Source organism: Aquabacterium sp. CECT 9606, from assembly GCF_918741295.1.
Classification (GTDB): Bacteria; Pseudomonadota; Gammaproteobacteria; order Burkholderiales; family Burkholderiaceae_C; genus Aquabacterium.
This window is the reverse complement of record NZ_CAKKNB010000001.1, coordinates 681,645-738,511: the sequence shown is the minus strand read 5'-3', so window position 1 is coordinate 738,511 and position 56,867 is coordinate 681,645. Positions and strand designations below refer to the sequence as shown.

Annotated in this window: 52 protein-coding genes and 1 riboswitch (2 of these 53 cut by a window edge); of the genes, 25 read left to right on the top strand and 27 right to left on the bottom strand. The window is 63.1% G+C overall.

The genetic code is table 11. The features are described 5' to 3' along the window. From mlaD to LQ232_RS03365, 7 genes are all read right to left on the bottom strand, one after another. A protein-coding gene (gene mlaD, locus LQ232_RS03395; RefSeq protein ID WP_230178970.1) for an outer membrane lipid asymmetry maintenance protein MlaD crosses the window boundary here: on the bottom strand, positions 1-251 show its 5' portion. The gene continues 232 nt to the left of window position 1, outside the view; the window shows 251 of its 483 coding nt (coding positions 1-251); the start codon lies at positions 249-251; its stop codon lies beyond the left edge, outside the window. Between the two features lie 33 nt (positions 252-284). Further along, positions 285-1,067: a lipid asymmetry maintenance ABC transporter permease subunit MlaE gene (gene mlaE / locus LQ232_RS03390; protein WP_230179715.1), complete on the bottom strand. Its 783-nt coding sequence runs from the start codon at positions 1,065-1,067 to the stop codon at positions 285-287. After that, a complete protein-coding gene (locus LQ232_RS03385) occupies positions 1,067-1,915 on the bottom strand; it encodes an ABC transporter ATP-binding protein (protein ID WP_230178969.1) in 849 nt (282 codons plus the stop codon). The genes mlaE and LQ232_RS03385 overlap by 1 nt, the downstream gene beginning before the upstream one ends. Positions 1,916-2,074: 159 nt before the next feature. Next, positions 2,075-4,207, bottom strand: coding sequence for a TonB-dependent siderophore receptor (locus tag LQ232_RS03380; RefSeq protein ID WP_230178968.1), 2,133 nt, complete (start codon positions 4,205-4,207; stop codon positions 2,075-2,077). 154 nt (positions 4,208-4,361) lie between these two features. After that, on the bottom strand, positions 4,362-5,828 hold the full coding sequence (locus tag LQ232_RS03375; protein ID WP_230178967.1) for a glutamate synthase subunit beta: 1,467 nt from the start codon (positions 5,826-5,828) through the stop codon (positions 4,362-4,364). 28 nt (positions 5,829-5,856) lie between these two features. Further along, a complete protein-coding gene (locus tag LQ232_RS03370) occupies positions 5,857-10,533 on the bottom strand; it encodes a glutamate synthase-related protein (protein ID WP_230179714.1) in 4,677 nt (1,558 codons plus the stop codon). A 243-nt stretch (positions 10,534-10,776) separates the two neighbouring features. Next, positions 10,777-11,511 carry a transposase gene (locus LQ232_RS03365; RefSeq protein ID WP_230178966.1) on the bottom strand — a complete coding sequence of 245 codons (735 nt, stop codon included), beginning with the start codon at positions 11,509-11,511 and terminating at the stop codon, positions 10,777-10,779. A 235-nt stretch (positions 11,512-11,746) separates the two neighbouring features. Between LQ232_RS03365 and LQ232_RS03360 the strand changes: the two genes are divergently transcribed. From LQ232_RS03360 to flhC (LQ232_RS03340), 5 genes are all read left to right on the top strand, one after another. After that, positions 11,747-12,886 (top strand): ferredoxin reductase, encoded by a 1,140-nt coding sequence (locus LQ232_RS03360; RefSeq protein ID WP_230178965.1) that lies wholly within the window; start codon positions 11,747-11,749, stop codon positions 12,884-12,886. A 20-nt stretch (positions 12,887-12,906) separates the two neighbouring features. Continuing rightward, positions 12,907-14,058 carry an acyl-CoA desaturase gene (locus LQ232_RS03355; protein WP_230178963.1) on the top strand — a complete coding sequence of 384 codons (1,152 nt, stop codon included), beginning with the start codon at positions 12,907-12,909 and terminating at the stop codon, positions 14,056-14,058. Between the two features lies 1 nt (position 14,059). Beyond that, positions 14,060-15,247, top strand: a complete 1,188-nt coding sequence (locus LQ232_RS03350) for an acyl-CoA desaturase (RefSeq protein ID WP_230178962.1) — start codon at positions 14,060-14,062, stop codon at positions 15,245-15,247. Positions 15,248-15,514: 267 nt separating this feature from the next. Continuing rightward, positions 15,515-15,835: a flagellar transcriptional regulator FlhD gene (gene flhD / locus LQ232_RS03345; protein ID WP_230178955.1), complete on the top strand. Its 321-nt coding sequence runs from the start codon at positions 15,515-15,517 to the stop codon at positions 15,833-15,835. 58 nt (positions 15,836-15,893) lie between these two features. Continuing rightward, entirely contained in the window at positions 15,894-16,430 is a 537-nt protein-coding gene (flhC, locus tag LQ232_RS03340) for a flagellar transcriptional regulator FlhC (RefSeq protein ID WP_230178953.1), read from the top strand. A gap of 90 nt (positions 16,431-16,520) precedes the next feature. Here flhC (LQ232_RS03340) and LQ232_RS03335 read toward each other — a convergent pair whose 3' ends face one another. Beyond that, positions 16,521-17,999 carry a cytochrome P450 gene (locus tag LQ232_RS03335; protein ID WP_230178961.1) on the bottom strand — a complete coding sequence of 493 codons (1,479 nt, stop codon included), beginning with the start codon at positions 17,997-17,999 and terminating at the stop codon, positions 16,521-16,523. 99 nt (positions 18,000-18,098) lie between these two features. On the opposite strand from LQ232_RS03335, the gene LQ232_RS03330 reads away from it, so the two are divergent. The 7 genes from LQ232_RS03330 to LQ232_RS03300 all read left to right on the top strand — a co-directional run bounded on the left by LQ232_RS03330 (position 18,099) and on the right by LQ232_RS03300 (position 23,161). Further along, on the top strand, positions 18,099-18,752 hold the full coding sequence (locus LQ232_RS03330; protein ID WP_230178958.1) for a TetR/AcrR family transcriptional regulator: 654 nt from the start codon (positions 18,099-18,101) through the stop codon (positions 18,750-18,752). A 216-nt stretch (positions 18,753-18,968) separates the two neighbouring features. Then, positions 18,969-19,289, top strand: coding sequence for a flagellar transcriptional regulator FlhD (gene flhD / locus LQ232_RS03325; RefSeq protein ID WP_230178955.1), 321 nt, complete (start codon positions 18,969-18,971; stop codon positions 19,287-19,289). Between the two features lie 58 nt (positions 19,290-19,347). Further along, positions 19,348-19,884 carry a flagellar transcriptional regulator FlhC gene (gene flhC / locus LQ232_RS03320; RefSeq protein ID WP_230178953.1) on the top strand — a complete coding sequence of 179 codons (537 nt, stop codon included), beginning with the start codon at positions 19,348-19,350 and terminating at the stop codon, positions 19,882-19,884. A 266-nt stretch (positions 19,885-20,150) separates the two neighbouring features. Then, positions 20,151-21,011, top strand: coding sequence for a flagellar motor stator protein MotA (motA, locus tag LQ232_RS03315; protein ID WP_230178951.1), 861 nt, complete (start codon positions 20,151-20,153; stop codon positions 21,009-21,011). Between the two features lie 30 nt (positions 21,012-21,041). Continuing rightward, positions 21,042-22,016, top strand: a complete 975-nt coding sequence (motB, locus tag LQ232_RS03310; protein WP_230178948.1) for a flagellar motor protein MotB — start codon at positions 21,042-21,044, stop codon at positions 22,014-22,016. Between the two features lie 61 nt (positions 22,017-22,077). Further along, complete coding sequence (gene cheY / locus LQ232_RS03305; protein WP_230178946.1) at positions 22,078-22,479, top strand: chemotaxis response regulator CheY; 402 nt, start codon at positions 22,078-22,080, stop codon at positions 22,477-22,479. A gap of 16 nt (positions 22,480-22,495) precedes the next feature. Then, positions 22,496-23,161 (top strand): protein phosphatase CheZ, encoded by a 666-nt coding sequence (locus tag LQ232_RS03300; RefSeq protein ID WP_230179713.1) that lies wholly within the window; start codon positions 22,496-22,498, stop codon positions 23,159-23,161. 25 nt (positions 23,162-23,186) lie between these two features. Here the strand turns inward: LQ232_RS03300 and LQ232_RS03295 are convergent, their stop codons facing one another. Together LQ232_RS03295 and LQ232_RS03290 are read right to left on the bottom strand one after the other, a co-directional pair. Then, positions 23,187-23,963 carry a LytTR family DNA-binding domain-containing protein gene (locus LQ232_RS03295; RefSeq protein ID WP_230178944.1) on the bottom strand — a complete coding sequence of 259 codons (777 nt, stop codon included), beginning with the start codon at positions 23,961-23,963 and terminating at the stop codon, positions 23,187-23,189. After that, positions 23,963-25,177, bottom strand: coding sequence for a sensor histidine kinase (locus tag LQ232_RS03290; RefSeq protein WP_230178942.1), 1,215 nt, complete (start codon positions 25,175-25,177; stop codon positions 23,963-23,965). Before LQ232_RS03290 ends, LQ232_RS03295 begins: the two co-directional genes overlap by 1 nt. A 33-nt stretch (positions 25,178-25,210) precedes the next feature. Here LQ232_RS03290 and argH point away from each other — a divergent pair, with 33 nt between their 5' ends. Both argH and LQ232_RS03280 read left to right on the top strand, forming a co-directional pair. Further along, on the top strand, positions 25,211-26,608 hold the full coding sequence (gene argH, locus LQ232_RS03285) for an argininosuccinate lyase (protein ID WP_230178941.1): 1,398 nt from the start codon (positions 25,211-25,213) through the stop codon (positions 26,606-26,608). A gap of 63 nt (positions 26,609-26,671) precedes the next feature. Beyond that, complete coding sequence (locus LQ232_RS03280) at positions 26,672-27,160, top strand: bacteriohemerythrin (protein WP_230178936.1); 489 nt, start codon at positions 26,672-26,674, stop codon at positions 27,158-27,160. Here the strand turns inward: LQ232_RS03280 and dxs are convergent. Genes dxs through xseB form a run of 3 tightly spaced genes read right to left on the bottom strand, consistent with a single transcriptional unit; the run spans position 27,100 to position 30,258 of the window. Continuing rightward, positions 27,100-29,040: a 1-deoxy-D-xylulose-5-phosphate synthase gene (gene dxs / locus LQ232_RS03275; RefSeq protein ID WP_230178935.1), complete on the bottom strand. Its 1,941-nt coding sequence runs from the start codon at positions 29,038-29,040 to the stop codon at positions 27,100-27,102. The genes LQ232_RS03280 and dxs overlap by 61 nt on opposite strands. A 37-nt stretch (positions 29,041-29,077) precedes the next feature. Beyond that, positions 29,078-30,007, bottom strand: a complete 930-nt coding sequence (locus tag LQ232_RS03270; RefSeq protein WP_230178931.1) for a polyprenyl synthetase family protein — start codon at positions 30,005-30,007, stop codon at positions 29,078-29,080. Continuing rightward, positions 30,004-30,258: an exodeoxyribonuclease VII small subunit gene (xseB, locus tag LQ232_RS03265; protein WP_230178929.1), complete on the bottom strand. Its 255-nt coding sequence runs from the start codon at positions 30,256-30,258 to the stop codon at positions 30,004-30,006. The genes LQ232_RS03270 and xseB overlap by 4 nt, the downstream gene beginning before the upstream one ends. Positions 30,259-30,505: 247 nt before the next feature. Here xseB and LQ232_RS03260 point away from each other — a divergent pair, with 247 nt between their 5' ends. Beyond that, positions 30,506-31,633, top strand: coding sequence for an aromatic ring-hydroxylating dioxygenase subunit alpha (locus LQ232_RS03260; RefSeq protein ID WP_230178928.1), 1,128 nt, complete (start codon positions 30,506-30,508; stop codon positions 31,631-31,633). Between the two features lie 19 nt (positions 31,634-31,652). Further along, entirely contained in the window at positions 31,653-32,576 is a 924-nt protein-coding gene (locus LQ232_RS03255) for a DMT family transporter (protein WP_230178927.1), read from the top strand. Between the two features lie 560 nt (positions 32,577-33,136). On the opposite strand, the gene LQ232_RS03250 is transcribed toward LQ232_RS03255, so the two are convergent. Then, the gene (locus LQ232_RS03250) at positions 33,137-33,910 is read right to left on the bottom strand and encodes a ZIP family metal transporter (RefSeq protein WP_371820077.1); all 774 of its coding nucleotides are present in this window, start codon (positions 33,908-33,910) and stop codon (positions 33,137-33,139) included. An 84-nt stretch (positions 33,911-33,994) separates the two neighbouring features. On the opposite strand from LQ232_RS03250, the gene LQ232_RS03245 reads away from it, so the two are divergent. Beyond that, positions 33,995-35,533: a Ppx/GppA phosphatase family protein gene (locus LQ232_RS03245; protein ID WP_230179711.1), complete on the top strand. Its 1,539-nt coding sequence runs from the start codon at positions 33,995-33,997 to the stop codon at positions 35,531-35,533. Here LQ232_RS03245 and LQ232_RS03240 read toward each other — a convergent pair. The 7 genes from LQ232_RS03240 to ribD form a co-directional block, all read right to left on the bottom strand. After that, the gene (locus tag LQ232_RS03240) at positions 35,517-36,026 is read right to left on the bottom strand and encodes a TssQ family T6SS-associated lipoprotein (protein ID WP_230178926.1); all 510 of its coding nucleotides are present in this window, start codon (positions 36,024-36,026) and stop codon (positions 35,517-35,519) included. The two genes, LQ232_RS03245 and LQ232_RS03240, sit on opposite strands and share 17 nt — an antisense overlap. A 12-nt stretch (positions 36,027-36,038) precedes the next feature. After that, a complete protein-coding gene (locus LQ232_RS03235; protein ID WP_230178925.1) occupies positions 36,039-37,613 on the bottom strand; it encodes a serine/threonine-protein kinase in 1,575 nt (524 codons plus the stop codon). A 31-nt stretch (positions 37,614-37,644) separates the two neighbouring features. Then, positions 37,645-38,184, bottom strand: a complete 540-nt coding sequence (nusB, locus tag LQ232_RS03230) for a transcription antitermination factor NusB (protein ID WP_371820074.1) — start codon at positions 38,182-38,184, stop codon at positions 37,645-37,647. Continuing rightward, positions 38,181-38,645, bottom strand: a complete 465-nt coding sequence (gene ribH, locus LQ232_RS03225; RefSeq protein ID WP_230178924.1) for a 6,7-dimethyl-8-ribityllumazine synthase — start codon at positions 38,643-38,645, stop codon at positions 38,181-38,183. Before ribH ends, nusB begins: the two co-directional genes overlap by 4 nt. A gap of 33 nt (positions 38,646-38,678) precedes the next feature. Beyond that, positions 38,679-39,794 carry a bifunctional 3,4-dihydroxy-2-butanone-4-phosphate synthase/GTP cyclohydrolase II gene (ribBA, locus tag LQ232_RS03220; protein ID WP_230178921.1) on the bottom strand — a complete coding sequence of 372 codons (1,116 nt, stop codon included), beginning with the start codon at positions 39,792-39,794 and terminating at the stop codon, positions 38,679-38,681. A 71-nt stretch (positions 39,795-39,865) separates the two neighbouring features. Continuing rightward, positions 39,866-40,501: a riboflavin synthase gene (locus LQ232_RS03215; protein WP_230178920.1), complete on the bottom strand. Its 636-nt coding sequence runs from the start codon at positions 40,499-40,501 to the stop codon at positions 39,866-39,868. A 35-nt stretch (positions 40,502-40,536) separates the two neighbouring features. Continuing rightward, on the bottom strand, positions 40,537-41,667 hold the full coding sequence (gene ribD / locus LQ232_RS03210; protein WP_230178919.1) for a bifunctional diaminohydroxyphosphoribosylaminopyrimidine deaminase/5-amino-6-(5-phosphoribosylamino)uracil reductase RibD: 1,131 nt from the start codon (positions 41,665-41,667) through the stop codon (positions 40,537-40,539). Between the two features lie 119 nt (positions 41,668-41,786). Here ribD and LQ232_RS03205 point away from each other — a divergent pair, with 119 nt between their 5' ends. The 6 genes from LQ232_RS03205 to LQ232_RS03175 all read left to right on the top strand — a co-directional run bounded on the left by LQ232_RS03205 (position 41,787) and on the right by LQ232_RS03175 (position 48,618). After that, a complete protein-coding gene (locus LQ232_RS03205) occupies positions 41,787-42,362 on the top strand; it encodes a GspH/FimT family pseudopilin (RefSeq protein ID WP_230178918.1) in 576 nt (191 codons plus the stop codon). Next, on the top strand, positions 42,359-42,892 hold the full coding sequence (gene pilV, locus LQ232_RS03200) for a type IV pilus modification protein PilV (protein WP_230178917.1): 534 nt from the start codon (positions 42,359-42,361) through the stop codon (positions 42,890-42,892). The genes LQ232_RS03205 and pilV overlap by 4 nt, the downstream gene beginning before the upstream one ends. Positions 42,893-42,900: 8 nt before the next feature. Next, a complete protein-coding gene (locus LQ232_RS03195) occupies positions 42,901-43,785 on the top strand; it encodes a PilW family protein (RefSeq protein WP_230178916.1) in 885 nt (294 codons plus the stop codon). Between the two features lie 78 nt (positions 43,786-43,863). Then, on the top strand, positions 43,864-44,376 hold the full coding sequence (locus LQ232_RS03190; protein ID WP_230178914.1) for a hypothetical protein: 513 nt from the start codon (positions 43,864-43,866) through the stop codon (positions 44,374-44,376). 28 nt (positions 44,377-44,404) lie between these two features. Continuing rightward, positions 44,405-48,154 (top strand): pilus assembly protein, encoded by a 3,750-nt coding sequence (locus LQ232_RS03185; protein ID WP_230178912.1) that lies wholly within the window; start codon positions 44,405-44,407, stop codon positions 48,152-48,154. After that, positions 48,151-48,618: a type IV pilin protein gene (locus LQ232_RS03175; RefSeq protein WP_305878427.1), complete on the top strand. Its 468-nt coding sequence runs from the start codon at positions 48,151-48,153 to the stop codon at positions 48,616-48,618. The genes LQ232_RS03185 and LQ232_RS03175 overlap by 4 nt, the downstream gene beginning before the upstream one ends. A gap of 7 nt (positions 48,619-48,625) precedes the next feature. Here LQ232_RS03175 and nrdR read toward each other — a convergent pair whose 3' ends face one another. From nrdR to LQ232_RS03160, 3 genes are all read right to left on the bottom strand, one after another. Beyond that, entirely contained in the window at positions 48,626-49,096 is a 471-nt protein-coding gene (gene nrdR / locus LQ232_RS03170) for a transcriptional regulator NrdR (protein ID WP_230178911.1), read from the bottom strand. 69 nt (positions 49,097-49,165) lie between these two features. Next, positions 49,166-50,416, bottom strand: a complete 1,251-nt coding sequence (glyA, locus tag LQ232_RS03165) for a serine hydroxymethyltransferase (RefSeq protein WP_230178908.1) — start codon at positions 50,414-50,416, stop codon at positions 49,166-49,168. 56 nt (positions 50,417-50,472) lie between these two features. Continuing rightward, positions 50,473-50,598: riboswitch (ZMP/ZTP riboswitch) on the bottom strand. A gap of 23 nt (positions 50,599-50,621) precedes the next feature. Continuing rightward, on the bottom strand, positions 50,622-51,626 hold the full coding sequence (locus tag LQ232_RS03160) for a lytic transglycosylase domain-containing protein (RefSeq protein WP_230178906.1): 1,005 nt from the start codon (positions 51,624-51,626) through the stop codon (positions 50,622-50,624). A 215-nt stretch (positions 51,627-51,841) separates the two neighbouring features. On the opposite strand from LQ232_RS03160, the gene LQ232_RS03155 reads away from it, so the two are divergent. Beyond that, a complete protein-coding gene (locus LQ232_RS03155; RefSeq protein WP_230178904.1) occupies positions 51,842-53,455 on the top strand; it encodes a UbiD family decarboxylase in 1,614 nt (537 codons plus the stop codon). A gap of 209 nt (positions 53,456-53,664) precedes the next feature. Here the strand turns inward: LQ232_RS03155 and LQ232_RS03150 are convergent, their stop codons facing one another. Then, the gene (locus tag LQ232_RS03150) at positions 53,665-54,537 is read right to left on the bottom strand and encodes a YdcF family protein (protein WP_230178902.1); all 873 of its coding nucleotides are present in this window, start codon (positions 54,535-54,537) and stop codon (positions 53,665-53,667) included. Positions 54,538-54,549: 12 nt separating this feature from the next. After that, the gene (locus tag LQ232_RS03145; RefSeq protein ID WP_230178899.1) at positions 54,550-55,722 is read right to left on the bottom strand and encodes an acyl-CoA dehydrogenase; all 1,173 of its coding nucleotides are present in this window, start codon (positions 55,720-55,722) and stop codon (positions 54,550-54,552) included. Between the two features lie 65 nt (positions 55,723-55,787). On the opposite strand from LQ232_RS03145, the gene msrA reads away from it, so the two are divergent. Then, positions 55,788-56,351, top strand: coding sequence for a peptide-methionine (S)-S-oxide reductase MsrA (gene msrA, locus LQ232_RS03140; RefSeq protein WP_230178898.1), 564 nt, complete (start codon positions 55,788-55,790; stop codon positions 56,349-56,351). 4 nt (positions 56,352-56,355) lie between these two features. Here msrA and pdxH read toward each other — a convergent pair whose 3' ends face one another. After that, positions 56,356-56,867, bottom strand: the 3' portion of a protein-coding gene (pdxH, locus tag LQ232_RS03135) for a pyridoxamine 5'-phosphate oxidase (protein ID WP_230178896.1). Its footprint extends 139 nt past the window's final position; only the last 512 of its 651 coding nucleotides appear in the window; the start codon falls outside the window, past its right edge; it ends in the stop codon at positions 56,356-56,358.

Sequence of the window (56,867 nt, the reverse complement as noted above, 5' to 3'; positions counted from 1 at the left end):
ATTTCAACACTGGCCTGAAAGGTCTTGTCGTCGAATTTGATGGACTGCACACGGCCAATCACCACGCCAGCGCTCTTGACGGCGGCTTTGGGCTTGAGCCCGCCGATGTTGTCGAAGCGCGCCGTGACCAGGTAGGTCGGGTCGAACGACAAGGTCAGCAGGTTGCCGGCCTTGAGTGCCAGGAAAAGGATGGCCGCCGCGCCCAACAGGACAAACAAACCCACCCAAACGTCAAATTTCGATCGTTGCATTGCTTTTCTCCGGGCCGATGCTTGTTGGTCTTGTCAGACCGAGAACATCATGGCCGTCAGTACAAAATCCAGCGCCAGCACGGCCAGCGAGGCCACTACCACGGTGCGCGTCGTGGCCCGGGATACCCCTTCAGGCGTCGGCTGGCATTCAAACCCCTGCAACAGGGCGACGAAAGTCACCGTGAAGCCAAACACCACGCTCTTGACCAGGCCGTTGCCCACGTCGTACCAGACATCGACCCCGCCTTGCATCTGGGACCAGAACGCGCCGGAATCGACTCCGATCATGACCACGCCCACCACCCAGCCACCAAAAATGCCCACGGCCGAGAACACCGCCGCCAGCAAGGGCATGGCGATGACACCGCCCCAGAACCTGGGCGCCAACACCCGCTGGATGGGGTCTACGGCCATCATTTCCATGGCGGCCAATTGTTCACCTGCCTTCATCAAGCCGATGCCCGCGGTGAGCGAGGTGCCAGCACGCCCAGCGAACAGCAAGGCGGCCACCACCGGGCCCAGTTCGCGCACCAGCGACAAAGCCACCATGAGGCCCAGCGCCTCGCTGGAGCCGTAGCGCTGCAGGATGTAATAGCCCTGAAGACTGAGCACGAAGCCTACGAACAGGCCCGAGACCGTGATGATGGCCAGCGAATGGTTGCCCAGAAAGTGGATCTGTTCGCTCAGCAAGCGCCCGCGCTTGAAGGTGGGCCACAGCGAGCCCAACAAACGCAGGAACAAGCGCGTGCCATACCCCAGGTCGGCGATCTTGCCGCGCAAGGCGTAGCCCACATTGGCGGGAGACAAGACCTTCATCATCCGCGAACTCCGTAGTCCTGGCCCGCGTCCACCGCAGGATGGTGGAAGCGCACCGGCCCATCCGGGGCGGCGGTCACGAACTGCTTGACCAGCGGATCGTCGCTGGCCCGCAACTCAGCCGGGGTGCCTTGCGCGGCAATGCGACCATTGGCCAGCAGCACCACGTGGTCGGCAATGAGGAACGACTCGTCCACATCGTGGGAGACCAGCACGCTGGTCAAGCCCATGGTGTCGTTCAACTCGCGGATCAGGCGCGCGGCCACGCCCATCGAGATGGGGTCCAGGCCGGCGAAAGGCTCGTCGTAGAGCATCAGTTCGGGGTCCAGCGCCATGGCCCGGGCCAAGGCCACACGGCGCGCCATGCCGCCAGAGATTTCGCTGGGCATCAGATCACGCGCACCGCGCAGGCCCACGGCATTGAGCTTCATCAACACCAGGTCGCGAACAATGGACTCGGGCAGGCGGGTGTGCTCGCGCAGCGGGAAGGCCACGTTTTCGAACACCGACAGGTCGGTGAACAAGGCGCCAAACTGAAAAAGCATGCCCATGCGCCGACGCGCGGCCATCAGGCCAGCGGCATCCAGGGTGCCGATGTCCACCCCGTTGATCAGCACCTGGCCCTTGATGGGGGACAGTTGCCGGCCGATCAGGCGCAACACCGTGGTCTTGCCGCCGCCCGAGGTGCCCATCAAGGCCACCAGCTTGCCGCGCGGCACCACCAGATCGATGTCGGACAAGATGACCCGGTCGCCATAGCCACACGTGACCCCGCGCAACTCCACGAGCACATCGGGAGATGATGGGGACAAGGCTGAGGGGGAGGCGGCGGACGTGTCGGCGATCATGGCAAAAAAATTGGCCGGTGGGCAAGCACCGGCCATTGGATGATAGGGGATTCCCCGCCGCCCTGCCGCCCGGGCGACGGGAAGGCACAACAGCCTGGTGTCTTATCTCGACAACTTCATGCAGATGGACGCAACGGAGCGCCAAATTTCTGTGAACTTCTACATGCTGTAGGTCAACTGAACATACAAGGACCGCCCAGGCATGGGCAGGTCGTTGGGAATGAGCACCTTCACGGGGCTGTCCGGTGAGTACAAGCTGGGCTCGCGCGCATCAGCATCGAACAGATTGCGAACAGAAACCGCGACATCCCAACCAGATTTGTGGCGAAGGGTGCGCAAGGTCAGGTCCATCGTGGCGTAGTCCGAAATGGGCGGCCGTGTATCACCGGGCGCCCGGTGGCGAGCCGCCACCCAATTGGCTTGCCCGCTCAACAGTAGGCTACCAGCAAACCTCCAGTCCAGACGACCAAAAAGGTGGTGGTGTGGCGCGTAGCCCGCGTCCTGACCGCTGGTTTCGTCCACCGACCGTTGGTAGGCGTAGTTCCCCGCCAGCCGAAGGTTGCGACGCAGATCATGGGTGGCTTCCAGTTCAAACCCCTGCCCGTGCTGGGAGCCGACGTTGTTCCAGGTGGCCGGAGAACCAGACGTGCGGATGATGTCCTTCATCTTGTAACGAAACAGGCTGAGTTGGAATTGGGTGTCGGGCCGGGCCTGCCAGGAGAACGCCGTTTCCAGCGTGTCGATGATCTCAGGATTCAAATCCGGATTGCCGCGCAGGACAGGGTTGTTGACGCTGTACAGCTCGGTGAAAGCTGGCGCACGGAAAGCCCGGCCATAGAGCAACTTGGCGGTCAGGTCCAGGCTGGCGTCCCACACCAGGGCCACCCGAGGGTTGGTGGTGACACCAAAGTCGGAATAGTCATCGCGCCGAATCCCGGTCGTCAGCACCCAATCCCGGGCCATGTTCCATTCATCCTGAACATAGGCATAGCGCACCTTGCGCCTGTGCGGGGTCAAGAACGATTGATCAACCGGGGACTCGATCAACGCGCCGCCAGCGATGGGCGCAGGGGCCGCCGAACCGGAAAGGATGAAGTTTTTGAATTCCTGCGTTCGGTACAGGTTCAAATCGTCCAGCCCCACGCCAAAGCGCATGTGGTGCCTTGCCAACCCGGCGTAAGAAGCCACGGCAGAGCCTCGCCATTGACGCTCCCAAGTATTGGGGGCGCCCAACATGCCATCAGGAAAAGCACCGCCCCATGCCCCCGGCGGATAGAGCTGCAACGGTGTGGGATACGTGGTGGCGTACGTGAAGTAGCTCCCCGTCAGATTCAGCGTCCAATCCTTGTTCAACTCGATGTCGTTCCAGGACAAATCGGCATTGAAGCGCTCGGTGCGGCCTTTGCCGACCGGGTCCAGGGCGCTGGCCGCACCGCCGCCCAGGCCGATCTCGTCGCGCACGCGATAGCCCGCCCGAAGCCGCAGTTTTTTGTAACCCAGGTCGATGCTGCTGTCCAGCGCATCATGGCCGGTGTTCACCGGGCCCGGAGCCCGGCTTGCATGGGTCGAGTAGGCGGCATCCAGGATGGACTGCGCGTCTGACTCCACCGTCCTCTTGAAGCCGTCTGTCGAGCCCAGACGCAAGTAAGCTGCCACGTCCAATGGTCCCAGCTTGCCACCGTACAGGCCCCAGGCATCCTTGGTCTGGAACGAACCGGCGCGCATGCCGAACTCCGCACCGGCAACGTCTGCACTCGACTTGGTGATGATGTTGATCACGCCTGAATAAGCGTCCGCGCCGTACAGGGCAGATCCTGGCCCGCGAATGACTTCGATGCGCGCAACGTTCTCCAACGGCAAACCAGCCCACGCGTTGCCCCGATTGCCGATGAACAACATCGTCATCGGCACACCGTTTTGCAGCACCAGCGTCTGCGGGTTGAACTCGCTGTAAATGCCGCGGATGACGTACAAAGGGTTGTAGCCCTGCACATTGCGACTGACGTGGATGCCTGGCACCGATTCCAGCACCTCGTCCAGATCGGTGGCGCCCATCGCGGCAATGTCTTGCGCGGTGATGACGGTGGCCACGGCTGGCGCCCGTCGCAAGGATTGCTCGCTGCCGGTGGCGATGCTGACGGTCGACTTGTCGCCATACGCCAACAAGGAGGGATCCTCCTCTTCACCAATCGCTTGCGCGTGCACGTGGGACAGCACGGCCATCGTGCACAGAACCAGCACCGACGCCGTACGACGAACGAAGCCCCGGCTCACTGGAACGAAACAGCTCATTCCTTGGTTCCTGTTTTTGACACCGCGCTGATTGTGTGGCATCCCATGTCATTTCGACAGGGTGCGAACCCAAGTTTCGACTTCAAAAACAGATCAGCGCAGGCCCACGGCGATGACCGCAGGCTCTGCGCTGGCAGGAGAAGGACCCGGGGGCTTACCGTGGCAGGTCGGACGTGCCCATCAGGAATTCGTCGATCGCGCGAGCGGCTTGGCGGCCTTCGCGGATGGCCCAAACCACCAGAGACTGGCCCCGGCGCATGTCGCCTGCGGCAAACACTTTGTCCACATTGGTGGCATAACCACCCATGAAGTCGGTGCTGGCGCGCGCGTTGCCGCGGTTGTCCTTGTCCACGCCGAAACCGTTGATGATGGTCTCGACCGGACTGACGAAGCCCATGGCCAGCAGCACCAGGTCGGCCTTGAGGGTCTTCTCGCTGCCGGCCACTTCTTCGAACTTGCCGTTCTTGAACTCGACGCGCACGGTCTTGACGCCCGTGACCTTGCCGCCTTCGCCGATGAATTCCTTGGTGGCGATGGCGAACTCGCGCTCGCAACCTTCTTCATGACTGGACGAGGTGCGCAGCTTGATCGGCCAGTAAGGCCAGGTCAGTGGGCGGTCTTCCTCTTCAGGGGGACGGGGCATGACTTCGAACTGCGTCACGCTGGCCGCGCCATGGCGGTTGGAGGTGCCAACGCAGTCAGAGCCGGTATCACCGCCACCGATCACGATCACGTGCTTGCCCGTGGCCATGATCTGGTCCTTGACTTTGCCGCCACCGTTGACTCGGTTCTGCATGGGCAGGAATTCCATCGCGAAATGGATGCCGGCCAGGTCGCGGCCAGGCACGGGCAGATCGCGCGATTGCTCGGCGCCACCCGACAGCAGCACGGCATCGAAATCGGCTTGCAGTTGCTTGGGCGAGACGGTTTCTGTGGCCCAGTTGGTGACCTTGCTGCCCTTGGGCAACTCACCGACCATGACGTTGGTCTTGAAGGTTACGCCTTCGGCTTCCATCTGCTTGACGCGCAAGTCGATGTGGCCTTTGTCCATCTTGAAGTCGGGGATGCCGTAGCGCAGCAGGCCGCCCACGCGGTCGTTCTTCTCGAACACCGTGACGTCGTGGCCAACGCGGGCCAGTTGCTGCGCAGCGGCCATGCCGGCGGGGCCGGAGCCCACGATGGCGATCTTCTTGCCGGTCTTGACCGTGGCAGGACGGGCCTTGACCCAGCCTTCGGCCCAGGCCTTGTCGATGATGGCGTGCTCGATGGACTTGATGCCCACCGGGTCGTCATTCACATTCAGCGTGCAAGCAGCCTCGCAGGGGGCGGGGCAGATGCGGCCGGTGAACTCGGGGAAGTTGTTGGTGCTGTGCAGCACCGTGATCGCGTTCTTCCAGTCGCCCCGGTACACCAGGTCGTTGAAGTCCGGGATGATGTTGTTGACCGGGCAGCCGCTGTTGCAGAACGGCGTGCCGCAGTCCATGCAGCGTGCGCCCTGGATCTTGGCCTCTTCAGGCTTCAGACCGATGACGAATTCCTTGTAGTTCTTCAGCCGCGTCTCGACGGGGGCATAGCCCTCTTCAAGACGGTCGAATTCCAAAAAGCCGGTGGGTTTTCCCATGTCGATGAACTCCTGAGTGTCTGGCCGATCAGGCCTTGGCCTTGCCAGACTTGGCCTTCACATCGTCCTTGGCTTTGGCGATGGTGGCGACGGTTTCTTGTTTGGCGCCCATTTCGGTGAGGGCGCGGCGGTATTCGTGCGGGAAGACCTTGACGAACTTGCTGAGTGAAGTGCTCCAGTTGTCCAGGATCTCGCGCGCGCGCAGCGATCCGGTCCAACGGTGGTGGTCTTCGATCAGCTTCTTCAGCAGGGCTTCGTCGGCGACATCCTTGTGGAAGGGGATGCCATCGGCCTGCTGGTCGGCGGCTGGCAGCACTTTTTCCAGGCTGACCTGGGCCAGGTTGGCGCGCTTGTTGAACTGGCCATCTTCGTCGTATACGTAAGCCACGCCACCGGACATGCCGGCTGCGAAGTTGCGGCCGGTCTGGCCCAACACGACGACGGTGCCGCCCGTCATGTATTCGCAACCGTGGTCGCCCGTGCCTTCGACCACTGCCGTCGCGCCCGACAGGCGTACGCCAAAGCGCTCGCCGCCCACACCGCGGAAGAAGGCCTCGCCGCTGGTCGCACCGTACAGCACCGTGTTGCCCACGATGATGTTGTCGACCGCGTTGCCACGGAAGTCGATGCTGGGGCGCACGACCACGCGGCCACCGCTCAGGCCCTTGCCGGTGTAGTCGTTGGCTTCACCGATCAGGTACAGGGTGATGCCCTTGGCCAGGAAAGCGCCGAACGATTGGCCGCCCGTGCCTTCCATCTGGATGAACACGGTCTGGTCAGGCAAGCCATCAGGGTGGTGCTTGATCAGCTCGCCCGAGAGCATGGCGCCCACCGTGCGGTTGACGTTGCGGGCCTCTTCCATGAACTGGACTTTTTCGCCCCGTTCGATGGCAGCGCGCGACTTCTCGATCAGGCGCACGTCCAGGGCCTTGTCCAGGCCGTGGTCCTGCGTCGACACGTGCAGGCGCGGCACGTCGGCAGGCACTGGCGGCAAGGCGAACACGCGGGTGAAGTCCAGGCCCTTGGCCTTCCAGTGCTCAACGCCCTTGCGGGTGTCCAGCAGGTCGGCACGGCCAATCAATTCGTCGAACTTGCGGATGCCCAGTTGCGCCATGATCTGACGCGCCTCTTCAGCGATGAAGAAGAAGAAGTTGACGACGTGCTCGGGCTTGCCGGTGAACTTCTTGCGCAGCACCGGGTCTTGCGTGGCCACGCCCACTGGGCAGGTGTTCAGGTGGCACTTGCGCATCATGATGCAGCCTTCGACCACCAGCGGCGCGGTGGCGAAACCGAATTCATCCGCCCCCAACAGCGCGCCAATGACAACGTCGCGGCCGGTCTTCATCTGGCCGTCGGCTTGCAGGCGGATGCGGCCGCGCAGGCGATTCAGCACCAGGGTTTGCTGGGTTTCGGCCAGGCCGAGCTCCCACGGCGTGCCGCAATGCTTGATCGACGACCAGGGCGATGCGCCAGTGCCGCCATCGTGGCCAGCGATCACGATGTGGTCGGCCTTGGCCTTGGCCACGCCGGTCGCCACCGTGCCCACGCCCACTTCGGACACCAGCTTGACCGAGATGTCGGCCGCCGGATTCACGTTCTTCAGGTCGTGGATCAGCTGGGCCAGGTCTTCGATCGAGTAGATGTCATGGTGCGGCGGGGGCGAGATCAGGCCCACGCCCGGCACCGAGTGGCGCAGCTTGCCGATGTAGTCGGACACCTTGCCGCCCGGCAGCTGGCCGCCTTCACCAGGCTTGGCGCCCTGGGCCATCTTGATCTGGATCTGGTCGGCGGACGTCAGGTACTCGGTGGTGACACCGAAGCGGCCCGAAGCCACTTGCTTGATCTTGGAGCGCAGGCTGTCGCCCGCATTCATTTCGTAGTCCACCTCGACCACATTGGCGCCAATCACGTCGGACACCTTGGTGCCTTGCTTGATCGGGATGCCCTTGAGCTCCTGGCGGTAGCGGCGGTCGTCTTCGCCACCCTCACCGGTGTTGCTCTTGCCGCCGATGCGGTTCATGGCCAAAGCCAGGGTGGAGTGGGCTTCGGTGCTGATCGAGCCCAGTGACATGGCGCCCGTGGCAAAGCGCTTGACGATCTCGGCAGCCGATTCAACCTCTTCCACCGGGATGGCCTTGGCCGGGTCGATCTTGAACTCGAACAAACCGCGCAAGGTCAGGTGGCGACGCGACTGGTCGTTGATGATCTGCGCGTATTCCTTGTAGGTATCGAACTTGTTGGCACGCGTGCTGTGCTGCAGCTTGGCGATGGCATCAGGCGTCCACATGTGGTCTTCACCACGGGTGCGCCATGCGTACTCGCCACCAGCGTCCAGCATGCTTTCCAGCACCGGATCGTTGCCAAAGGCAGCGCGGTGGTTGCGGATGCCTTCCTCGGCCACTTCGAACACGCCGATGCCGCCCACTTGCGTGGCGGTGCCGCGGAAGTACTTGTCGATCAGGTCCTTGTTCAGGCCGATGGCTTCGAACAACTGCGCGCCGCAATACGACATGTACGTGCTCACGCCCATCTTGGACATGATCTTGGACAGGCCCTTGCCGATCGCCTTGACGTAGTTGTAGATCGCCTTGTCGGCCGACAGATCACCGCCCAGGTCCTTGTGCATGGACACCAAGGTCTCCATCGCCAGGTAGGGGTGGACGGCTTCGGCGCCATAACCGGCCAGCACGGCGAAGTTGTGCACTTCACGCGCCGTGGCGGTCTCGACGACCAGGCCAGCCGACGTGCGCAGGCCCTTGCGGACCAGGTGATGGTGGATGGCCGACAGCGCCAGCAAAGCCGGGATGGCGATGTTGCTGCGGTCCATCTTGCGGTCGCTGATGATCAGGATGTTGTGACCCGACTGGATGGCCTCAACCGCTTCAGCGCACAGCGAGGCCAGCTTGGCTTCGACACCTTCGTGGCCCCAGGCCAGCGGATAGACGATGTCGATCTCGTAAGGCTTAAACTTGCCACCGGTGTGCTTGTCGATGTTGCGCAGGCGCGCCATGTCGTTGAAGTCCAGCACGGGCTGGGACACTTCAAGGCGCATCGGCGGGTTCACCGCGTTGATGTCCAGCAGGTTGGGCTTGGGGCCGATGAAGGACACCAGCGACATCACCACCGCTTCGCGGATCGGGTCGATCGGGGGGTTGGTCACTTGCGCGAACAACTGCTTGAAATAGTTGTACAGCGGCTTGTTCTTGTCCGACAGCACGGCCAGGGGCGAGTCGTTGCCCATCGAGCCGGTGGCTTCTTCGCCATTGGTGGCCATGGGGGCCATCAGGAACTTGACGTCTTCTTGCGTGTAGCCAAAAGCCTGCTGGCGGTCGAGCAGCGATTCGCTGAATTCGCCCACGATGCCGCTGGCCTCGATGGTGTCCAGCTTGATGCGGACGTTCTCGATCCACTGACGGTAGGGCTTGGCCTGCGTGAACTGGGCCTTGAGCTCTTCGTCGTTGATGATGCGGCCTTGCTCGAAGTCGATCAGCAGCATCTTGCCGGGCTGCAGGCGCCACTTCTTGATGATCTTGTTCTCGGGGATGGGCAGCACGCCCGATTCCGAGGCCAGGACCACCAGGTCGTCGTCGGTGATGATGAAGCGGGCGGGACGCAAGCCATTGCGGTCCAGCGTGGCGCCGATCTGGCGGCCATCGGTGAAGACCATGGCGGCCGGGCCGTCCCAGGGCTCCATCATGGCGGCGTGGTACTCATAGAAAGCGCGGCGGCGCTCGTCCATGGTCGAGTGCTGCTCCCAGGCTTCCGGGATCATCATCATCGCGGCTTGTGCCAGCGGGTAGCCCGACATGGTCAGCAACTCGAGCGCGTTGTCGAAGGTGGCCGTGTCTGATTGCCCGTCCATGCTGATGGGGTAGAGCTTCTTCAGGTCATCGCCCAGCACGGGCGACTTCATCACGCCTTCACGGGCGCGCATCCAGTTGAAGTTGCCCTTGACGGTGTTGATCTCACCATTGTGCGCCACCATGCGGTAGGGGTGGGCCAGCGGCCATTCGGGGAAGGTGTTGGTCGAGAAGCGCTGGTGCACCAGGGCCAGGGCCGAGGTCACGCGCTCGTCGGCCAGGTCGAGGTAGTACTTGCCGACCTGGTCGGCCAGCAGCAGGCCCTTGTAGATGATGGTGCGGCACGACATGCTGGGCACGTAGTACTCGCCGCCGTGCGTCAGGTTCAGGCTGGAGATCTTGCTGGACGCCGTCTTGCGGATGACGTAGAGCTTGCGCTCCAAGGCATCGGGCACGAGGATGTCCGGGCCACGGCCCACGAAGACCTGGCGCATGACCGGCTCTTTTTCGCGCACGGTGGGCGACATGGGCATGTCGCGGTCGACCGGCACGTCGCGCCAGCCCAACAGCACCTGGCCCTCGGCCTTGATGGCGCGCTCCATCTCTTGCTCGCACGCCAGGCGCGAGGCGCTTTCCTTGGGCAGGAAGATCATGCCCACGCCGTATTCGCCAGGCGGGGGCAGGTCCACGCCCTGCTTGGCCATCTCGGCGCGGTAGAACTCGTCTGGGATCTGGATCAGCAGACCGGCGCCGTCGCCCATCAAAGGGTCGGCACCCACCGCGCCGCGGTGGTCGATGTTTTCCAGGATCTGCAGGCCCTGGCGCACGATGCTGTGGGCTTTTTGACCCTTGATGTGCGCCACGAAGCCCACGCCGCAAGCGTCATGCTCGGCATTGGCGTACATCCCATGCTCGGCGGCATGCAGGATTTCTTGTTTCGTGGCCGAGGTGGAAGCTTCGGTGGTGGTGGGGAACTGAGTTCCCGAAGTCGCCTGGTTCATGGCGCGCTCCAGAGATGAGTGGAGATAAAACAACGGCAAAGAAGCCCAAGGATACTGCCTGGGGCCACAAGTATCAAGTTCATTTATTAGGGTCAGACCACAATTAATCAATCATCATTTCGAGCAGGGGAATTATTCGGGGACAGATCATTCATTTGCAGCGCTTTTGCCCCCTTTTGGGGCGTCGTGCGCGGTGACCGACCTCCGTGGCCGCCCGCGCTGCCTGGGCTGAACATGGCGCCCCACCATTCCCTGCACCTTTTGAAGGAAATCTTCACCGCCCAAAGCCCAACCTTTGTGGGTGGCGTTCGTGAGTTCCGCCACCTGCTTGCTGGACAGACCCTGCTCCAGGCGCCGCCGCCAAGCCACTTCGCGGTCAAACGGTGTGTTGCCCAAGGCCCAATAAAGCGGATGATCCTGAATCAAAGGGTCGACCCGCAAGCCCAGGTGGTGCCCCACACTGGACCACTTGTCTTCTGCCAGCTCCTGCACTGCGCCCGTTCGCAAAGCATGCTGCTCGATGAAAACCATGCCATCAAGCAAGTACCGCGCCGCCTCGATCACGGTGCAGCGGTAACGCCCCGACCACAGGCCACCCCGTCGGTCATGGCGCCGGTTGTAGGCCGCCACATAACGCCGTCCCACGGACTGCATCAACCGGCTCAAGCCCTCGTCCGTCGAGGGCGTGGCCAACAGGTGCAGGTGATCGATCGCGATCACATAGGCGTGGACAGCCACAGACTCTTCACGCGAGGCCTCCTTCAAGGTGCGCAGCAGCAAGGCGACGTCGGTCTCGTCACGGACCAGCGCCTGGCCTTCATGAACGTGCTGAACAACCATGTGAGGCCAATCGGCCCCACTCAAACGTGGCATGCGCGCCATGACTTTGCTCCAGGTCGGGTCTGACCCTCAATTCTGGGGCCAACACACGTTGGCGTGACAGAGGGCCGGAACCCCCTTGTTTGCGGGGGAACCCTGAGCTTTCAAGGACTTCCCCCGATGCTTGAAAACTCCCTGACTTGTAGCCTCCATGGAAGCGTCGCTAAACTGAACGCTTGTCGTTGTACAGCCTGCGGTTGGACTGAATGCTTGGTTTTGTTGTTTGGAGTTTTCTTTGATGGCTGATTCTTCTTCACCCTCCTTGACGCCCTCGGCCATGGGCCGCGTGTCGGGGTGGCTGACGCACTGGGGCATCAGCCCCTTGGCCTTCGACGACACCCTCAGCCTCATCAACCCGTTGTTGACCGTGACGCGCCTGCATGCACGGGTCGTGGCCAAACACGCCGAAACCCCAGGTGCCACCACCCTGGTGCTGCAGGCGGGCTCGGCCTTCCGGGGCCTGCAACCCGGCCAGTTCATCTTGTTCAGTGTGGTGATCGATGGCGTGCGCCACCGCCGCGCCTACTCGCCCCGCAGCATCGGCGGCCACCAGAACCGTTTTGCCATCACCGTGCAGCGCCAGCCGGGCGGCCTGATGTCCAACCACCTCAACCAGCACGTCAAGGTTGGCGACATCATTGAAATCGACCAGGCCGGCGGCGCGTTCACCCTGCCAGCCGCCGCACCCACCCAGGTGCTGCTGATGGCCGGCGGCAGTGGCATCACCCCTTGCATGGCCATGCTGGAGCACTTGCAGCGCAGCAAGGCGGCCACACGCCCCACCTTGATCTACTTTGCCCGGGGCCTCGAGGACCGCATCTTTGCCCGGGCCCTGGACGACATGGCCAAGCGCTGGCCTCAGTTCACGTATGTGGCCATCGACAGTGTGGCCAACACCGCCAATGTGCCTGGGAGCACGGCGCAGCAGCAGGTGCTGGACACCGCGTTGCTGGAACAGACCGTGCCCCAATGGCGCCAGATGCCCGCCTATTGCTGCGGCCCGGCCCCACTGATGGACGCCGCCCGCCAGTTGTGGCTGGACGCCGGCATTGGCGCCCAATTGCACCTGGAAGCCTTCGCGCCCGCCAAGCCCAGCGGTGACACCCACGCGGTGCACACCGTGCAGATGGAGCGTGCCCACCAGACGCGCAGCTTCTCCGCCCCTGGCGACCAGACCATTCTGATCGCGGGCGAGACCGCCGGATTGAGCATGAAACACGGCTGCCGCCAAGGCATTTGCCACGAATGCACCTGCCGCTTGCGCAGTGGCAGCGTGCGTGACCTGACCTCCGGCGCCCGCATCGATGGCGAAGGCCAGCCCATCCGCCTGTGCGTCAGCGCGGCGATGAGCGACCTCGACCTCGAATCCCTGAATTGATTGAGCCTTGCAGGACGACCATGAATCACCCCACGAAACAGATCGGCCCCAAGACCATCGAGCAGATGGACGCCTTCCAACGCGACCTGGACGCCATTGGCGACGAAACCCGCAAGCTGGTCGGCGAGCAGGACGCCCGGCACATCCGCAAAGTGCTGCGCACCGTTCGCCTGACCGAAGCGCTGGGCCGCGCGCTGCTGCTGTTCGGCTGGTTCCCGCCCACGTGGTTCCTGGGCACACTGCTGCTGGGCATCTCCAAGATCGTGGACAACATGGAGTTGGGCCACAACGTGATGCACGGCCAGTACAACTTCATGAACGACCCGCGCTTCCATGGCGACACCTTCGACTGGGACAACACCTGCCCGGCCTCGGAGTGGCGCCATGCGCACAACTTCGTGCACCACACTTACACCAACGTCATCGGCATGGACCGCGACTTTGGCTATGGCCTGCTGCGCTTGTCGAACGACCTGCGCTGGAGCTGGCTGCATCCCTTCCAGTTGCTGCTGACGGCCTTGCTGGCGGTCTACTTCGAGTGGTTCGTGGCCGTGCACGACATGCAGGTCGACAAGGTGGTGATCGGCCGCAAGAAGTGGTCGGAAGTGCGCCCCCAATGGCTGGTGGTGCGCAAGAAATTCGCGCGCCAGTTCATGCGTGATTACGCCGCCTGGCCCTTGCTGGCCGCCGCCCTGGCCATGCCTTTCGGACACGCGGTCGATGCCGGCATCGCCGTGCTGGTGGGCAACTTCGCCGCCAACATCATCCGCAATGTGTGGGCCTGGGCCATCATCTTCTGCGGCCACTTCACCGACGACATCTACACCTTCAGCAAGCAATCGATCAAGAACGAATCGCGCGGCCAGTGGTACCTGCGCCAGATCCTGGGCTCGGCCAACATCCAGGGCGGCCAATGGATGCACTTCATGAGCGGCAACCTGAGCCACCAGGTTGAGCACCACCTCTTCCCCGACATCCCGGCCAACCGCTATGCCGAGATGGCACCCAAGGTGCAAGCCGTGTGCGCCAAGTACGGCGTGCCTTACAACACCGGCAAGTTCGCCTGGCAATTGATGACCGTGCTCAAGCGCGTGGCCCGCTACAGCCTGCCGGGCGGCCCGCACAAGGCTGTGCACATCGAAGTCGAATCCATCGTGCCCGAGAACGCATGACATGAGCCTCAGTGCCGCCAGCCGCCCACCCGTGCGGATCACGCCCGGGCCGAGGACGGCGGCGGAGTTCGATGCCTTTGCCCGCGAGATCGACCAGGTTCGCGTTGATTTCAAGGCCTGCCTGGGCGAGCCCGATTCCCGCTACATCCGCCATGTGCTGTATTTGATTCGCGGACTGGAGTCATCGGGGCGAGCCTTGTTGACGCTGGCGGCCATCGGCTGGCCAATCGGGCTGCTTGGCGCGGTGCTGCTGGGCTTGAGCAAGTGCATCGAGAACATGGAGTTCGGGCACAACGTGATGCACGGCCAGTACAACTGGCTGAACGACCCGCGCTTCGAGGGCCTCAGCTGTGACTGGGACACCATCTGCAGCCAGCAGAACTGGAAAGAGTCCCACAACCACATGCACCACTACTACACCAACGTCGAAGGCATTGACCGTGACTTTGGGTATGGCTTCTTGCGCCTGTCCAGCGACACACCTTGGGAGCCCCGCCACGCCGTGCAGTCCATCTACATGGTCATCGTGGCCCTGCTGTTCGAGTGGGCCATCGGCATCCACAACATGGCCTTTGACCAACTGCGCACTGACCGCGAGGCCACCAAGCTGAACATTGCTCGGCTATGGCCCGGCGCCCGCGCCAAGATGTGGCGCCAGATCAAGAAGGACTACCTGCTGTGGCCCTTGCTGGGCGGCCTGGCCGGCTTGGTGCTGGGTCACGGCTTCTGGGCCGGCCTGGGCGCTTCCTTGTTGGGGCACCTGGTGGCCAATGTCATCCGCAACCTGTGGACCTTTGTGACGATTTTCTGCGGGCATTTCACCGACCAGATCCACACCTTTGACCCGGTGGACTTGAAGGCGGAAACCAAGGGGCAGTATTACCTGCGCCAATGCCTGGGTTCGGCCAACATCAGCGGGGGCAAGGTTTTCAATTTCATGACCGGGCACCTGAGCCACCAGATCGAACACCACCTGTTCCCGGACCTGCCCTCGCGCCGCTATGGCCAATTTGCGCCCCGCGTGCGCGAGATCTGCGCAAGGTATGGCGTGCCCTACAACACCGGTAGCCTGGCCAGGCAGTTTCCGACGGTGCTGTGGCGCGTGCTTCGCCACAGTTTTCCGGGTGGCCAAAGCCCCATGTCGCGCCCGGCCACCGCCGTCGAAGCACCCACTCACGCCCCTTCGTGACGCAGCGCACGCCTGGGGCTTCCAGGCGTTCACATGGTGAGACTGGCCCGGCATTGCCGGGCTTTTTTCTGCATGGGTTTTGGCCTGTTACTGCGGCCGACAAAACCGCTTTGTCAGGTTTCTTCCTACACAACAGGCAGCGTGGACCCGACGCGCCTTACAGCGGCCACCCTATTCAGTTATCCCAGGTGGCTGCGCAGAATCCATTCCATGGTGAGACGCAAATCCCACCCCCACCCGATAGCCAAGACACCCGGAGCCACCCACATGAACGCCGACCAAATCCTGATGGAAATTCGCGAAACCAACCTGTCGTACCTGATGCTGGCCCAGAGCCTGATCCGCGCCGACCGCGAACAAGCCCTGTTCCGCCTGGGCATGTCGGAAGAAGCCGCCGACATGATCTCCATGCTGTCGCCCGCCCAGGTGCTCAAGATCGCCTCCAGCAACACCCTGCTGTGCCGCATGCGTGTCGACGATGACCTGGTCTGGACCCTGCTGACCAACCACGGCAAGTCCGGCTCCAGCGACGTGACCCGCCTGCACGCCAACATCCTGATGGCCGGCCGCCACCAAGAAGCCGCGTGAGCTGACTGACTCTTCTCGTTCTTTAGCACCCGACCCCACACTTCCCCGGAGCCCCACCATGCGCACCAAGAGCCTGTTGACCGAAGCCAAGCAAATCGAACGCGCTGTCACCTTGATCGGCCTGGGCGCCCGCCTGCAAGTGTTGGAGTCGGAGACCGACATCTCTTACGAGCGCCTGCTGCGCCTGTACAAGGAAGTGTCTGGCAAGTCGCCTTCCAAGGGCCAGCTGCCCTTCTCGACCGACTGGTTCATGACCTGGCAGCCCAACATCCACGCCAGCTTGTTCCTCAACATCCACGAGTACCTGAACAAGTCTTCCGAGATCGACGAGATCGATGTCGTCATCAAGGCTTACCAGCTGTACCTGGAACAAACCCAGTCCCAAGGCCTGGAGCCCCTGTTGTCCGTGACCCGCGCCTGGCGCCTGGTCAAGTTCATCGACAACGGCATGCTCAGCCTGACCAAATGCAACAAGTGCGGTGGCTCTTACGTCACCCACCCCCATGAAATCGCCCGCCACTTCACCTGTGGCCTGTGCAACCCCCCTGCCCGCGCCGGCAAGGGCAAGGCCGCTGGCGCATTGCACATGCATTGATTTGTCTTAAGTAGTTCTCTGTAGTGACCGAAGTAGTGGTTGTAGTTGTTCTTGTAGTTTTGCTTGTTTCATTGTTTTCTCCTCCTAGCGTCACGCCAGTGACTTGCCAACGGACTCTTCGGAGTCCGTTTTTTTTCGTTCGCGCAACTTCATGGTCAGACCCACGGGCTCCATCGTGAAGGCCATGTGCTCTTGCGCCGCCTGGCCGTCGGGGGTGTCCACACTGACGATGTCAAAGCGGGACAGCAGCATGGCCATGGCCATCTTCATTTCCAGCAAAGCCAGATAGCGGCCAGGGCACACACGCGGACCGGCGCCGAAGGGCATGGACACGCGCTTGGCGTGGCTGGCGCTGTGCTGCGGGCTGCTGCCCTCGGCCAACCAGCGTTCGGGCTTGAAGGCCGCGGCATCCTCGAAATGCTGCTCGCTGACACTGTCGTGGCGCAGCACGTTCCAGATCAAGGTGCCTTCGGGCACACGCACATCGCCCACCACCGTGTCGCGCGAGGCCTGCAAGGGCAGGAAAGGCGCCACGGGCTTGAGGCGCATGGTTTCGTGGGCGCAGGCCTCCAGGTAGTCCAGCTCGGCCATGGACTCAGGCGTGAAAGCAGCGGGGTCGTTGGCTTTGCTGCGCACTTCGTCCTGCGCGCGCTTCAAGGCCTGCGGGTTGCACTGCAGCAGGTGGATCATCCAGGCCAGGGTGTTGGCCGTGGTGTCTTCGCCCGCCAGCAGCATGGTCAGCACGTTGTCGGCCACGTCCTGGTCGTTCACCCCACTGTCTTGCTGGTCGGCGGCGGCGATCATCGCCTCCAGCAGATTGGGCGGGTTGTCACGGCGGGTGGGGTCGGCCTTCATGCGCCCGCGCGCCTGGTCAATGAATTGATCGATGGCCACCTTCACGGCAGTCACGCTGCGGTCAAGGTCGCGGTCGGCGGGCAGCTTGAGCACGCGCCAATAAGGCACCAGGGTCAGGATGCGCCTGAACAGGGCCGGGAAGATCTTGTCCAGGTGCTGCTGGATGATGTCGTCATTCGACTCCAGGGTGTTCACATCGGCGCCAAAGGCCAGGCCGGTGATGGCATCCACCGTGAATCGCATCAGGTCGGACTGCAGGTCAATGGCACTGCCGGCCTGCGCGGCTTTCTGCCAGCGTGTGCCCAGGCGCTGTGTCACCTTCAGCAAAGACGGGAAATAGGCCCGCACATGCCCAGGGGCAAAGCTGGCCATCACCATGCGCCGCTGGTGGCGCCAGGCATCGCCCTCAGCCGCGAACAAACCCAGCTTCAAGTTCATCTCACGCGAAATGATCGCCAGGCGCTCCGAGCGGTTGAAGTCATCGGGCCGGGCGCGCAAGATCGCGCCGATCAGTTCGTGGTCGGCCACCACCAACACCGGGATCGGGCCAAAGAAGGCGCGGAACAGCGGGCCATGGCGCCGGGCCCATTGCTCCACGTTCTGGTGGATCAAGTCGCGGTTGACCTGGAAAGCGTTGCCCACCAGCGGCAGGCTGGGTGGCCCCGGCAGTTCACTCAATTCGCGAAGCGGTGCAGCGGCGGTGGTCGTGCTCATGGGGCTTCCTCTGGGTTGGTCCGATGACGGCGGGATTAATATGAGCATTATTCAGTTTTAAAAACCGGGCGCAACTCGCATACCGCTCGGTTTTTGCCCATGACCAGATCAACCAAGCCCACTGCCCTGCCTCCCTCTGAAAGCATGCGCAAAATGCCGACGCAAGAGCGCGCACGACGCACGATCGCGGCGATTTTTGAGGCCACGGCTCAGATTGTGGCCAATGGCGGGCCCGAGGCCTTGAGCACCAACAAGGTGGCGCAACGGGCGGGGGTGTCGATCGGCACGCTGTACCAGTACTTTCCGACCAAAGAGGCCATCGTGGTGGCCATGATCGCCCAGGAAAGACTGCGCGTGATGGCCGAGCTGCAGGGCATGCTGGTCAGCGCGGTGCAACAACAAGCCCCTTTGAACGTGGAATCCACCTTGCGCGATCAGGTCCGGGCCTTGTTGGCCGCGCTGGGCACCGGCAGCCACCTCAATCGCGCCATGGTCCGGCTGGGCTGGCACATGGACCACCACGAACAGGTGGCCCAGGCGCAACGCGAGGGCACAGAGCACCTGGCCATCGCCTTGTCACAGCTCAAGAACCCCAAGCTGCGTGTGCCCAGCCCCGCCATGCTGTTCGTGGGCACCCGCGCGGTGATTGGCGTCATCCGCAGCGCCTCGCTGGAGAACTCGCCCCTGCTGGACACCCAGGAATTGGAGGATGAACTGGTGCGCATGGTGTGGCGGCTTGTGACCGTTGATTAACGGCCGGCGCGATTGACCCAGCTGATTTCTGGATGGTGTTTCCCCTGGTTTTCAGGGCTTTGTAAGGGATCTTCTGACAAGACGTGCAGCCGACGCCTAACGCGGGATACAGGTGTGCGCCTATTAAGAAAAGCTGGCATAGGGATCACTATTCATTCCATGGTGAGACGCAAATCCCACCCCCACCCGATAGCCAAGACACCCGGAGCCACCCACATGAACGCCGACCAAATCCTGATGGAAATTCGCGAAACCAACCTGTCGTACCTGATGCTGGCCCAGAGCCTGATCCGCGCCGACCGCGAACAAGCCCTGTTCCGCCTGGGCATGTCGGAAGAAGCCGCCGACATGATCTCCATGCTGTCGCCCGCCCAGGTGCTCAAGATCGCCTCCAGCAACACCCTGCTGTGCCGCATGCGTGTCGATGACGACCTGGTCTGGACCCTGCTGACCAACCACGGCAAGTCCGGCTCCAGCGACGTGACCCGCCTGCACGCCAACATCCTGATGGCCGGCCGCCACCAAGAAGCCGCCTGAGCTGACTGACTCTTCTCGTTCTTTAGCACCCGACCCCACACTTCCCCGGAGCCCCACCATGCGCACCAAGAGCCTGTTGACCGAAGCCAAGCAAATCGAACGTGCTGTCACCTTGATCGGCCTGGGCGCCCGCCTGCAAGTGTTGGAGTCGGAGACCGACATCTCTTACGAGCGCCTGCTGCGCCTGTACAAGGAAGTCTCCGGCAAGTCGCCTTCCAAGGGCCAGCTGCCCTTCTCAACCGACTGGTTCATGACCTGGCAGCCCAACATCCACGCCAGCTTGTTCCTCAACATCCACGAGTACCTGAACAAGTCTTCCGAGATCGACGAGATCGATGTCGTCATCAAGGCTTACCAGCTGTACCTGGAACAAACCCAGTCCCAAGGCCTGGAGCCCCTGTTGTCCGTGACACGCGCCTGGCGCCTGGTCAAGTTCATCGACAACGGCATGCTCAGCCTGACCAAATGCAACAAGTGCGGTGGCTCTTACGTCACCCACCCCCATGAAATCGCCCGCCACTTCACCTGTGGCCTGTGCAACCCTCCTGCCCGCGCCGGCAAGGGCAAGGCCGCTGGCGCATTGCACATGCATTGATTTCGTGAAGTCCGCACGCTGCCGGGGCTCAAGCCGGGGCACGTGCTGCCGATAGAACTGGTGGGCGGGTTGGAAACAAAACGTCCTTGCTTGTCTCCTCCTAGCACGATGAGTGCTTTTAGCGGGCCCCCAAATCGGGCCCGCTTTTTTCTGTGGCATGAAAAAAGCCCCGCCCGCATGCTTCTGTTCACGGCTTAGGAAGCAGGCCCACTCGCCGAAGATCAAGGCATTGATCAACCCTCCGCCTTTCCTTTGACCAGAACACCATGAACGTCGCCATCGGATACATCGTCGCGCTGGGTTGCATCTTTGGGGCATACATCATCCACGGCGGCAACACGGAGGTGATCCTTCATGCCCTGCCCCTGGAAATGATGTCGATCCTGGGAGGTGCCATGGGCGCCTTTGTGGTCAACAACCAGACCAAAACCATCAAGTCGGTGGTGGCCAACTTCGGCCCCCTGTTCAAGGGCTCCAAGTACACCAAGGCACGCTACATGGAACTGATGGCCATGATGTACGAGATCTTGCAAAAGGTGCGCAAGGAAGGTTTGATGTCCATTGAAAAGGACGTTGAAGACCCCCACAACTCCGCCCTGTTCAAGAAGTACCCCACCATGGGCCACGACCACCACGTGGTCGAGTTCATCACCGACTACCTGCGCATGATGGTCTCGGGCAACCTCAATGCCCACGAGATCGAAAGCCTGATGGACAACGAGATCGATACCCACCACCACGAAGGCCATGCCGCCGTGGCCGCCGTGGCCCGCCTGGCCGGTGCGCTGCCCGCCTTCGGGATCGTGGCCGCCGTGCTGGGCGTGGTGAACACCATGGGTTCGGTGGGCCAACCGCCTGCCATCCTGGGGGGCATGATCGGTTCGGCACTGGTCGGCACCTTCCTGGGTATCTTGCTGGCCTATGGCGTAGTCGAACCGCTGGGCGGCCTGATGGAGCAAAAGCTCGACGAAGGCACCAAGGAATTCAACGTGGTCAAAACCGTGCTGCTGGCCAGCATGCAGGGCTACGCGCCGCAAGTGGCCATCGAGTTCGGCCGCAAGGTGCTGTATTCCACCGAACGGCCCACCTTTGCCGAGCTTGAAACCCACGTCAAGGGCAAGAAGTGAGCCTCGCCATGAACCACGCGGAGATCCCTCATGGCCGGTGATTCGAAAAAAGTCCAACCGATCATCATCAAGCGCGTCAAGAAGGGCGGCCACGCCGTTCACGGTGGCGCCTGGAAGATCGCCTATGCCGACTTCGTGACGGCCATGATGGCCTTCTTCCTGCTGATGTGGTTGCTGGGGTCCACCACCGAGGGCGACAAGAAGGGCATTGCCGATTACTTCAACTCGCCGCTGAAGGTGGCCATGTTTGGCGGCTCAGGCGCGGGCGATGCCACCTCGATCATCAAGGGCGGCGGCAACAACCTGGCCGAAAGCGTGGGACAGCTCAAGAAAGGCGCCTCGGAAACCGCCGAGGTCAAGGCCCGCAAGAAAGCCATCAAGGCCGAACAGGCCATCGCCGAGCGCGCCCAGTTGGCCGCACTCAAGCAGAAGATGGAAGAAATCATCGCCAACGATTCACGCCTGGCCCAGTACAAATCGCAGATCCGGCTGGACCTGACCGCCGAGGGCTTGCGCATCCAGATCGTGGACGACCAAAGCCGCCCCATGTTCGACAGCGGCAAAGCCGAGGTCAAGGGCTACATGCGCGACATTCTGCAGTCCATTGGCGCGGTGCTGTCGGTGGTGCCCAACCGCCTGACCATCGAAGGCCACACCGACGCCAAGCCCTTCAGCGCGGGCGAGCGCGGCTACAGCAACTGGGAGCTCTCGGCCGACCGCGCCAATGCCTCGCGGCGCGAACTGATCGCAGGCGGCCTGCCAGGCGACAAGGTGCTGCGCATGCAGGGCCTGGCCGCCAGCTTGCTCTATGAAAAAGACGACCCTGAAAGCCCCTTGAACCGGCGCATCAGCATCGTGGTGATGAACCGCGAGGCCGAAGACCGCTTCTTCCAGGCGGCCAAGGTTGAATCAGGCCAGGTGGACGAAGAAGCCCCCGACGCCGAAGTACCACCCGCCTTGGCCAGCCCGATAAAGGCCTCAAGCCTCCCCACCGAACGCCGATAACGGCTGTGAACACCTCGCGGAGGCCTCTCAGGGTCTCTAACGATTGAATCAAGGACGAGCCATGAGCAATCCCTCCCCCGACATGAAATTCCTGATCGTTGACGACTTTTCCACGATGCGCCGCATCGTCCGAGGTTTGCTCAAGGAAATCGGCTACAACAACGCCGAGGAAGCCGAAGACGGCGCCGTGGCCTTGAACATGCTCAAGAACGGCAAATACGATTTCGTGGTCAGCGACATCAACATGCCCAACATGAATGGCTTTGACCTGCTCAAGGCCATCAAGGCGGACGACACGCTCAAGCACCTGCCCGTGCTGATGGTCACCGCCGAAGCCCGCAAGGAAGACATCGTGCTGGCTGCCCAGACCGGTGCGGCGGGTTACATCGTCAAGCCCTTCACCAAGGCGACGTTGGAAGAGAAGGTGCAAAAAATCATGCAAAAACTCACGGCCGCGGCCTGAGCAGGGGGAACCGATGATGAAGATGGATGATCTGCCCACGATGGCGGCCCCCGCGGCCGCAGCTGCAGCCGCTTCGCCGGAGATATTTCAGCAGCTGGGCACGCTGACACGGCAATTGCACGACACGCTCAACCAATTGGGCGTGCTGCCAAGGCTGACCGATTCGGTCAACAACCTGCCGGATGCGCGCAGCCGCCTGAGCTACATCGCCACCAAGACCGCCGCCGCCGCCGAGAAAGTGCTGAACCTGGTCGACGAAGCCAAAGCCGATCAGGCCCACATCGTGGCCGAGACGCGCAAGCTGGCCCAGTTGCTGGTGGCCGACCCCGTCAAGGCCGTGGCCAGCGGTGCCGTGATGAACTTCGTGGAAGATGTGGAAACCGTCACGCAACGCGTTGACGGGCACCTGACCGACATCATGATGGCGCAGGACTTCCATGACCTGACGGGTCAGGTGGTCGCCAAGGTGGTGTCCCTGGCCACCGACCTGGAAAAGCAACTGGCAGGCGTGCTGATGCAAGCCGCACCGCCCGAGTTGGCTCACAAGGCCGAAGTGGCCATGACAGCCAACCAACACATCGAACCTTCGTTGAGCGGCCCGGTGGTGGATGGCCAAAGCCGCACCGACGTCGTCAACAACCAAGGCGAAGTCGACGACTTGCTGGCCAGCCTGGGTTTCTGAACCCCGGTCTGCAGGGGCGCGTTGTTCAGCGCCCCGCCATCACTTCGCGCACCGTGGCCACCTGTCGCCTCGACACGGCCAGCCACTCGCCAGTTGGCTGAACCTGCACCGCCCAGGTCTCGCCACCCTCCTCATCATCGGCCCGGCGCTCCAGTGCCTTCATCGCCGAACGTGCCACCAGCGCATTGCGGTGCACGCGCACGAACTTGTCCCCCAATTGCCCCTCCAGCTCTGTCAGCGATTGATCCAGCACATGGCTGTGTTCGGCTGTGCGCAAGGTCACGTATTTCAATTCGGCCTTCAGGTAGATGACTTGTGAGGCCGGCACCCGCACCAGGCGACCCCGGTCTTGCGCGACCAAAGTGGGCTCTTCGATCTGCTCAGGCACGCCAGGCGTGGCCGCCAAAGGCTTGCGTTTGACACACCGGGCCAGCGCCGCGTTCAAGCGGTCCAGCCGCACCGGCTTGGTTAGGTAATCCAGCGCTTCCAACTCGAAAGCCTGCAAGGCGTGACCCGCGTGCGCGGTCACGAACACCACGGCGGGTGGATTGGCCAGCGAGCGCAGCCGTTCGGCCAGGCGCAGGCCATCCGGGCCAGGCATCTGGATATCGAGCAAGACCAGATCGACCACGGGGGCGACTCCGCCGTCGGCAGGGCTGAACACCGCCAAAGCCTGCCGGGCATCGCCCGCTTCGGCCACCACTTCGTTGGGGCAATCCGATTGCGACAACAACGTCTTCAAGCGCAAGCGCGCCAGCTGTTCATCGTCCACGACCATGACCCGCAAGGCATCGTTCCCCATCACGCATTCATCCCAGGCTTGAGCGGCACGGACACGCGCACCACGTAGACCGAGGCATGCTCGGCCGTTTCACCTTTGTGCACGCCCGCGGAAAAATTGGCCTCGACATCGTGCATCAGACGCAAGCGCTGGCGCACATTGCGCAAGGCGATGCCATGGCCGGCGGTTGACGCAGCTTGCGGATGCGCCGGCATGGAGTTGGTGATGGTCAACACGGCTTGGCCCGCCTTGACATGCGTGGACACGCGAACCCAGCCACCATCTGGGTCGGCCTCCACGCCATGCTTGACGGCGTTCTCAACCAGCGGCTGCAGCATCAGGGCGGGCACTTCGGCCTCGCCGGCAGCGGGGTCCAACGTCCAGTGCAGGGTCAGGCGATCGCCAAAGCGCAATTGCTCGATGCGCAGGTAGCGCTGCGCCAGGTCGACCTCGTCGGTCAGCGAGGCGCGCAAGTGCGGCGAGGTCAAGGCCTGGCGGAACAACTCGGCCAAGTCCTCCAGGACGGCCTCGGCCCGCGTGGGCTCGATCTGCACGAGCGCGATCGCCGTGTTCAAGGTATTGAACAAAAAATGAGGGCGGATGCGCGCCTGCAACTCGGCCAGGCGTGCCTGCGCCTGGGCCGGCAACTCACTGCGGCCGCGCTGGCGCAACCAGGCCAGGGTGACCGAAGCAAACGTTGCCCCGGTGAGCATGGCTGGGCACACCGCCCACCAACTGCGCGGGGCGCCGCCCATCCACCAATCCAGCATGGACGACTGCACCTCGCCATACAGGCCCGCAAAGGCCCCCAGCACGGCAGCGCTGACCCATTGGCCTGCGGGGGACATGCGCTCGAGCGCCGAACGCCCCGCGCAGGTGAGCACCAGCCACAGCAAGCAGGCCGGCAAGGCCGTGGCCAGGGCCTGTGACCAGCGCACCAGCCAATCGGCCGGGCTGGCCGCCACATGGGCAACCCCCAGCGCCAACACCAGTTGCATGCCCAGCACCACCCGCAACACCACGCCCACATGGCACACGTCAAAAGCCGAGCGCGTTGCACTGCGGGTGGGGGTGGCCGGCTGGTCAAAACCCGTGGCGGCCCACATCGTCGGCGCGGCCAAGGTGTCACCCGCCTGGTCGTTCGCGCGCCCCCTCGACGGGGCTTTGGCCGGCGCGGCATCCCGCGGCCGAGGTGATCGGTTCGACGTGGGGGGCGTGGGCTCTCTACAATCCATGGTTGGAACATTCTCGCCCAACCGCGCTGCGCCATGAGCACAAATCAACTCGACACCAAGTCCCAGGCCTGGTCGGCTCTCTTTTCAGAGCCGATGAGCGACCTGGTCAAACGCTACACCGCCAGCGTGTTTTTCGACAAACGGCTGTGGCGCGCGGACATCCAGGGCTCGCTCGCGCATGCTGAAATGCTGCACGCCCAGGGCCTCATCTCGGCCGCCGACTGGGCTTCGATCGAAAAAGGCATGGCCCAGATCACGCAAGAGATCGAAGCCGGCAACTTCGAATGGAAGCTGGACCTGGAAGATGTGCACCTGAACATCGAGGCGCGCCTGACCACCCTGGTGGGCGACGCCGGCAAGCGCCTGCACACTGGCCGCTCGCGCAACGACCAGGTCGCCACCGACGTGAGGCTGTGGCTGCGTGGCGAGGTCGACGAAATCGGCGTGCTCCTGACCGAGTTGCAAAAGGCCTTGGTGGCCGTGGCCGAGCAGAACGCCGAGACCATCCTGCCCGGCTTCACCCATTTGCAAGTGGCGCAACCCGTGGCCTTTGGCCACCACCTGCTGGCCTATGTCGAGATGTTCGCCCGCGATGCCGAGCGCCTGATCGATCTGCGCAAGCGCATCAACCGCCTGCCCCTGGGTTCGGCCGCCTTGGCCGGCACCAGTTACCCGCTGGACCGCGAACGCGTGGCCCGCACGCTGGGTTTCGAAGGCGTTTCGCAAAACAGCCTGGACGCCGTCAGCGACCGCGACTTCGCCATCGAATTCACCGCCGCCGCATCGCTGGTGATGGTGCACATCTCGCGCTTCAGCGAAGAGCTGATTCTGTGGATGAGTCAATCGTTCGGCTTCATCGATCTGGCCGACCGTTTCTGCACGGGCTCGTCGATCATGCCGCAGAAAAAGAACCCCGACGTGCCCGAGCTGGCACGCGGCAAGACCGGCCGCGTGGTCGGCCACCTGATGGGCCTGATCACCCTGATGAAGGGCCAGCCCCTGGCCTACAACAAGGACAACCAGGAAGACAAGGAACCCTTGTTCGACACGGTCGACACCTTGAAGGACACGCTGCGCATCTTCGCGGAAATGGCCGGTGGCATCACCGTCAAGCCCGAAGCCATGGAGCGTGCCGCCAAGAAGGGCTACGCCACCGCCACCGACCTGGCCGACTACCTGGTCAAGAAGGGCCTGCCTTTCCGCGATGCACATGAAGTCGTGGCGCATGCCGTGAAGGACGCCATTGCCGCGGGCGTGGACTTGTCGGAGTTGCCGCTGGACAAGCTCAAAAACTACAACACGGCCATTGAACAGGACGTGTTCGAGGTGTTGTCACTGCGTGGCTCGCTCAATGCGCGCAACCTGCTGGGCGGCACGGCGCCGGAGCAGGTGCGCGCGCAGGTGGCACGGCACCGGAGCCGCCTGGCCTGACATTGCGCCAGGTCAAGGTCGGTTGGTGGGCGAGCCACTAGCCTCGCGGACATCGCTTTATGGATGAACACGCCCACCATGGTCACCACCCTTGTCTGGTCTGAAGCCTTGTCCCTGTCCATGCCCGCCATGGACGACACCCACCGGGAATTCGTGGATTTGCTGGCGGCCGTTCAGCAGAGCCCGGATGACCAAGTGGTGGAGGCCTGGCAGGCCCTGCTGGCCCACACCGAGGACCACTTTGGGCGCGAAGACCGGTGGATGCTGGCCACGGGCTTTGCCGCTGGCAACTGTCACGCCACCCAGCACGCGGTGGTGCTTCAGGTGATGCGGGAAGGCTTGGCCCAAGGGCAACAAGGCCAGCTGGCTCCCATCCGCCAGATCGCGCATGAACTGGCGCTGTGGTTCCCCCACCACGCACAGAGCATGGATGCCGGCCTGGCGTTGCACCTCAAGAGCATGGGCCACGATCCCGTGACTGGCGAGTTGCCCTACCCGCGCAATGCGGTCACGTTCGACGCGTCTGCAGCGGCGTGCACACCCACCACCTGAGGCAGGCGCTGGCGCACTGTTTTCTCGATGCCGGCCGCATCCAACCCACACATCGACATCAGCTTGACCGGGTCGCCATGCTCCACAAACTCGTCGGGCAGACCCAGGATCACCAAAGGTTTGGTGACGCCCGCATGGCTCAAGGCCTCGGCCACGGCCGATCCGGCGCCGCCCTGCACGCAACCTTCTTCCACAGTCACAAAGGCGTCGTGGGTGCGTGCCAGCTCCAGCAGCAACTCGGTGTCCAGCGGCTTGACGAAACGCATGTTGGCCACGGTCGCGTCCAAGGCTTCTGCGGCTTTCAAGGCCGGGTAGAGCAAGGTGCCAAACGCCAAAATGGCCACGCGCTGGCCGCTCACGGCCTGGCTGGTGCGGCGCACCTCACCCTTGCCCCAAGGCATGGGCTTCAGATCGCTGGACACCGCCACGCCCGCACCCGCGCCACGCGGATAGCGCACGCACACCGGGTGCTGCTGCATGAAGGCGGCGCTGAGCGCCTGGCGGCACTCGTTCTCGTCGGCCGGCGTCAGCATGCTCATGTTGGGGATGCAGCGCACAAAGGCGATGTCGAAAGCGCCCATGTGCGTGGCGCCATCGGCCCCGACGATGCCGGCGCGGTCCAATGCGAACACGACGGGCAGGTTCTGGATGGCCACATCGTGGATCAATTGGTCGTAGCCGCGCTGCAAAAAGGTGGAGTAGATCGCCACCACCGGCTTGAGACCTTCGCAGGCCATGCCGGCTGCGAAGGTCACGGCGTGCTGCTCGGCGATGCCCACGTCGAAATAACGGCCCGGGTACTTCTGGTGGAACTCAACCATGCCCGAGCCTTCGCGCATGGCGGGCGTGATGCCGACCAGGCGCGTGTCGTGCGCGGCCATGTCGCACAACCACTGGCCAAACACCTGCGTGAAGGTGGGCTTGGGCGGCTCGGCTGAAGCCGCGGCCTTGACCAGGCCCACGGCGGGGTCGAACTTGCCGGGGCCGTGGTAGGCGATGGGGTCGGCCTCGGCCAGCTTGTAGCCGTAGCCCTTCTTGGTCACCACGTGCAGGAACTGCGGGCCGCTCAGGTCGCGCAGGTTTTCCAGCGTGGGGATCAACGAGTCGAGGTCGTGGCCATCAATGGGCCCCACGTAGTTGAAGCCGAATTCTTCAAAAATGGTGGCGGGCACGACCATGCCCTTGGCGTGCTCTTCCAACTTCTTGACCAGTTCGAACAAGGGCGGCGCATTGCGCAGCACCTGCTTGGCGCCTTCGCGTGCGGCCGAGTAGAAACGGCCCGACATCAAGCGTGCCAGGTAGCGATTCAGCGCGCCCACTGGCGGGGAGATCGACATGTCATTGTCGTTCAGCACGACCAGCACATCGGCAGGGCGACCGTTGTGCGGCACACCCGCGTTGTTCAGGGCCTCGAAGGCCATGCCGGCCGTCATGGCGCCATCGCCGATGATGGCCACGGCCTTGCGGGCCTCGCCGCGCAACTGCGCGCCCAGGGCCATGCCCAAAGCGGCGGAGATGGATGTAGACGAGTGCGCCGTGCCGAAAGTGTCGTACTCGCTTTCGTCGCGGCGCGGGAAGCCGCTCATGCCGCCCATCTGGCGCAGCGTGGGCATGCGGTCGCGCCGGCCGGTCAGGATTTTGTGCGGGTAGGTTTGGTGGCCCACGTCCCACACCAGGCGGTCGTCGGGCGTGTTGAACACATAGTGCAGCGCGATCGTCAGTTCCACCGTGCCCAGATTGGATGACAGGTGCCCACCCGTGCGCGACACGCTTTGCAGCAGGTACTCGCGCAACTCGCCCGCCAGTTGTTTGAGCTCAAGGCGAGACAGGCGCCTGACATCGGCGGGTGTCTCTATCCTGGACAGCAGGGTGGAGGTCATGGTGGGCTTCCTTGGGGAATGGTTTGTTGTTGTGGGATCAATGGTCGCGGTGCACGATGCGGTCGGCCAGGGCAGCCAGTGCCTGGGTGTGCTCGGGCGACAGACCACTGTCAGACAGCGCATCCTGAGCCTGCAGGAGCAAGCGGTCAACCTCGGCGCGTGCCTGGGCCAAGCCCAGCAGGCTCACGTAGGTGGGTTTGTTGGCATCGGCGTCCTTGCCAGCGGTCTTGCCCAAGGTGTCGGACGGTTGCGTGGCATCCAGGATGTCATCGACCACCTGGAATGCCAGGCCCATGGCGTCGCCATAGCGGCTGAACGCTTCCCAGATAGGGCCGGACTCATCAATGCCGGCGCTGGCCGCGCCCATTTGCACGCTGGCGCGCAGCAAGGCACCAGTTTTACGGTGGTGCATGTCGCGCAAGGCGGTCTCATCCAGGGCCATGCCAATGCTGGCCAGGTCGATGGCCTGACCACCGGCCATGCCGGCTTGTCCGGCCGAGCGTGCCAACAGACGGCACAAGCGGGCCTGGATGGGGGCCCGCATCACCAGATCGTCCGGACAAACGTCCGGGGTCAACACTTCGAAGGCCAAGGCCTGCAGGGCATCGCCGGCCAACATGGCCCGGGCTTCGCCAAACTGCACGTGGACGGTGGGCTTGCCCCGGCGCAGCACGTCGTTGTCCATGCAGGGCATGTCGTCGTGGACCAGGGAATAGGCATGGATCAATTCAACGGCGCAAGCCGCGCGCAAGGCGGCGTCCTGGCCGGCGGGCGTTTGCTCGGCCCCGGCGGCTTGCGCGGCGGCCATCACCAGCAGGGCACGCAAGCGTTTGCCCCCGTCCAGCACGCCATAACGCATCGCCTCACCCAGACCAGCCGGCGCCTCAAGCGGCACCCACTCATCCAGCGCCGATTCGACGCGGCTCAGCACCTGGGACGACCAGTCGGCATAAGCCTGGGGGTTCATGCAGCGTCCCAGGGTTTGAGTTGGCCGTCTTCCAGCAACTTGACCTGGGCCTCCACCGCCTCCAGCCGCGCGCGGCAGAACTGCAGCAACTGCGCGCCGCGCCGGTAGCTGGTCAGCAGACCATCCAGGGGCAATTGACCGGACTCCATCTGGCTCACCAGGCGTTCCAGTTCCGACTGAGCCTCCTCGTAAGTGGACGGCAAGGGCGGCTCTTGAGAGGGATCTGCAGCGGAAACGGGGATTTTGGCCATGGTGTCGCCCGGGCAAGCCCGGCGTGAGGGCAAACGCGTATTCTATTTCGCCTGAAGGGCCAAATGTAGACCCCCGGGCCCCGTGTGAAGTTCAACGCGGCCCCCGGTCTGGGGTGGGTGCTTGACCTTACCCGGCCCCACCATTTGCCCGGCGGGTACAATTTCGGGTTTTCCCGTCACGAATCGGGGTGGTCCTCGGCTGCGGCCGAGGTTTGGTTGACATAGGTTTTTGGAGAACCTGGGGATCATGTCCGACCTGAGTCCTGCGCTCAATGCTCTCGCCCGCAGCCGCACGCAGCTGCCTGTTTCCAGCTACTTCGATGAAGTACTTTATCAGCGGGAGCTCGAACGCATCTTTCAGTCCGGTCCTCGCTACCTGGGGCACGCCCTGTCGGTGCCCGAGGTCGGCGATTACTACGCACTGCCTCAAGAGAGCGAAGGCCGCGTGCTCGTGCGCACTGAAAAAGGCGTCGAGCTGATCTCCAACGTCTGCCGCCACCGGCAGGCCGTGATGCTGCGCGGGCGCGGCAACAGCCGCCACAACGTGGTCTGCCCCCTGCACCGCTGGACGTACGACCTGCACGGCCAACTCATCGGCGCGCCGCACTTCGACCACGACCCCTGCCTGAACCTGAACAACTACAAGGTTCGCGACTGGAATGGCCTGATCTTTGAAGACAACGGCCGCGACGTGGCCGCTGATCTGGCCGGCATGTCGCCGCGCTTTGCGCCCGGCGGCGACCTCGACTTCACCGGCTTCGTGCTGGACAAGGTCGAGCTGCACGAGTGCAACTACAACTGGAAGACCTTCATCGAGGTCTACCTGGAGGACTACCACGTCGGCCCCTTCCACCCCGGCCTGGGCAACTTCGTGACCTGCGACGACCTGAGTTGGGACATGGCGCGCGAGTACTCGGTGCAAACCGTGGGCGTGGCCAAGACGTTCGACCGCCCGGGCTCCGAGGCCTACAAGAAGTGGCACGACGTTGTCCTGAAGTACCGCAACGGCGAAAAGCCCACGCAAGGCGCCGTCTGGCTCACCTACTACCCCACGATGATGGTGGAGTGGTATCCGCATGTGCTGGTGGTGTCCAACATGTACCCGCAGGGGCCACAAAAAACCCTCAACGTGGTCGAGTTCTATTACCCCGAAGAGATCGTCGCCTTCGAACGCGATTTCGTCGAAGCGCACCAGGCCGCCTACATGGAGACCTGCGTGGAGGACGACGAGATCGCCGAGCGCATGGACGCCGGCCGCAAGGCCCTGATGCTGCGCGGCGACAACGAAGTCGGCCCCTACCAAAGCCCGATGGAAGACGGCATGCAGCACTTCCACGAGTGGTACCGCCGCACCATGGATTTCCGCGACGAGTGATGAAAAAGCGCACCGCCCCGTGAACGCGCTTGTCAAGGTGGCCTCGCGTCAATCCGCCGCCGGGTTGATGGTGATCGCCACCTTGCTGTTCGCGGCCATGGGGGTGTGCGTCAAGAAGGCCTCGGTCGAGGTCACCACTGGCGAAGTCGTGTTCTTTCGGGGGCTGGTGGGTGCCGTGATGATGGCCTTGCTGGCCTGGCATCAACGCCTTTCCTTGGCGACCACGGTGCCTCGGCTGCATTTGTGGCGCGGCTTCGCGGGTGTCTCGGCCCTGACCTTGTGGTTCTACGCCATTGCCCACATGCCGCTGTCCACGGCAGTGACCTTGAACTACATGTCCTCGGTCTGGATGGCAGTCTTTTTGGGTTTGCGGCTGGCGTGGCGGCGCTGGCGCGGCCTGCCGGGCAAAAGCATTCCCCCTTCTTTGTTGCTGGCAGTGGCCGTGGGCTTTGTCGGCGTGGCGCTGGTACTGCGCCCTACCCTGCAGCGCGATCAATGGCTGGAAGGGCTGCTGGGCCTGGCCTCGGGCATGTTGTCGGCCTGGGCCTATCTGCAAGTGGCCAGCCTGGGCCGCACGGGCGAGCCAGAGCACCGGGTGGTGTTTTATTTTTCGATGTTTGGCACGGTGGCGGGCTTGGTGATCAGCCTGGTCATGGCCAGCGCCGGCCAGATGGCATGGCACCAGCCCAGCACCATGGGCTGGGTCTGGCTGTTGGGCATTGGCGGCTTTGCCACCTTGGCCCAGTTGGCCATGACGCGGGCTTATGCGCGCGGTCAGGCTTTGGTCATGGCCAGCTTGCAATACCTGGGCATTGCGCATGCCTTCGTGTTGGGGGTGTGGCTGTTTGATGACCCAGTGAATGCGTTGTCACTGGTGGGGATGGCCTTGATTGTGTTGGCGGGGATCGCGGCCACGCGGTCCAGTTCGGTGATCAAGGACTGAGTGCTTTTTTTTTAGAGCGCGGGGCGCGGGCTGGGGCGGTCTCCGGCAGGGCTTCAGCTTGGTGGTCCCGCTGGTAGCGGGACTGCCTTGCGATGCTCGTGCCGAGGTGGGGCCGTGGAACTCACTGCGCGGCCGATGGCCGCTGTGTTCAAACAACCACGGCCGGTCAGTTGTTGATGCGCGCTGCGCGCGCCCACCTCGGCACTCCGCTTCTCAGCACCAAGCCAGGCGCCCCGCTGGAGACCGCCCCAGCCCTTTGATCGCCCCGCTGGCGGCCTGCCACCACTGCAATCGTGCTGCGCCACAAGCGGGGTGGATCAGGGATTCGGCGGAGGCGGGCGGGACGACTTCGGGAGCGTCGAGGAGCGGAGGCCACGGCGGGTTGCCCCTCGCAAAGCGAGGGGTCGGCGAGGACTGTTTGAGCGCGCAGCGCGAGTTCCGCAGCCGCCCGCCTTGGCCGAGCACCACAGAGCAGTCCGCCGCAACGCGGTGGACCGCCCCCGTAGGAGCCCCACCCGCCTCCGCCGAATCCCCCACCCCGCGCTGCCCAGACAAAACGCTTAATGCATGCTGTGCACAATGGCCCCAATCATCACCAACCCCACCACGAGCCAGAACAACTGCAAAAACGTATCGCGCCAATTCAGCCGCTTTTGCAGCTGCGGGATCAGGTCGGCCACCGCCACATAGATGAAGCTGCTGGAGGCCACCACCATCATGTAGGGCAGGTAGTGCTGCCAGGGATCGATCAACACATAGCCCAGCACACCGCCCACCACCGCCGCCAGGCCTGAAATCGCGTTGTAGACCAGGGCTCGGGTGCGAGAGAAACCCGCGTTGAGCAGCACGATGTAGTCGCCCACCTCTTGCGGAATCTCGTGGGCGATGATGGCCAATGCCGTGACCATGCCCACCTGCGGATCCGCCAGAAATGACGCAGCGATGATCACGCCATCGCAAAAATTGTGGATGCTGTCGCCCACCAACACGCTCCAGCCACCCCGGCCTGCCTGCTCGCGGTCGAAGTGGTGATGGTGGTGGTGCCCATCGTGCTCGTGGTGGTGACCATGGCGGTACAGCTCGGCCTTTTCCAGCAGGAAGAAGAACATCAGCCCGGCCAGCAAAGTCATGAACAAGGCATGTGGTGCCACGGATGATTCGAACGCCTCGGGCAGCACGTGCAGCAATGCAGTGCCCAGCAAGACCCCGGTCGACAGGCTCACCAAATGGCGAACAATGAGGCTCAGAAGAGGGGCCGACAAAGCGGCGGCCAGCACCACGGAAGCCACGCCGCCCAACAAGGTGGCCAATACGATGTAAATCAAGGTCATCATCGGATCTTAGCAATGCTGTCAACCGCGACGTCATACATTGCGAAGACAATGATCAATATGAACACGAACACCGCTGCCAAGCCGATGCGCGCCACCTCCTTTCCCCTTGAAGCCAGTGAATGGCCGCATTTGTTGGCCTCGATCGACATGGGCTCCAACAGCTTCCGGCTGGAGATCGCCGAGCTGAGCAAAGGACGCTACAAGCGGATCGATTATTTGAAGGAAACCGTGCGCCTGGGCGCTGGCCTGGATGCCCAGGGCTTGCTGACCGAAGACGCCACCCAACGCGGCCTGGCCTGCCTGGCCCGCTTCGCGCAACGCCTGAAGGGCTTCGCACCCTGGCAGGTGCGCGCCGTGGCCACGCAAACCCTGCGCGAGGCGCGCAACCGCGATGCCTTCCTGGCCCGCGCCGACCAGGTGCTTGGTCATGAGATCGAAGTGATCTCCGGCCGGGAAGAAGCCCGCCTGATCTACCAAGGCGTGGCGCGCCTGCAGCCCAACGAGTTGCCGCGCCTGGTCATCGACATCGGTGGCCGCTCCACAGAGATGATCCTGGGCCACGGCCGCAGCGCCCTGCGCGCCGAATCGTTCCGGGTGGGCAGCGTCAGCCTGTCGATGGCGCATTTTCCGCAAGGCCGCTTCACCGCCCAGGCGTTTCGCAGTGCCCAGATCGCGGCAGGTGCCGAGCTTGAAGAAGCCCTGACCCCCTTTGCCCGGGCCAACTGGAATGAAGCGCTGGGATCGTCGGGCACGGTGGGCGCGGTCTCACAAATCCTGGTGGCCAACCAGATCAGCGATGGCTGCATCACGGCCGATGGCCTGCGCTGGTGCATGGAGCAGTGCCTGGAGGCTGGCTCGATGGACGCGCTGACCCTGGCTGGCCTGAAACCCGACCGCAAGGCAGTGCTGGGTGGGGGCTTGTCCATCCTGTACACGCTGGCCATCCACTTCGGCATCGAGTCATTGAAGCCCGCCAAGGGCGCTTTGCGCCAAGGCGTGATCTTCGACCTGGAAGAGCGCATCGAGGCCGCCAGCAACCAACGGCAGCATGACCAGCGCGACACTTCGGTGCGCGAATTGCAGCGTCGCTTTCACGTGGATCTGTCGCAAGCTGAACGGGTTCGCCAACGCGCCCTGGCGCTGTGGGATGGCCTTCATGCAGACGGCGCCCACCAGGCCGACACCGACGCAGCGCGCGAACTGGGCTGGGCCTGTGCCGTGCACGAGATCGGCATGATGGTCTCGCACCACGACCACCACCGCCACAGCGCCTACCTGTTGGGCCACGTTGATGCGCCGGGTTTTTCGCAATCGCAACTGCGCCATCTGGCAGGGCTGGTGCTGGGCCAACGTGGCGAATTGACCAAGCTGGCCGACCACCGGCAGGACACGGGCATGATGAACCAGGTCTTGTGCCTGCGGCTGGCCAGCATCCTGCACCACGCGCGCACGGCCTTGCCGGCCAACGTCGCGCAATTGCGCACCTCACGCGGCAAGGCCGTGTTGACGTTGGACGAACAATGGGCTCAGCAAAGTCCACGCACCATGCACCTCTTGACTGAAGAAGCGCAGCGTTGGGCCAATCAGGGTGACCGCACCCTGGTCATCAAGACTGAGGCTTGACAGCGCCCTTCTTGGCGCGCGGTGAACTGGTCGGCTTGGCCGCTGGCAAGGCCTTGCGGTAGACCGGCCCCCACATGGGGTGACCGGCTTCTGCCTTGGTGAGGGCAAAGCTGGGGTCTGCCGCCCTGGCGGCCTTGAAGGCCTTGGCACAAGCGGCCTCGCGTCGGCTGGTGCAATAAATGAAGGCCAGGTGCTTGTGGGCGGTGGCCACATCAGCGGGCACCGTGAGGCCGGCTTGCAATGCGGTGTTGAACTGCGTTTCAGCGATCGTGTACTGCGCCGCCTGATACGCCTTGAGGCCTTGCGCCAAGGCTGCATCGGCGGGCTTGACCACTGGCGCAGGCTGTGCCACCACGGCCGGGGCCGGGGCGGACGCCACCAGGTTGGGCGGTTGCGGCGCGTCCTTCTTGGCAGGCGCTGTGCAAGCAGACAACACCAGCACGGCCACGACGGTGGTCAGGCGGTTGAAAGCGAAATGGGCATGAATGCGCATGGAGCCTCGCGGTCAGAATTGGTGGTTGATGCCGACCGGCGCACCAGCCTTCACATCCACTGTCTTGCGCAGAGGTGGTGCGTCGCCGTTGCGGATGGTCAGGGTGTGCTTGCCCACAGGCAGCTTGAGTTGCGTCATGGGCGGCGTCACGCCCAACGAGCGCCCGCCTTCGAACACCTCGCCCCAAGGGCTGATGGTCAGCTTGACGACGCCCGTGGCAACGACGGCAGGCTTGTCGATGCTGCTTGCCGGCGCGGTCACGGCTTCACTGGCCACCGGGACCGGGGCCACCACCAATGGCGCGGCAAGCACAGGGGCGGGGGGCACAGCCAGTGTGGACAGCGCAGCCGGCACGGTCGGCGTTGTTGCATTCAAGGTCGCGATTGGCGTTGTGGTCGGCGGCGGTTTGGTCGCCACAGGCGCCACGGCCACCACCGCCTCATCCGGTTTGGCGCTGGAGCGCTCTTGCCAGACAAACCAGCCCAGACCACCCAAGGCGGTCAACCAACCGGCCGCGGCCAAGGACCACATCCACGAGCGCGATAACTTCTGGGCAGATAGGCCCGCCCCCGCAAGACGCGATGACGAAGAACCCGCGCCCGATTGCGGCACATCGCCCTGCTGGCTCAGCCAATCGCGCAAGGCCTGCGACAAGGCGCGCGCCGAACGCGTTCGCGCCGCCACATCCCGCTCCATGGCCTTGGCCACGATCTCCGACAGGGCCTTGGGCACCTCAGGGTTGAGCTCGTGCGGCGCGGGCACGTCACCCTTCAAAACCGCGTAGGCGATCTCGTCGAGGCTGTTGCCCGTGAAGGGCCGCTTGGTGGTCAGCAGTTCGTACAGCACCACGCCCAGCGAATACACATCGGCGCGGCGGTCCGTCGGCTCCTGCCGCACCTGCTCGGGCGCCATGTAATACGGGGAGCCGCCAAACACGTCCTGGAACCGGCTTTGCTCATCATCGCGGCTCATGGACTCGGCCTGGCGGATGCGCGCAATGCCAAAGTCAAGCACGCGGGGCGAGGTGCGCCCCACCATGAAGATGTTGGCGGGTTTGATGTCGCGGTGGATCACGCCCTTGTGGTGCGCATACGAAAGTGCATCGGCCACGCGCCGCACGATCAAGGCGGCCTGCGCTGGCGTCGGCTTCCAGCCCAGGGTGAGCAGTTGGCGCAGGTCTTTGCCGCGCAACAACTCCATCGCGATGTAGGTGCCCTGCTCGCTCAAGCCCGCGTCGTACATGGTCACGATGTGCGGGTTGTTCAAGCTGCCGGCCGCCTTGGCCTCGTTCAAGAACAAGGCGTTGAACTGCTCGCGGTGTTCGGCGGGCAGGTCCACGTTCAAGGTCTTGATGGCGATCAGGCGCGACAGCAGCGGGTCGTGGGCGGCATAGACCGTGCCCAGGCCGCCCGCGCCGATCTTGTACTTCAGCGCATAGCGGCCAATGTGCCCGATGGTGGGCAGGAGGTCGGGCCGCTCTTTCGGGATCTCGCTGGGGTCGGGTTCGGGCAGCGGGCGCGTCTGAGCAACGGTGTCCGGATCGTCACCCGGAATGGGCTCGCCATCCTCGTCCAGAGGACGAGTCACCGCGGGATTGAAGTCAGACGCGGCCACAGTGTCAGCGTGGCCCCGAGCGTGTGGAGCGCACTTCGTCAGGACGCAACACCGGCGCCAGGTGGTCCAGCACGCCGTTCACGTACTTGTGCCCATCGGTGCCACCAAAACTCTTGGCCAATTCGACCGCCTCGTTGATCGCCACCTTGTAGGGCACGTCCATGCAATGGGTCAGCTCGTAGGCGCCGATCCACAGCACGGCGTGCTCGACCGGCGAAAGTTCTTTGACCGGGCGGTCCAGGAACTTGGACAGCGCTTCGTCAAGCTGCACATGCTGGTCGATGCAGCCATGCAGCAACGCATCGTAGTGCGCGCGGTCGGACTTGGCAAACTCGTCCAGCTCGCGCACATGCGCATCGATGCTGCTGGCGTCACGGCTGTTCAACTGCCACTCGTACAGGCCTTGCAGCGCGAATTCGCGGGCGCGGCGGCGGGATGACTTGGCACGGTCGCGACCAGGCACGCCACCCGCGGTCTTGCGGGCCGGGCGCGCGGCAGGGGACGTGCCGACGGCGTCGTCCTTGGGGGTCTCGGGAGTGCTCACAGCAGGTCGTCCAGCAAATTGGCCATCTCAACGGCAACACGGGCCGCGTCACGGCCCTTTTCTTCCACACGGGCTTCGGCCTGGGCCTGATCTTCCACCGTCAGGATGGCATTGGCAATCGGCAGGTGGTGGTCCAAACTGACCCGGGTCACGCCCGCACCACTTTCGTTGGCCACCAGTTCGAAGTGGTAGGTCTCGCCACGGATGATGCAACCCAGGGCGATCAGGGCATCGAAACGCTCGCTGTCGGCCATGGCCTGCAGGGCGGTCGGCACCTCCAGGGCGCCAGGCACGGTGACGTGCTGGATGTGCTTGGCGACCACCCCCAGGGCGACGAGTTCGTTGATGCAGAACTCGGCCAGTCGGCCGGTCAGATCGTGGTTGAAACGAGCCTGGACGATCCCGATGCGCAATTCGCGCCCGTCGAGTCGGCCGGCTTGTCCTTTGTCAGCGCCTTGCATGTGTTGTGATCCTGAAAAAGAGCGAGAGAAAAATCAGTGTGACGGCGCCAGGGTCTGGCCATCGGCCGTGAGGAAACCAGTGACCTCCAGGCCAAAGCCCACCATGCTTGGCAAGCGCTGCTGGTTGCCCAGCAGCTTCATGCGTTGCACGCCCAGGGTGCGCAGGATTTGCGCGCCCACGCCATAGGTGCGCAGATCAGGCGGCGTGCGGGGGACTTCGCCGGGATTGACCGGCAACAGGCGGTCCATCAGCCGGACAGACTCTTCACCCGCGTTCAGCAACACGACCACGCCACGGCCGGCTTCCTGCACAGCAGCCAAGGCCTTGGGCAATGGCCACGAGTGGCTCGGGGCGCCGGCGTCCAGCCAATCCAGCACCGACAGGGGTTCGTGCACGCGCACCATGACCTCGTCGGTGCAGCTCCACTGGCCAATGCTCAAGGCCAGGTGGATGCCGCCCATGCGGTCGCGGAACACCTTGGCGTCAAAGGAGCCTTCTGGCGTCAGCATGGCGCGCTCGCCCACACATTCAATCAACGACTCGTTGCGGCTGCGGTACTCGATCAGCGCGGCGATGGTGCCGATCTTCAAGCCATGCTCTTTGGCAAAGACCTCCAGGTCCGGCAGGCGAGCCATGGTGCCATCGTCTTTCATGATCTCGCAGATCACCGACGTGGGCGACAGGCCAGCCATGCCCGCCAGGTCGCAGCCGGCTTCGGTGTGACCAGCGCGCATCAGCACGCCGCCATCCTGCGCCTGCAGGGGGAAGATGTGGCCCGGCTGGACCAGGTCGGTCGCCTTGGCATCGCGCGCCACGGCGGCCTGCACCGTGCGGGCGCGGTCGGCCGCCGAAATGCCGGTCGTCACGCCCTCGGTGGCCTCGATGGACACGGTGAAGGCGGTGCCATGCTTGGTGCCATTGCGCGTGGCCATGGGCGGCAACTGCAAGCGCTCGCAGCGGTCTCGCGTCAACGTCAGACAGATGAGGCCACGGCCAAAGCGGGCCATGAAATTGATGGCCTCTGGTGTGACGTGGTCGGCCGCAAGGACCAGGTCGCCTTCGTTTTCGCGGTCTTCTTCATCCACCAGGATGACCATGCGACCAGCGGCCAATTCGGCGATCAGCTCAGGAATAGGAGATATGGGCATCCCGCGATTGTAGGCGGGCGGGCTTGCTCATTGCCGCAAAACACCGGGGAAACCCGAGAAGAACCCCGCATTTATGGCGCGATTCGGCCCGCGCTGTTCAACATTCTTTCCACATAGCGCGCGATCAGGTCCACTTCCAGATTCACCGGCGATCCCGCCTTGAGCTGGCCCAAGGCGGTGTTTTCGACGGTGTGGGGGATCAGGTTGATGCTGAATTCCGCCTGGCCATCGGCCTGGTCTTCAACGCGGTTGACGGTCAGGCTCACGCCGTTGATCGTGATCGAGCCCTTGTAAGCCAGGAAACGCGCCAGGCTTTGGGGGGCACGGATGCGCAACTCCCACGACTCACCCACCGGGGCGAAATGGCTCACCGTGCCCACGCCGTCCACATGGCCCGTCACCAGGTGCCCGCCCAGGCGGTCATGCGCGCGCAGGGCCTTTTCCAGATTCACCGGGCCCAATTCGCCCAAACCCACGGTGCGCGCCAGGCTTTCGGCCGACACGTCAATGGTGAAGCGGGCCGCGGGCGCGTCGAAGGTCGTCACAGTCATGCAGGCACCATTGATGGCGATGCTGTCGCCCAGACCCACGTCGTCCACGAAGCCCGCGGGCGTTTGCAATGTGAGACGGCGCCCGTGGCTGGGGTCAGCCCCAAGCGCCTGTGATTCGATGATCTGGCCAACGCCAGTGATGATGCCGGTGAACATGGGTGGAGCAAAACCTGTGAGTGAAACGAACCAAACTAGAAATGTTCGCGGCCCGGTGGCCTGGCGATCACCCGAAGGTCCTCGCCCACCAGGGTCGCATCGCGGAATGACAAGGTCCAGGCGCCTGACAACTGCGCCAAGGGGGCCAAGGCGGCCAGACCACGCCCGGGGCCGATCAACTTGGGGGCAAGGTACAGCAGCAGCTCGTCCACCAGATTTTGCGCGATGAAGGCCGCGTTCAGGCGCGCACCCGCCTCCACGTGCAATTCATTGACGCCGCGGTGGGCCAGGTCCTGCAGCACAAAGGGCAGATCGACTTGCGATTGAAGACTTTCAGGCGTGGTCACCAACTCAGCGCCAGCCTCTTGCAGGGCTTGCTGGCGCGCACGCGCGGTCGGTTCGGCTGACGCCAGCCCATAGACCAGGACTTGGCCGGGCGAGGCCATCAAGCGCGCCGATGGCGGCGTTCGCCATTGCGAGTCCAGCACCACACGCGCAGGCTGGAGAACGGTGGGCGCTTCTCGGACATCCAGGCGGGGATCGTCGTCCAGCACCGTGCCAATCCCCGTGAGCACCGCCGAGGCGCGAGCCCGCCACGCGTGGCCGTCAGCGCGCGCTGCAGGCCCCGTGATCCACTGGCTTTGGCCATTGTCCAGCGCGGTTCGGCCGTCCAAAGACCCGGCCACTTTCAGCCGCACCCAAGGGCGATTTCGCACCATGCGGGATAGAAAGCCCAGGTTGATCTCGCGCGCCTCTTGGGCTTGCGGATCGTCAACGGGCAACACCTCGACGATGAGGCCAGCCTCACGCAAACGACGCACCCCTTCGCCCGCCACCTGGGGATTGGGATCCAGCAATGCCACCACCACCCGCGCCACCCTTGCGGCCGCCAGGGCATCAGCACAAGGGGGCGTGCGGCCATGGTGCGAGCAGGGCTCCAGGGTGACGTAAGCCGTGGCGCCTTTTGGCGACAGACCGCGGCGTTCGCACTCGCGCAAGGCCATCACCTCCGCATGCGGACCGCCGGCTTGCTGGGTGTGCCCCACGCCGATCACCGCGCCTTGCGCCGACACCAGCACACAACCCACCCGGGGGTTGGGATCGGACAGCCCGATGGCCTGGCGGGCCAGCGTCAAGGCTTGCGAAATGAAGAGCTGATCGGACATGCGCGTTACCACTTAGAGACGCCTATCTTGCCCGACAAAACGACCGCTGGTCGGCCATTGACTGCCGCGCGTCGGATGCCAACTGTTCACGAAAAGCACGACCGTGCACAATCCAAAGCATGAATAAACGTGCATTTCGACACACAAAAACCAGGGACAAAGGTTTCACATTAGTGGAGCTGATGGTGACCGTGGCCATTCTGGTCATCTTGCTGGCCATTGGGGCGCCGCAGTTGCAGACTTTCCTGGTGAAAAGGTCGGTGAGCACGCAGGCGGACATTTTTGCGTCGGCGTTGCGGATGGCGAGGTCGGAGGCGATCAAGCGGGGGCAAAGGGTGGTCGTTTGTGCCACCAATGACCCAGAAGCTGCCACCAGGTCCTGTGCAGCGGCCAGCACCAACTGGGCTACGGGATGGCTTGTGTTTGTTGACCGCGGAACGACCGCCAACGCATTTGACGCGGGCGACGAATTGCTGGCGGTGCAACAGGCCTTGCCGTCATCAGGCGGCATCACGCTTGCAAACAGCCAAACCGCGATTGCTTTCAGAGCCAATGGCTTGGCAGTCGGCTCCAACAACAGTTTCCGAGTCCGCCCTAACCTGACCGGGTCGGAAACCGACAGTGACGCCTACAACCGGTGCGTGGTACTAGCACCGAGCGGACGGGTCAAGATTGAAAACGAGGTTTGCCCATGAACAACCGCAACCATAGCCGGCGCCAACAAGGCGCGACCCTCATTGAGGTACTGGTGTCCATCCTGCTCATGTCCGTGGGCATCGTGTCCATGGCCGCCATGCAGGTCAACGCCGTGAAGTTCAGCAAGACCAGTGAGATGCGGTCCCTTGGCATGCTGCTGGCCAATGACTTGGCAGATCGCATGCGTGCCAATCATCCCCCTGGGGCAGACATGTCGGTGTACAACCAGACGGCCAACTACGCCGCGCCAGATGCATTGCCCGCACCGGCGGCCAAGCCTTGCACAGGCGACACCATATGCGCCCCCGCAGAGATGGCGGCCTATGACCTTACCGCCTGGAACCAAGACCTGTTCCGCCAATTGCCACAAGGCACCGGCTATGTCCGCACCGCAGCCAATGATCAGGTCGACATTTGGGTGGTATGGACGGACCCAGGCTCAGCCATTGACCAAGCCGCAGACGCGTGCCCGGCCAATTACGGCGCATCCGCTGGTGTCCGTTGCATGTATTTCCGCGTTGCACTATGAGGCATACCGTGCTCCGTCAATTTCCTTCGCAACGCAAACAACAAACCGGCCTGTCCCTGGTTGAATTGATCGTGGCCATGGTCATCGGGCTGACTGTGGTCGGTGCAGCCTTGGCCATGTATGTCAGCTCGGGTTATTCCAGCCGAGGCAGCAGCGCCTTGTCCCAGATGACCGAGGACGCCAGCATCGCCCTTGGCTTATTGCGCAGCCAAGTTGCCATGGCCGGCTACGGCAAGCCGATTGCCGTCAACCTGACAACCAATGCGTTGGTCAAGGAGTACACCGGCGAAGCCATCTTTGGCTGCACGGGCGGCCCCACAGCCGACACCCAAGCAAGCCCACTGAACAGCGTAGCCTGCACCAATAATGCGGCCCAGCCAGACTCCATCACGGTGCTTTATCAAGCCGACATCAACAACACAGTACCAACAACCGCCACCCCACCCCGCCCCACAGATTGCCTGGGCAACGCCTTTGCTCCCCGCGGTGGCTTGGACATCGCCGAGAACCGCTACTACGTTGCCAGCAACACACTCATGTGCCTGGGCAATGGCAATGCCATCCCCCAACCACTGGTGGAAAACATTCAAGACATCAAGATCCTGTATGGCGTTGCACGCGCCACCGGCCCCACAAGCAATGGCGTGGCTGAGCGGTATTTAACAGCGCAAGAAATTACGGGCACCGCCCTTCCCGCGCTCAGCTCTGCCTTGTGGACGCGGGTGACCTCAGCCCGCATTTGCGTGGTGGTGCGCAGCGATGCCCAGGTGCTGGACGAAGTCACCAACTATTTCGGCTGTGATGGCCAACCCGAAACGCCTGCTGACAGGCGCTTGTACCGCGCCTTCACCACCACCGTCGTGTTGCAAAACCGCCTTCCTGGCGCCAACTGAAGCCCCGCCGTGCGCCACCTTGCTCATCAAACTCATTCACGCCACCCTGCGCAGCTTCGCCATGCCAAGCAATCCGGCGTGGTGCTCATCGTCGTGTTGATCATGCTGGTTGTGATCGGACTGGTCTCTGCCGCCGCCATGCGCGGCGCCTTGACCGCCGATCAAATCAGCAACAACGCGCGTCTTGAGAACCTGGCCAAGCAAGCCGCCCAGATCGCCCTGCGCTTTTGCGAAGCCCAGCTGGTACCCACACCCCGCATTACGATTTACCCAGCACCCACCGACATCGGCACTGACACCAAAGCCACCTGGGAGACCTATGCCCACTGGAGTGGTCCGCAAGCGGGCATCAAAGCCACCACGGTGCCTGAAAGCTATTTGAAGGCAACCGACAGCTACGCCCCCAGAACCCTTCCCCAGTGCTTGGTCGAAAACAGCAGGTTTAGCCCCAACGCAAAAATCGTCACTGCTCGAGGTTTCGGCCCTGACTACGATGCCACCCGCGCATCAGGATCAGTGGTCTGGCTGCAGTCCGTCGTTTCTCTGCAACCGGCCGCGACCCCGACGACACCAGCGACCCCGTCCCCTTGAGCCACCCGGCCCAAACACGAGACACCCCATGCAAAACAGATCACCCCGTCACACAGCCCCCAGTGCTCGCCAATGCATTGCCCTGGCCGCCCTGCTGACGTTGACGCTTCAAACGCCCAACGGCTGGACGCAGTCCACCACAAACGCGCCCGCGCAGAAGCCCTTGGTCACACGCGACGGGGGGCAGCCCAAGCCGAACGTGATGCTGACACTGGACACCTCGTGGTCCATGATCTTCCCGTACGTGCCCGAAGGCGCCTTCACGGTCAACCAGCAGACGGTCAACTTCCCAGGCTTCACCTCGCCGGTCATGCACCCTGACGATCCGAGGCATGACCCAGGCCAACAGTCCACCGTCGCCGGCAACCAACGTGTGGGCGACGGCAGCCCCATCCCGGCGGACCTCACCGACAACACCAATGTGTTCCAGCGCCAAATGCGCTCCCCCGACGTCAACCAGCTCTATTACAACCCGCGCCTGGAATACAAGCCATGGCGCAAGCCTCGAGACCCGGTTTCAGGCGACGAGCGTTACCCCAACGCCATCCCCAACAAGGCTTGGTTCGATCCAGACAAAACCACGAGCACGGACAAATTCGCGGACCTGACCGCTGCCACGAAGGACGTCTCCGCGATCTGGTGTCACCGCACGCCACCCGCTGGCGGAAAAATGGACTGCGGTGACGAAACACCTGCCCGCAATGCTTACCCCAAAAGCTTCAGTCCCGCCGTCTACTTCCTGTTGAACGCAGGGCAGAACCCCAACGCCGTGGGCAGCTACACCGCTTACAACATCAACGGTGGCGCCACCACATTCACCAAGTACAGCAACCGTGCCGACTGCTTGGGTGCCACCTCCTGCACCCAAGCTGAAGAGCTTCAGAACTACGCCAACTGGTTCGTTTACTACCGCACTCGTCTGCACGTGGTTCAGGCAGCCATCCCGGAGTCCTTCCTCCAACTCGACGACATCATCCGGGTGGGCTGGGGCACGATCCACCAAGGTACTTCGCTGATCGATGGCGAGAACACCTCCATCGTGCAAAGCGGCGTTCGCGACTTCGATACCGCTCGCAGAAACAACTTGGTGAGCTGGATCCGCAACTTCCAAAGCAGCAAGGATGTGACCAGCAGCACGCCACAGCCCAAGTTGCTTGGGGGCACGCCTTTGCTGTCGGCCCTCACGGGCGTGGGTGAGTATTTCAGCCGCAAGGATCGGCGCAGCCCTTGGGTGAACAATCCCGCGCTGACGGCGGGTGACAACAGCACGTCATTGTCTTGCCGCCGCTCATACAACATGCTGATCACGGACGGCTATTACAAAGATGAAGCCGTTGTGGGAAACGTTGACAACACTGCAGGCGCCGAGATCGTCCAGACCACCACCAATGGTCGCCCGGCCAAGACCTACACCTACACCCCGGCGCGCCCCTTCTCCGACGGTCGAGCAGCCACCTTGGCCGACGTGGCCATGAAATACTGGAACACAGACCTGCAAGCCGGCTTGGACGGCCTGGACAACAACGTTCCTGCCGGCAACGACACCGTGCTGGAAGACCCCGCCTTTTGGCAACACTTGGTGCAGTTCCCCATTGGCCTTGGTGTGAGCGGCAACATCCCCTTGGACGACCTCAGCAACCAACTCGTGCAATTGACCACGCCTGGCGGCAAGGGCTGGTGGGATGGTGGTGCCGTGACGTCCACCGACCCTCGCCGAATTGACGACTTGTTGCATGCCGCCGTCAACTCCAGAGGGCAGTACTTCAGCGCCAAGAACGCCGCGGAGCTGACCGCGGCGCTGACCACAGCGCTGAACCGGGCCTCAGAGCGCCCTGGCTTGAAAGAAGCAGGTGTGGGCGCCGCCAGCCTGGTCTTGGGCGGTGTCAATGCTAAATACGTTCCTGAGTACACCACCACCAGCTGGGTTGGCGACATCAAGTCTTTCACCCTGACTGCCCAGGGCGTAACCATCAGCTCCCCCGTCAGGTGGGATGCTGCCAGCAAGGTGCCTGCACCTGCGAATCGCAATATCTTCACATGGACAGGCACGGCAGGCGTTGCATTTGACTGGGACACCTTGGGCACTGCCAACCAGGCCATCATCACTCCGACCTTGCCCAATGGGGCCACGGGCTCGCAGCTGGTGGATTACATCCGTGGCGATACGAGTCAAGAAGACTCCGCCACCAGCATCAAGCTGTTCCGCAAGCGGGCTGGCAAATTGCCCGATTTCATCAACTCGACTCCGTTGTTGATCAAGGGCAATGTCAACCTGCGCTATGAGACCTTGCCCGATGGCACGCTAGGGCGCGAGACCTACTCGGCTTTTGCCAGCATCACCAAGCCAGCACGCCCTGCGGTGCTGTTTGTGGGGGGCAATGGCGGCATGTTGCATGCCTTTGCAGACCAAGCCGGCACCAACGTGGTGGCAGGGCAGGAAGTTTTTGCGTACGTGCCAAAGACCGTGCTGCCGAACCTGAGCGTGCTGGCTCAAAAAGACTATGGCCGCCCCAGCAACTACCACCGCTACTTCGTGGATGGCCCCTTGGTCGAATCCGATGTGTACTTGGGCGGCGCCTGGAAGAACATCCTGGTCGGGACCTTGGGTGCTGGCGGCAAGGGCATTTTTGCCCTCGATGTCACCAACCCGACTGCCATGGGCGCAACTTCGGTCTTGTGGGAAAAATCAAGCGCTGATGAGGCCAACATGGGCTACATGACCAGCGCGCCTCAAGTGGGCATCCTGCCCAGCGGCGAATGGGCTGTGTTCGTGGGCAATGGCACGCACAGCCGTGATGGCAAAGCTGCGCTGATCATGATCAAGTACCGCATTGCGAACCCCGCCCGTCCCCAAGACGTCACCCTCACCGTCTCCTCCATCGAGGTCAGCCAAGATGATGGCAATGGCCTGGGCGGCGTGACCCTGGTGAAGAACGGCAGACAACAGGTGATCGGCGCCTACGCTGGCGACCTGAAAGGTCATGTCTGGCGCTTCGACGTCTCGGACACTGGCGTGGTTTCAGTTGGACTGAACGGTTCTCCTTTGTACACGGCTGACGACCTTTCTGGCACGCCACAACCCATCACCGCCGCGCCCGCCGTCATGCCTCACCCTAACGGCGGCAACTTCGTGATCGTGGGCACAGGCAAGCTGATCGACACGGGCGACAACGACAACCTGGACCGGCAAACCTTGTACGGCCTGTGGGACAAGCCAATGACCACGGGCAACTCGGCCTTCCAGGACACCGCCGCCTATGTGCTGGTTCAACAAACCATCGACACGACCGACCGGGCATCGGGGTTCTTCAATCTGTCAGCCAACCCCGTGGACTACGGCGACAGCAAGGTGCTAGGCTGGTACATCGATCTGAACATTGATGAAGGCCAGCGCGTGATTTACGCCCCCATGCTGGTCAGTGACTATGTGTTCGCAGGAACCATGGTGCCTGCCAAAGCCGCCCGGTTCTGCACTGAGGCAGACGGGGTTGGCTACAACTTCTTGATGCCCGCCTTAACTGGGGGCCGCAGTGACGCGCCCATCTTGGACACCAATGGCGACCGGGTCGTCAACACCCTGGATCAGAATTCCTCGGTATACACCACGGGCGCCGATGGCACAGACACGATCTTGATCCGAGAAAACGGCGACGGCACAACCGATGTCAGCGCGCAAAACACCGTTGACGATCAGGTGATCAAGCTGACAAGGAAGCGGCCGGCCTCGTCAATCATCGGACGCACTTGGCGCCAAATCTTGAACCCACCAACCCCATGATCAACGTTGCACCTTTTCCTCCCACGCGGCTTGCACGCGGATTCACTTTGATCGAAGTGATGATCGTGGTGGCCATCATCGGCATCCTGGCCGCTATCGCCTACCCCAGCTACACCGAGCACGTCAGGCGAGGACATCGGGCGGGGGCTCAGAAGGCATTGCTTGAGGCGGCCCAGTTCATGCAACGGTACTACGCCGGCAACAACACCTACGTCGCCACCGTCGGCCCGGCTGTTCCTAACATCACGCTGCCAGCAGGTGTGAACCGCTCGCCCACTGACGCAGCCGACGGCACCCAGATCTACAACATCACGGTCACTGGCTCCACCATAGCGGGCTACCAGCTCAATGCCGAACCCGTAACAGGCAGAGTCATGGAAGGCGACCGATGCGGCACCTTCACATTGAATTCGCTCAATGTGCGCGGCGTCACCAGTGGTACGGTGGCCCAGTGTTGGAAGTAAGCAGGGCTCAGCTGCCCTCCTTGCCCCCCCGCTTCGCCGTCTCCTTGATCGCCGCCACAAACTCGCTCACATCGTCAAAGCTGCGATAAACCGACGCAAAGCGCACATAAGCCACCTTGTCCAGCTTGCGCAGCTCCTTCATCACCCACTCGCCCAGCTGTGTCGAGTCCACTTCCTTGTCGCCGCTCTGGCGCAAGCGTGCCTCGATCGACTCAATGGCCAGGTCCAGCGCCTCGGCACTCACCGGCCGCTTGCGCAGCGCCACCATCATCGAGCCCTTCAACTTGGCCCGCTCGTAGTCGGTGCGCCGCCCGTCACGCTTCACGATGGCGGGCAACTCGATTTCAGCGCGTTCATACGTGGTGAAGCGCTTGTCGCACCCACTACAGCGGCGGCGGCGGCGGGTCGAATCCCCTTCGTCGGAATCACGGGTTTCAACGACCTGGGTGTCGGGGTGGGCACAGAAAGGGCAACGCATGGTGAAAGACCATCCATCCAGCAAAGAACAAAAAACCCGGCACAGGGGCCGGGTTGGGGTATCACTCGATCAACGATAAACCGGGAAATCGCGGGTCAGCGCCGCGACCTTCTCGCGCACACGGGCCAGGTTGGCTTCGTCGTGCGGGTTGTCCAGCACATCGGCGATCAGGTTGCCCACGGCAATGGCCTGCTCTTCCTTGAAGCCACGCGTGGTGAAGGCAGGGCTACCCAGGCGGATACCGCTGGTCACCATCGGCTTTTGCGGGTCGTTGGGAATGCCGTTCTTGTTGCAGGTCATGTGCGCCTTGCCCAGGATGGCTTCGGCTTCCTTGCCCGTCAGGTTCTTGGGGCGCAGGTCCACCAGCATCACGTGGCTCTCGGTGCGGCCCGACACAATGCGCAGGCCGCGCTGGGTCAGCGTGTCAGCCAGCGCCGCGGCGTTTTTCACCACTTGCTGCTGGTAGGCCTTGAACTCGGGCGACAGGGCTTCCTTGAAAGCCACGGCCTTGCCCGCGATCACGTGCATCAGCGGGCCACCCTGGATGCCCGGGAAGATGGCGCTGTTGATCTTCTTGGCGATTTCTTCGCCACGCATCAGGATGATGCCGCCACGGGGGCCGCGCAAGCTCTTGTGCGTGGTCGAGGTGACGACGTCGGCGTGCGGCACGGGGTTGGGATACACGCCTGCGGCGATCAGGCCAGCATAGTGGGCCATGTCCACCATGAAATAGGCGCCGATTTCCTTGGCGATCTTGCCAAAGCGCTCGAAGTCGATGCGCAGGGCAAAGGCCGAAGCCCCGGCGATGATCAACTTGGGCTTGTGCTCGCGCGCCAGGCGCTCCATGGCTTCATAGTCGATGTCTTCTTTGGCATCCAGGCCATAGCTCACCACATTGAACCATTTGCCCGACATGTTCAAAGGCATGCCGTGGGTCAGGTGGCCGCCTTCGGCCAGGCTCAGGCCCATGATGGTGTCGCCGGGCTGCAGCAGGCCGAAGAACACGGCCTGGTTGGCTTGCGAGCCCGAGTTGGGCTGCACGTTGGCGTATTCGGCGCCAAACAATTGCTTCAGGCGGTCGATGGCCAGTTGCTCGACCACGTCGACGTACTCGCAACCGCCGTAGTAGCGCTTGCCGGGGTAGCCTTCGGCGTACTTGTTGGTCAGCTGGGAGCCCTGCGCCTGCATCACGGCGGGCGAGGTGTAGTTTTCCGAGGCGATCAGCTCGATGTGGTCTTCTTGGCGCTTGTTCTCAAGCTGGATGGCAGACCAGATCTCGGCATCAACGTTGGCCAGGGTTTGTTGGGCGCGGTCAAACATGAAAGGCAGTCCTCTTCAGTCGTGTGAAGACCCACCGCAGCACATCATTGCTGCCAGAGGGCTGCCCAGGCGAACGGCGTAGCAGCGATCAGGCCAGATGCCTGGTGCCGGCCGCGCTTCCCGGTGGTTCACCACCTCAGATCCCAGAAGGGGACCGTCTATCGCCAGTCGCGCGGCAAGTCTGGATTGTATCGGACCCAGGCGCTCAGTGCGCCAAAGCCACCTGTTCGGCCCTGCGAATGGGGGCCGACTCGCTGGCAGAGGGTGCCGCCGGCAGGGCTGCTGGCGGAATTGCTACGGCGGGGCCAGGATTGCCGCCCTGCACAGCCGCCGCCTCAGGGTGGGGCTGAGCTGCCGCAGCAGGCAACATCTGAGGTGCCGATGGTTCGGCCTGCACCATGGTCTGCACAGGTGTAGACACGTTCACGGGCACCTTCTGCCCCGCCACCACCTGCCGCAGGAAAGCCTGCTCGGCCAGCACGCGGTAGGCATAGCCCCCGTCGTTGGCCATGTTCGCGGCGCCCACGTAGTACTTCAGGCCACCTTCCAGGCTGCCGGCGCGCTGAATGCACTCCTTCAGAACCTGCACGCCCACGCGCAAATTGGTCACCGGGTCAAACGCGGCGTTCTGCCCGCCAAAGATCTGGTACTTGTCGTGGTGGATGCGTGTCATGACCTGCATCAGGCCCTGGGCACCCACATGGCTTTGCGCAAACGGGTTAAAGCTGGACTCGATGGCCATGATCGACAGGATCAGCGTGGGCTCGACGCCCGCACGGCGGCCCACGTCCCAGGCTTCTTGCACCAAACGGCTGATGGGCTCGGGCGCCACGCTGTAACGGCGCGACAGCCAATAAGCCACAGCGGCCTGCTGGCGGGTCAGATCCGCCGGGTCAATCGCCGTGGCCCGCTGAATGGCCTCAGGCTCGGCCATGGCCAGCAAGACGTCATTGAGTTCAGGGTCCACCGCCACTTGCGTGCGGGCGGTGGCACGGTCCACCAACCAACTCAGCACCTGGCTTTCCAAACCATGGCGCACATCGTCACGGCCGGACAAAAACACCACCACAGCCACCGCGGCCAAGCCCAACAGGGCCAATGCGTTGTGGCTCACCTGGCGCAAACCAGTCACCACATCCTGCACAAACAAACTCACGCCAGCGCGTGCGGACGAGACCAGCTCGCTCACGTCACGATTGATTGCTGTCATGACACTCCTTTCCTCACCACGGTTCACTGGAGGTCTCCAGTAGCGTCGATGGCGATAATCACCCCCATCATGGGCACGTCCACTGCTGGCCGTGCTGCGCCGCTGAGACACAGGGAAAACCCGGATAAAAAGACTCCGGGGTCGTTGCGAGCGGATTCTAGGCAAGCCTGTAATAACCAGTCAAGCATAAAGAAATCATCTCTTATACATAAAACATGAAATATCGCGACCTTCGGGACTTCGTGTCCGGCCTGGAAAAGTTGGGCGAACTGAAACGTGTGGCAACACCTGTGTCGGTGCGGCTGGAGATGACCGCCATCAGCGATCGCGTGCTTCGGGCAGGCGGGCCAGCGCTTTGGTTTGAACAACCGACTGGCCTGACACCCCCGCGAACCGGGGGGGCACCACTTCCGAAAATCCCAGTTTTGACCAATTTATTCGGCACGCCGCGCCGTGTCGCTTTGGGCATGGGAGCCGATGACGTCAGTGAATTGCGCGACATCGGTCGCATGTTGGCCAGCCTGAAAGAGCCCGAACCGCCCAAAGGCCTGAAGGACGCCGGCAAGCTGTTCAGCATGGCCAAGGCGCTGTGGGACATGAAGCCCTCACGGGCGGGCAAGGCGCCTTGCCAGGAGCACGTCCTGGAAAGCAGCGATGTGGACCTGGGCAAGCTGCCCATTCAGCTGTGCTGGCCTGACGACGCCGCCCCACTGTTGACATGGGGCCTGGTCGTCACCCGAGGCCCCCAGGGCGTGCCCAAAGCGCGCACGCGCCAAAACCTGGGCATCTACCGCCAACAGTTGATTGGGCCCCGACAGGTCATCATGCGCTGGCTGGCCCACCGTGGTGGCGCGCTGGATTTCCGGGAGTTCGCGTTGGCCAACCCTGGTCAGCCCTTCCCCATCGCCGTGGCCTTTGGCGCCGACCCCGCCACCATCCTTGGCGCGGTCACCCCCGTGCCCGATTCCTTGAGCGAATACCAGTTCGCCGGCCTGCTGCGCGGCAGCCGCACCGAGGTGGTCAACACGCAAGTGGGTGAGCGCACCGCCGAAGGCGACCACTGGCTGCAAGTGCCGGCCAGCGCCGAGTTCGTGCTCGAAGGCCACATCCCCACGGCCCCGGCCGGCTTCAAAGGCAGCAGCGACCATGGCGTGCCGTTGATGGAGCGTGGCGGCTACCTGCATGCGTTGGAAGGCCCTTTCGGCGACCACACCGGCTATTACAACGAGCAGGACTGGTTTCCGGTGTTCGAAGTGCGCCGCATGACGCACCGCACCGACCCCGTCTACCACTCCACCTACACCGGCAAGCCGCCAGACGAACCCGCCGTGCTGGGCGTGGCCCTCAATGAAGTCTTCGTGCCCATCCTGCAAAAGCAGTTTCCCGAAATTGTCGATTTCTACCTGCCCCCCGAGGGTTGCAGCTACCGCATGGCCATCATCAGCATGAAGAAATCCTATCCCGGGCATGCCAAGCGGCTGATGTTCGGCGTGTGGAGCTACCTGCGCCAGTTCATGTACACCAAGTTCATCATCATCGTGGACGAGGACGTGGACACCCGCAACTGGCAGGAAGTGATCTGGGCCATCACCACCCGCATGGACCCGGTGCGTGACACCACCTTGGTCGACCAGACACCGATCGACTACCTGGATTTCGCCTCACCGGTGAGCGGCCTGGGCGGCAAAATGGGCCTGGACGCCACCAACAAATGGCCCGGTGAAACCAGCCGCGAGTGGGGGCGCACCATCACCATGCCCGACGAGGTCACACGCCGTGTCGATGGCTTGCTGCAAGACATCATGGGGACCAAATTCACGGCAGGTTGATCCCATGCTGACAAAAGGACTTGCACCCGGCCGTGGCTTGGATTAATCTGAATTTGCCTGCTGAACAGGCACCTTGAAAAGACGCAGTCACTGCGTCTGACGGGATGTGGCAAACGTTAATCTTTGCCCTTTCCAAGGACGGCTTAGGCCGCTCCAACCCCCGGCCCAGGCCGGGGGTTTCTATTTCTGGGCCTGATTTTTAACGAGGCTTAACTCCCAGCCAGCATGCCCAGCAGCTCGTGACAGAGCAGGCGCACGTTGACCATGCCACCGCCTGAAGGAATCCATTCCAGGATGGGGTTGGTTTCCTTGCCCCAGAACTTGCCCGGGGCCGGCGTGATCACAGGCGCGGGCTTGCCAGCGCGCGCCGCCCAACTGGCCGCGGCCTGTTCAAAGGCCCGCCTTGAACGCGGCATGTGGAAGGCATCGGTCACCAACACGATCTCGGTCACGCCTTGATCCGCCAGCAAGGTCACCGCGCCCGCCGCATTGCCCCGGGTGTCGGCCGAGTCCTTTTCAACCCAGCGCAAAGGCAGGCCGTAAGCCTGCTCAGCCACCCGCCCAGCCACTTCAGCCTCGGCAGGGCCATCCTGCACGCCTTTCTGCCCCCATCCCACCCCCCCGGTCACGCCCAAGGGCCATCCCGTCAAGCGGCTCAGCCATACGCCATAACGCAGACGTTCAGCAAAGAAATGGGTCAGGTCCGTGACACCGTATTCCTGAGACTTGGGCACCAGGCCCGCGCCCAGCACCATGATGCCCACCGTGGGCGGCGGCGGCGCCTTGCCCTGGCGCCGGGCCAGCGCCACCTGCTGTGCATAGACCTTCCCGCTGGCGGCCAATCTGTCCTGGGTTTCGCCCAGCAAGGCCGGCGGCGGCCGCAACACGTGGTTTTGCAGCCAGGTGGCTGTGCCAGAGCAACTGCCCAGCCACAAACCGACCACGCCCACCAGCAGCAAAAAATAACCAAGATTGCGTCGCGGCAGGATCAGCCGGGCTCCCACCAACACCAGTACCAGCCAGGGCACCGGGGGCAACAACAACGCGCTGATCAATGGCTTCCAGGCCGCCCAATCCTGCATGGCGGGCCCTTGTCAGAAAAAGGCTTGCAAGCCGGTCTGGGCACGGCCCAGGATCAAGGCGTGCACATCGTGCGTGCCTTCATATGTGTTGACCGTTTCCAGGTTCACCATGTGCCGCATGACGTGGTACTCATCGTGGATGCCATTGCCACCATGCATGTCGCGGGCCAGGCGCGCCACGTCCAGCGCCTTGCCGCAGTTGTTGCGCTTGATCAGGCTGATCATTTCTGGTGCGGCCTGGTGTTCGTCCAGCAAACGCCCCACGCGCAGGGCAGCGTGCAAGCCCAAGGTGATCTCGGTCTGCATGTCGGCCAGCTTCTTTTGAACAAGCTGGGTCTGGGCCAGCGGCCGGCCAAACTGGATGCGGTCCAGCGTGTACTGCCGCGCAGCGTGCCAGCAGAACTCGGCCGCGCCCATGGCACCCCAGGCAATGCCATAGCGCGCCTTGTTCAGGCAGCCAAATGGCCCTTTCAGGCCTGACACATTGGGCAGGATGTGCTCGTCCGACACCAGCACCTGGTCCAGCACGATCTCACCGGTCACGCTGGCACGCAGGCTGAGCTTGCCCTCAATGCGTGGCGTGCTGAAGCCTTTCATGCCCCGCTCGACCACGAAACCGCGGATGGTGTCGTCCAGCTTGGCCCACACCACCGCCAGATCGGCGATGGGTGAATTGGTGATCCACATCTTGGCGCCGTTGAGCACATAGCCGCCCTCGACCTTGGTGGCCCGGGTGACCATGCTGCCGGGATCGGAGCCGTGATTGGGCTCGGTCAGGCCAAAGCAACCCACCCACTCGCCCGTGGCCAGTTTGGGCAAATATTTTTGCCGCTGCGCCTCGCTGCCATAGGCATGGATGGGGTGCATCACCAAAGAGCTTTGCACGCTCATGGCGCTGCGGTAGCCCGAATCAACCCGCTCCACCTCGCGTGCGATCAGTCCATAGCAGACATGGTTGACACCCGCGCAGCCATAACCTTCAATGGTGGCCCCCAGAAAGCCCAAGGCACCCATTTCATTCATCAATTCGCGGTCAAACCGCTCTTCGCGGTTGGCCAAAAGGATGCGAGGCTGCAGCTTGTCCTGGCAATAAGCCTGGGCAGCATCACGGATCGCACGCTCCTCGTCCGACAGTTGGGCATCCAACAACAAGGGATCGGCCCAGGAAAATGTGGCTTTGCTCATGGAATTGACTTGGTTTGGATGATCATTGCGCATCGCACGTCAGTCTACGCACAAGGACACCGCCCATGGAAGCTAATGCCCCCCAAAGCAACACCATTGAAGAAGCCACGTTTGGTGGTGGCTGCTTTTGGTGCGTCGAAACCGTTTTCAACCAATTGAAGGGCGTGATCGACGCCGAATCCGGCTACAGCAATGGCCAACATCCCAAGCCAAGCTACGAAGACGTCTGCTCAGGCACCACGGGCCATGCCGAGGTCGTGCGCGTGAAGTTCGACCCCAGCCAGGTCAGCTACCACCAGCTGCTCGAGGTATTTTTCACCATCCACGACCCCACCACGCTCAACCGCCAGGGCAACGACGAGGGCACCCAGTACCGATCAGGCATCTACACCCACAACAGCGAGCAGGCGCACCAGGCCCGGGCCTTGATCGAGCAACTGGAAACCAGCCATGCTTTTGGCAAGCCCATCGTGACCGAAGTGCGCCCTCTGGCCAACTACCACCCTGCCGAGGCTTACCACCAGCGCTATTTCGAGCACAACCCCCACGCTGGCTATTGCGCCTTCGTCGTCGCGCCCAAGGTGGCCAAGTTCCAGAAGACCTTTGCCGACCTGCTCAAAAAGGATTGATCGCTCAAGGCGCCAGCCGGCGCATCACCCATTGCCCGCTTGAGTTCAGCTCAAAGATCAGGCGATCGTGCAAGCGTGACGTGCGTCCTTGCCAGAACTCCCAGCGGTCGGGCACCAGGCGATAACCTCCCCAATGCGGAGGCCTGGGCGGGTCATCGCCCAACTTCAACTGCTGATCGGCCCAGGCCGACTCCAAGGCCTCCCGAGACGGGATGACTTCGCTTTGCGGCGAAGCCCAAGCACCAATCCGCGAGCCCAGAGGCCTGGAGCGGTAGTACTCATCTGACTCGGGCTCGGCCACCTTTTCAACGCGCCCCTCCACCCGAACCACCCGCTCCAAGGGTCCCCAAAAAAACTGGATCGCTGCAAATGGGTTGGCGGCCAGATCCCGCCCTTTCCGGCTGGCGTAATTGGTGAACCACACCAATCCGCGCTCATCGGCCCCCTTGAGCAAAAGCACCCTGGTGGAAGGCCGTCCGTCCGCGCCCGCCGTCGCCAGGGTCATCGCATTAGGCT

Bases quoted from the DNA above. Each gene is read 5' to 3' on its own strand.
- LQ232_RS03155 (WP_230178904.1), top strand. From the start codon at position 51,842: ATGAAATATCGCGACCTTCGGGACTTCGTGTCCGGCCTGGAAAAGTTG.
- LQ232_RS03360 (WP_230178965.1), top strand. From the start codon at position 11,747: ATGGCTGATTCTTCTTCACCCTCCTTGACGCCCTCGGCCATGGGCCGC.
- msrA (WP_230178898.1), top strand. From the start codon at position 55,788: ATGGAAGCTAATGCCCCCCAAAGCAACACCATTGAAGAAGCCACGTTT.
- motB (WP_230178948.1), top strand. From the start codon at position 21,042: ATGGCCGGTGATTCGAAAAAAGTCCAACCGATCATCATCAAGCGCGTC.
- flhC (WP_230178953.1), top strand. From the start codon at position 19,348: ATGCGCACCAAGAGCCTGTTGACCGAAGCCAAGCAAATCGAACGTGCT.
- LQ232_RS03290 (WP_230178942.1), bottom strand. From the start codon at position 25,177: ATGGATTGTAGAGAGCCCACGCCCCCCACGTCGAACCGATCACCTCGG.
- LQ232_RS03330 (WP_230178958.1), top strand. From the start codon at position 18,099: ATGACCAGATCAACCAAGCCCACTGCCCTGCCTCCCTCTGAAAGCATG.
- LQ232_RS03295 (WP_230178944.1), bottom strand. From the start codon at position 23,963: ATGGGGAACGATGCCTTGCGGGTCATGGTCGTGGACGATGAACAGCTG.
- LQ232_RS03365 (WP_230178966.1), bottom strand. From the start codon at position 11,511: ATGGCGCGCATGCCACGTTTGAGTGGGGCCGATTGGCCTCACATGGTT.
- nrdR (WP_230178911.1), bottom strand. From the start codon at position 49,096: ATGCGTTGCCCTTTCTGTGCCCACCCCGACACCCAGGTCGTTGAAACC.
- LQ232_RS03205 (WP_230178918.1), top strand. From the start codon at position 41,787: ATGAATAAACGTGCATTTCGACACACAAAAACCAGGGACAAAGGTTTC.
- LQ232_RS03380 (WP_230178968.1), bottom strand. From the start codon at position 4,207: ATGAGCTGTTTCGTTCCAGTGAGCCGGGGCTTCGTTCGTCGTACGGCG.
- LQ232_RS03385 (WP_230178969.1), bottom strand. From the start codon at position 1,915: ATGATCGCCGACACGTCCGCCGCCTCCCCCTCAGCCTTGTCCCCATCA.
- xseB (WP_230178929.1), bottom strand. From the start codon at position 30,258: ATGGCCAAAATCCCCGTTTCCGCTGCAGATCCCTCTCAAGAGCCGCCC.
- cheY (WP_230178946.1), top strand. From the start codon at position 22,078: ATGAGCAATCCCTCCCCCGACATGAAATTCCTGATCGTTGACGACTTT.
- flhD (WP_230178955.1), top strand. From the start codon at position 18,969: ATGAACGCCGACCAAATCCTGATGGAAATTCGCGAAACCAACCTGTCG.
- LQ232_RS03375 (WP_230178967.1), bottom strand. From the start codon at position 5,828: ATGGGAAAACCCACCGGCTTTTTGGAATTCGACCGTCTTGAAGAGGGC.
- LQ232_RS03240 (WP_230178926.1), bottom strand. From the start codon at position 36,026: ATGCGCATTCATGCCCATTTCGCTTTCAACCGCCTGACCACCGTCGTG.
- LQ232_RS03185 (WP_230178912.1), top strand. From the start codon at position 44,405: ATGCAAAACAGATCACCCCGTCACACAGCCCCCAGTGCTCGCCAATGC.
- dxs (WP_230178935.1), bottom strand. From the start codon at position 29,040: ATGACCTCCACCCTGCTGTCCAGGATAGAGACACCCGCCGATGTCAGG.
- LQ232_RS03175 (WP_305878427.1), top strand. From the start codon at position 48,151: ATGATCAACGTTGCACCTTTTCCTCCCACGCGGCTTGCACGCGGATTC.
- pilV (WP_230178917.1), top strand. From the start codon at position 42,359: ATGAACAACCGCAACCATAGCCGGCGCCAACAAGGCGCGACCCTCATT.
- ribH (WP_230178924.1), bottom strand. From the start codon at position 38,645: ATGCAAGGCGCTGACAAAGGACAAGCCGGCCGACTCGACGGGCGCGAA.
- flhD (WP_230178955.1), top strand. From the start codon at position 15,515: ATGAACGCCGACCAAATCCTGATGGAAATTCGCGAAACCAACCTGTCG.
- LQ232_RS03215 (WP_230178920.1), bottom strand. From the start codon at position 40,501: ATGTTCACCGGCATCATCACTGGCGTTGGCCAGATCATCGAATCACAG.
- LQ232_RS03300 (WP_230179713.1), top strand. From the start codon at position 22,496: ATGAAGATGGATGATCTGCCCACGATGGCGGCCCCCGCGGCCGCAGCT.
- argH (WP_230178941.1), top strand. From the start codon at position 25,211: ATGAGCACAAATCAACTCGACACCAAGTCCCAGGCCTGGTCGGCTCTC.
- LQ232_RS03145 (WP_230178899.1), bottom strand. From the start codon at position 55,722: ATGAGCAAAGCCACATTTTCCTGGGCCGATCCCTTGTTGTTGGATGCC.
- LQ232_RS03355 (WP_230178963.1), top strand. From the start codon at position 12,907: ATGAATCACCCCACGAAACAGATCGGCCCCAAGACCATCGAGCAGATG.
- ribD (WP_230178919.1), bottom strand. From the start codon at position 41,667: ATGTCCGATCAGCTCTTCATTTCGCAAGCCTTGACGCTGGCCCGCCAG.
- flhC (WP_230178953.1), top strand. From the start codon at position 15,894: ATGCGCACCAAGAGCCTGTTGACCGAAGCCAAGCAAATCGAACGCGCT.
- LQ232_RS03350 (WP_230178962.1), top strand. From the start codon at position 14,060: ATGAGCCTCAGTGCCGCCAGCCGCCCACCCGTGCGGATCACGCCCGGG.
- ribBA (WP_230178921.1), bottom strand. From the start codon at position 39,794: ATGCCCATATCTCCTATTCCTGAGCTGATCGCCGAATTGGCCGCTGGT.
- LQ232_RS03280 (WP_230178936.1), top strand. From the start codon at position 26,672: ATGAACACGCCCACCATGGTCACCACCCTTGTCTGGTCTGAAGCCTTG.
- LQ232_RS03250 (WP_371820077.1), bottom strand. From the start codon at position 33,910: ATGATGACCTTGATTTACATCGTATTGGCCACCTTGTTGGGCGGCGTG.
- LQ232_RS03160 (WP_230178906.1), bottom strand. From the start codon at position 51,626: ATGACAGCAATCAATCGTGACGTGAGCGAGCTGGTCTCGTCCGCACGC.
- LQ232_RS03150 (WP_230178902.1), bottom strand. From the start codon at position 54,537: ATGCAGGATTGGGCGGCCTGGAAGCCATTGATCAGCGCGTTGTTGTTG.
- LQ232_RS03335 (WP_230178961.1), bottom strand. From the start codon at position 17,999: ATGAGCACGACCACCGCCGCTGCACCGCTTCGCGAATTGAGTGAACTG.
- LQ232_RS03260 (WP_230178928.1), top strand. From the start codon at position 30,506: ATGTCCGACCTGAGTCCTGCGCTCAATGCTCTCGCCCGCAGCCGCACG.
- LQ232_RS03370 (WP_230179714.1), bottom strand. From the start codon at position 10,533: ATGTACGCCAATGCCGAGCATGACGCTTGCGGCGTGGGCTTCGTGGCG.
- glyA (WP_230178908.1), bottom strand. From the start codon at position 50,416: ATGTTTGACCGCGCCCAACAAACCCTGGCCAACGTTGATGCCGAGATC.
- LQ232_RS03245 (WP_230179711.1), top strand. From the start codon at position 33,995: ATGCGCGCCACCTCCTTTCCCCTTGAAGCCAGTGAATGGCCGCATTTG.
- LQ232_RS03270 (WP_230178931.1), bottom strand. From the start codon at position 30,007: ATGAACCCCCAGGCTTATGCCGACTGGTCGTCCCAGGTGCTGAGCCGC.
- mlaE (WP_230179715.1), bottom strand. From the start codon at position 1,067: ATGAAGGTCTTGTCTCCCGCCAATGTGGGCTACGCCTTGCGCGGCAAG.
- motA (WP_230178951.1), top strand. From the start codon at position 20,151: ATGAACGTCGCCATCGGATACATCGTCGCGCTGGGTTGCATCTTTGGG.